Source organism: Selenomonas sp. GACV-9 (genome assembly GCA_900116485.1).
GTDB lineage: Bacteria > Bacillota > Negativicutes > Selenomonadales > Selenomonadaceae > Selenomonas_A > Selenomonas_A ruminantium_G.
The window spans coordinates 78,688-136,358 of the sequence record FPAX01000005.1; the positions used below are offsets into that span (position 1 = coordinate 78,688).

The 57,671-nt window shown below is 54.0% G+C and carries 48 protein-coding genes (1 of these 48 running past the window's edge); 4 read left to right on the plus strand and 44 right to left on the minus strand.

The features are described 5' to 3' along the window. Nucleotides 1–250 precede the first annotated feature (250 nt). The 25 genes from ccsA to BM322_RS06585 all read right to left on the minus strand — a co-directional run bounded on the left by ccsA (nucleotide 251) and on the right by BM322_RS06585 (nucleotide 29,420). Nucleotides 251–2,350, minus strand: coding sequence for a cytochrome c biogenesis protein CcsA (gene ccsA, locus BM322_RS06465; protein WP_075429086.1), 2,100 nt, complete (start codon nucleotides 2,348–2,350; stop codon nucleotides 251–253). 14 nt (nucleotides 2,351–2,364) lie between these two features. Next, the gene (locus BM322_RS06470; RefSeq protein WP_075429087.1) at nucleotides 2,365–2,739 is read right to left on the minus strand and encodes a cytochrome c maturation protein CcmE; all 375 of its coding nucleotides are present in this window, start codon (nucleotides 2,737–2,739) and stop codon (nucleotides 2,365–2,367) included. Beyond that, nucleotides 2,736–3,392, minus strand: a complete 657-nt coding sequence (locus BM322_RS06475; protein ID WP_075429088.1) for a cytochrome c biogenesis protein — start codon at nucleotides 3,390–3,392, stop codon at nucleotides 2,736–2,738. Before BM322_RS06475 ends, BM322_RS06470 begins: the two co-directional genes overlap by 4 nt. Nucleotides 3,393–3,416: 24 nt before the next feature. Beyond that, nucleotides 3,417–4,088 (minus strand): heme exporter protein CcmB, encoded by a 672-nt coding sequence (locus BM322_RS06480; protein ID WP_075429089.1) that lies wholly within the window; start codon nucleotides 4,086–4,088, stop codon nucleotides 3,417–3,419. Continuing rightward, nucleotides 4,060–4,689, minus strand: a complete 630-nt coding sequence (locus tag BM322_RS06485) for an ABC transporter ATP-binding protein (RefSeq protein ID WP_075429090.1) — start codon at nucleotides 4,687–4,689, stop codon at nucleotides 4,060–4,062. The genes BM322_RS06480 and BM322_RS06485 overlap by 29 nt, the downstream gene beginning before the upstream one ends. Before the next feature lie 6 nt (nucleotides 4,690–4,695). Then, complete coding sequence (locus tag BM322_RS06490) at nucleotides 4,696–5,373, minus strand: Crp/Fnr family transcriptional regulator (protein ID WP_075429091.1); 678 nt, start codon at nucleotides 5,371–5,373, stop codon at nucleotides 4,696–4,698. Nucleotides 5,374–5,578: 205 nt separating this feature from the next. After that, nucleotides 5,579–7,213, minus strand: a complete 1,635-nt coding sequence (hcp, locus tag BM322_RS06495; protein ID WP_075429092.1) for a hydroxylamine reductase — start codon at nucleotides 7,211–7,213, stop codon at nucleotides 5,579–5,581. Nucleotides 7,214–7,416: 203 nt separating this feature from the next. Further along, nucleotides 7,417–7,938, minus strand: a complete 522-nt coding sequence (locus tag BM322_RS06500; RefSeq protein WP_075429093.1) for a hypothetical protein — start codon at nucleotides 7,936–7,938, stop codon at nucleotides 7,417–7,419. A gap of 198 nt (nucleotides 7,939–8,136) precedes the next feature. After that, nucleotides 8,137–9,846 (minus strand): methyl-accepting chemotaxis protein, encoded by a 1,710-nt coding sequence (locus tag BM322_RS06505; RefSeq protein WP_075429094.1) that lies wholly within the window; start codon nucleotides 9,844–9,846, stop codon nucleotides 8,137–8,139. A 264-nt stretch (nucleotides 9,847–10,110) separates the two neighbouring features. After that, a complete protein-coding gene (locus BM322_RS06510) occupies nucleotides 10,111–11,820 on the minus strand; it encodes a methyl-accepting chemotaxis protein (protein ID WP_075429095.1) in 1,710 nt (569 codons plus the stop codon). A 286-nt stretch (nucleotides 11,821–12,106) separates the two neighbouring features. After that, complete coding sequence (locus BM322_RS06515; protein WP_075429096.1) at nucleotides 12,107–15,499, minus strand: ATP-binding protein; 3,393 nt, start codon at nucleotides 15,497–15,499, stop codon at nucleotides 12,107–12,109. Then, nucleotides 15,474–16,142 (minus strand): DUF4194 domain-containing protein, encoded by a 669-nt coding sequence (locus BM322_RS06520; RefSeq protein WP_075429097.1) that lies wholly within the window; start codon nucleotides 16,140–16,142, stop codon nucleotides 15,474–15,476. The genes BM322_RS06515 and BM322_RS06520 overlap by 26 nt, the downstream gene beginning before the upstream one ends. Then, complete coding sequence (locus tag BM322_RS06525) at nucleotides 16,142–17,605, minus strand: DUF3375 domain-containing protein (RefSeq protein WP_082334410.1); 1,464 nt, start codon at nucleotides 17,603–17,605, stop codon at nucleotides 16,142–16,144. The genes BM322_RS06520 and BM322_RS06525 overlap by 1 nt, the downstream gene beginning before the upstream one ends. 13 nt (nucleotides 17,606–17,618) lie before the next feature. Next, nucleotides 17,619–18,383, minus strand: coding sequence for a TSUP family transporter (locus BM322_RS06530; protein WP_075429098.1), 765 nt, complete (start codon nucleotides 18,381–18,383; stop codon nucleotides 17,619–17,621). A gap of 760 nt (nucleotides 18,384–19,143) precedes the next feature. Next, nucleotides 19,144–19,518 carry a RidA family protein gene (locus BM322_RS06535; protein ID WP_075429099.1) on the minus strand — a complete coding sequence of 125 codons (375 nt, stop codon included), beginning with the start codon at nucleotides 19,516–19,518 and terminating at the stop codon, nucleotides 19,144–19,146. A gap of 148 nt (nucleotides 19,519–19,666) precedes the next feature. Further along, complete coding sequence (locus tag BM322_RS06540; RefSeq protein ID WP_075429100.1) at nucleotides 19,667–20,668, minus strand: GGGtGRT protein; 1,002 nt, start codon at nucleotides 20,666–20,668, stop codon at nucleotides 19,667–19,669. Nucleotides 20,669–20,723: 55 nt separating this feature from the next. Then, complete coding sequence (locus BM322_RS06545; protein WP_033171577.1) at nucleotides 20,724–21,416, minus strand: nitrogen fixation protein NifU; 693 nt, start codon at nucleotides 21,414–21,416, stop codon at nucleotides 20,724–20,726. A 163-nt stretch (nucleotides 21,417–21,579) separates the two neighbouring features. Continuing rightward, on the minus strand, nucleotides 21,580–23,109 hold the full coding sequence (gpmI, locus tag BM322_RS06550) for a 2,3-bisphosphoglycerate-independent phosphoglycerate mutase (RefSeq protein WP_075429101.1): 1,530 nt from the start codon (nucleotides 23,107–23,109) through the stop codon (nucleotides 21,580–21,582). Nucleotides 23,110–23,133: 24 nt separating this feature from the next. Continuing rightward, nucleotides 23,134–23,883: a triose-phosphate isomerase gene (gene tpiA, locus BM322_RS06555; RefSeq protein WP_075429102.1), complete on the minus strand. Its 750-nt coding sequence runs from the start codon at nucleotides 23,881–23,883 to the stop codon at nucleotides 23,134–23,136. A gap of 199 nt (nucleotides 23,884–24,082) precedes the next feature. After that, nucleotides 24,083–25,276 (minus strand): phosphoglycerate kinase, encoded by a 1,194-nt coding sequence (locus BM322_RS06560; RefSeq protein ID WP_075429103.1) that lies wholly within the window; start codon nucleotides 25,274–25,276, stop codon nucleotides 24,083–24,085. A 108-nt stretch (nucleotides 25,277–25,384) separates the two neighbouring features. Beyond that, the gene (gap, locus tag BM322_RS06565; RefSeq protein ID WP_075429104.1) at nucleotides 25,385–26,395 is read right to left on the minus strand and encodes a type I glyceraldehyde-3-phosphate dehydrogenase; all 1,011 of its coding nucleotides are present in this window, start codon (nucleotides 26,393–26,395) and stop codon (nucleotides 25,385–25,387) included. A gap of 278 nt (nucleotides 26,396–26,673) precedes the next feature. After that, the gene (scfB, locus tag BM322_RS06570; protein ID WP_075429105.1) at nucleotides 26,674–28,077 is read right to left on the minus strand and encodes a thioether cross-link-forming SCIFF peptide maturase; all 1,404 of its coding nucleotides are present in this window, start codon (nucleotides 28,075–28,077) and stop codon (nucleotides 26,674–26,676) included. A gap of 96 nt (nucleotides 28,078–28,173) precedes the next feature. Continuing rightward, entirely contained in the window at nucleotides 28,174–28,311 is a 138-nt protein-coding gene (gene scfA / locus BM322_RS06575; RefSeq protein WP_075429106.1) for a six-cysteine ranthipeptide SCIFF, read from the minus strand. Nucleotides 28,312–28,378: 67 nt separating this feature from the next. Next, a complete protein-coding gene (locus tag BM322_RS06580) occupies nucleotides 28,379–29,152 on the minus strand; it encodes a histidinol-phosphatase HisJ family protein (RefSeq protein ID WP_075429107.1) in 774 nt (257 codons plus the stop codon). Nucleotides 29,153–29,156: 4 nt separating this feature from the next. Then, nucleotides 29,157–29,420 carry a TIGR03905 family TSCPD domain-containing protein gene (locus BM322_RS06585; protein ID WP_075429108.1) on the minus strand — a complete coding sequence of 88 codons (264 nt, stop codon included), beginning with the start codon at nucleotides 29,418–29,420 and terminating at the stop codon, nucleotides 29,157–29,159. A gap of 171 nt (nucleotides 29,421–29,591) precedes the next feature. Between BM322_RS06585 and BM322_RS06590 the strand changes: the two genes are divergently transcribed. Next, entirely contained in the window at nucleotides 29,592–31,475 is a 1,884-nt protein-coding gene (locus tag BM322_RS06590) for a GGDEF domain-containing protein (RefSeq protein ID WP_075429109.1), read from the plus strand. An 85-nt stretch (nucleotides 31,476–31,560) separates the two neighbouring features. Here BM322_RS06590 and BM322_RS06595 read toward each other — a convergent pair whose 3' ends face one another. Continuing rightward, entirely contained in the window at nucleotides 31,561–31,983 is a 423-nt protein-coding gene (locus tag BM322_RS06595; protein ID WP_318254555.1) for a GtrA family protein, read from the minus strand. Between the two features lie 125 nt (nucleotides 31,984–32,108). Here BM322_RS06595 and BM322_RS06600 point away from each other — a divergent pair, with 125 nt between their 5' ends. Continuing rightward, nucleotides 32,109–33,299 carry an MFS transporter gene (locus tag BM322_RS06600; protein WP_075429110.1) on the plus strand — a complete coding sequence of 397 codons (1,191 nt, stop codon included), beginning with the start codon at nucleotides 32,109–32,111 and terminating at the stop codon, nucleotides 33,297–33,299. A 101-nt stretch (nucleotides 33,300–33,400) separates the two neighbouring features. Here the strand turns inward: BM322_RS06600 and BM322_RS06605 are convergent, their stop codons facing one another. From BM322_RS06605 to BM322_RS06655, 10 genes are all read right to left on the minus strand, one after another. Then, nucleotides 33,401–34,588, minus strand: a complete 1,188-nt coding sequence (locus tag BM322_RS06605) for a glycosyltransferase family 8 protein (protein ID WP_075429111.1) — start codon at nucleotides 34,586–34,588, stop codon at nucleotides 33,401–33,403. Between the two features lie 10 nt (nucleotides 34,589–34,598). Further along, nucleotides 34,599–35,882, minus strand: a complete 1,284-nt coding sequence (locus BM322_RS06610; protein ID WP_075429112.1) for a glycosyltransferase — start codon at nucleotides 35,880–35,882, stop codon at nucleotides 34,599–34,601. 104 nt (nucleotides 35,883–35,986) lie between these two features. Continuing rightward, complete coding sequence (locus tag BM322_RS13795) at nucleotides 35,987–37,831, minus strand: flagellin (protein WP_318254556.1); 1,845 nt, start codon at nucleotides 37,829–37,831, stop codon at nucleotides 35,987–35,989. A 328-nt stretch (nucleotides 37,832–38,159) separates the two neighbouring features. Then, complete coding sequence (locus tag BM322_RS06625; protein WP_075429178.1) at nucleotides 38,160–39,665, minus strand: Na+/H+ antiporter NhaC family protein; 1,506 nt, start codon at nucleotides 39,663–39,665, stop codon at nucleotides 38,160–38,162. Between the two features lie 112 nt (nucleotides 39,666–39,777). Then, entirely contained in the window at nucleotides 39,778–40,650 is an 873-nt protein-coding gene (gene rsmA / locus BM322_RS06630) for a 16S rRNA (adenine(1518)-N(6)/adenine(1519)-N(6))-dimethyltransferase RsmA (RefSeq protein ID WP_075429113.1), read from the minus strand. Continuing rightward, the gene (gene rnmV, locus BM322_RS06635; RefSeq protein WP_075429114.1) at nucleotides 40,647–41,195 is read right to left on the minus strand and encodes a ribonuclease M5; all 549 of its coding nucleotides are present in this window, start codon (nucleotides 41,193–41,195) and stop codon (nucleotides 40,647–40,649) included. Before rnmV ends, rsmA begins: the two co-directional genes overlap by 4 nt. 29 nt (nucleotides 41,196–41,224) lie before the next feature. Further along, nucleotides 41,225–41,896 carry a deoxynucleoside kinase gene (locus BM322_RS06640; protein ID WP_075429115.1) on the minus strand — a complete coding sequence of 224 codons (672 nt, stop codon included), beginning with the start codon at nucleotides 41,894–41,896 and terminating at the stop codon, nucleotides 41,225–41,227. Then, the gene (locus BM322_RS06645) at nucleotides 41,893–43,368 is read right to left on the minus strand and encodes an aminotransferase class I/II-fold pyridoxal phosphate-dependent enzyme (protein ID WP_318254558.1); all 1,476 of its coding nucleotides are present in this window, start codon (nucleotides 43,366–43,368) and stop codon (nucleotides 41,893–41,895) included. Before BM322_RS06645 ends, BM322_RS06640 begins: the two co-directional genes overlap by 4 nt. Continuing rightward, on the minus strand, nucleotides 43,365–44,645 hold the full coding sequence (locus BM322_RS06650) for a sensor histidine kinase (RefSeq protein WP_075429117.1): 1,281 nt from the start codon (nucleotides 44,643–44,645) through the stop codon (nucleotides 43,365–43,367). Before BM322_RS06650 ends, BM322_RS06645 begins: the two co-directional genes overlap by 4 nt. A gap of 29 nt (nucleotides 44,646–44,674) precedes the next feature. Further along, nucleotides 44,675–44,860 (minus strand): hypothetical protein, encoded by a 186-nt coding sequence (locus tag BM322_RS06655; RefSeq protein WP_075429118.1) that lies wholly within the window; start codon nucleotides 44,858–44,860, stop codon nucleotides 44,675–44,677. Nucleotides 44,861–45,038: 178 nt separating this feature from the next. Between BM322_RS06655 and BM322_RS06660 the strand changes: the two genes are divergently transcribed. After that, complete coding sequence (locus BM322_RS06660; RefSeq protein ID WP_075429119.1) at nucleotides 45,039–45,500, plus strand: nitrous oxide-stimulated promoter family protein; 462 nt, start codon at nucleotides 45,039–45,041, stop codon at nucleotides 45,498–45,500. A gap of 40 nt (nucleotides 45,501–45,540) precedes the next feature. On the opposite strand, the gene BM322_RS06665 is transcribed toward BM322_RS06660, so the two are convergent. The 4 genes from BM322_RS06665 to BM322_RS06680 form a co-directional block, all read right to left on the minus strand. Then, nucleotides 45,541–46,737 (minus strand): FtsW/RodA/SpoVE family cell cycle protein, encoded by a 1,197-nt coding sequence (locus BM322_RS06665; protein ID WP_075429120.1) that lies wholly within the window; start codon nucleotides 46,735–46,737, stop codon nucleotides 45,541–45,543. Nucleotides 46,738–46,749: 12 nt separating this feature from the next. Continuing rightward, on the minus strand, nucleotides 46,750–47,400 hold the full coding sequence (gene trmB / locus BM322_RS06670; protein WP_075429121.1) for a tRNA (guanosine(46)-N7)-methyltransferase TrmB: 651 nt from the start codon (nucleotides 47,398–47,400) through the stop codon (nucleotides 46,750–46,752). An 18-nt stretch (nucleotides 47,401–47,418) separates the two neighbouring features. Next, nucleotides 47,419–49,335, minus strand: coding sequence for a sigma 54-interacting transcriptional regulator (locus BM322_RS06675; protein ID WP_075429122.1), 1,917 nt, complete (start codon nucleotides 49,333–49,335; stop codon nucleotides 47,419–47,421). 198 nt (nucleotides 49,336–49,533) lie between these two features. Beyond that, nucleotides 49,534–52,890 (minus strand): EAL domain-containing protein, encoded by a 3,357-nt coding sequence (locus BM322_RS06680; protein WP_075429123.1) that lies wholly within the window; start codon nucleotides 52,888–52,890, stop codon nucleotides 49,534–49,536. A 189-nt stretch (nucleotides 52,891–53,079) separates the two neighbouring features. Here BM322_RS06680 and BM322_RS06685 point away from each other — a divergent pair, with 189 nt between their 5' ends. Next, entirely contained in the window at nucleotides 53,080–53,409 is a 330-nt protein-coding gene (locus BM322_RS06685; RefSeq protein ID WP_075429124.1) for a hypothetical protein, read from the plus strand. A gap of 51 nt (nucleotides 53,410–53,460) precedes the next feature. On the opposite strand, the gene BM322_RS06690 is transcribed toward BM322_RS06685, so the two are convergent. The 4 genes in view from BM322_RS06690 to atpA are tightly spaced (at most 23 nt apart) and all read right to left on the minus strand, a layout consistent with a single transcriptional unit that may run on beyond the window. Beyond that, complete coding sequence (locus tag BM322_RS06690; protein ID WP_075429125.1) at nucleotides 53,461–53,895, minus strand: F0F1 ATP synthase subunit epsilon; 435 nt, start codon at nucleotides 53,893–53,895, stop codon at nucleotides 53,461–53,463. A gap of 3 nt (nucleotides 53,896–53,898) precedes the next feature. Beyond that, nucleotides 53,899–55,314, minus strand: a complete 1,416-nt coding sequence (atpD, locus tag BM322_RS06695) for a F0F1 ATP synthase subunit beta (protein ID WP_075429126.1) — start codon at nucleotides 55,312–55,314, stop codon at nucleotides 53,899–53,901. Nucleotides 55,315–55,337: 23 nt separating this feature from the next. Further along, a complete protein-coding gene (gene atpG, locus BM322_RS06700; RefSeq protein WP_075429127.1) occupies nucleotides 55,338–56,192 on the minus strand; it encodes an ATP synthase F1 subunit gamma in 855 nt (284 codons plus the stop codon). Nucleotides 56,193–56,211: 19 nt separating this feature from the next. Further along, on the minus strand, nucleotides 56,212–57,671 hold the 3' portion of the coding sequence (gene atpA / locus BM322_RS06705) for a F0F1 ATP synthase subunit alpha (RefSeq protein WP_075429128.1). 58 nt of this gene lie beyond the right edge of the window; 1,460 of the gene's 1,518 nt are visible here — the last part of the coding sequence; the start codon falls outside the window, past its right edge — the gene reads right to left on this strand; its stop codon occupies nucleotides 56,212–56,214.

The window sequence follows — 57,671 nt, forward strand, 5'->3', positions numbered from 1 at the left end:
CTAGAAAGAACTATGTACGTCGCGACCTGGTGACGGGAGCAGGTAACTAAGTCCGTAGAACTGGGCGTACGGTCCATTCAGCGGAAACAGAAAAAGTACTACCCCGTGAACCCCGAGCTGCATACTATCGGGATTCCGTTCCGCACGCACTGACAGACAAACTGCAATTTGCCAAAAAGGCCCGATGACTCATCTAAGAGCCATCGGACCTTCATATATTCATAGAGCTGCTATCCCAGCCCCCATATCCTTATCTTTTGACCGCCACAAGCGTCCCCACACAGACCAGCACACTGCCGAGCCACAATACCCAGATGAAGGGTTTCGTGCTGACGCTGGCGGTGATTGCCTGCTGCGTCTCCGTCTCGATGGACGGCAGGATTTCCAGCCGCGCCTGTTTCTGGTCAGCTGAGACGCCAGTCAGCCGCACGCGTTTCTTGCCGCCGAATACATCGACGGGCTTTGAGGTGCCACCCTCGAGGGTTGCCTGTATCGCCGGCTCGACGCGCTCAATCGTATCGCCATCAGTCACGGCAATGACCGCCTTGACGAGCATCTTGCCGCCGCCCTGCTCCTCGATTGTCGCGCCTTCGTAGCGATAGGCGTAGAGGTCATCCATATCCATGCGGCCATGTTTCAGGATGAGCTCCTGACGGCCACTGTCCTTGGGGGGCGTCGGGGCGATGTAGATATCGCCGGACAGCGTCTTGTCGATGGCCGGTTCGCGGGCCGCGTCCTCGCCATTGGCGCGAAGTTTCGTCAGAGCGCGTACCTCACGGCCATCCACCGTATAGATGTAGTATTTGGCACTCATATCATCAGCGAACTGCTGGCCCTTGAAGACGATCTCATGACCGTAGAGAGATACCGGATCATCCACCGCCAGTTCCTTGGAAACCGACTGGCTGCCGCTGCCTGCCAGCACGATGGCCAGCAGCGACAAGCCAAGGCCAGCATGTGCCACCATGCCGCCAAAGCCCAATGCCTGCCGCTGCCAGCTAAGCACCGAGGCTGCTGCACCAAGCAGTGATGCCCCTGCCAATACCAGCGGCATGACCTGATGGACACCGGCCAGCCAGGCAGCCGCCGCCCCCAGCAGGAAGAATACGACAAGGGGCATGCCTGCGGCAGCTTTGTTGCCAGCACCGTAGCGATGCAGGCAGGCGTAGGCCAGACAGAGCATCATGACGACGGCCAGTGGCAGCGTCGTGCGCACATAGAAAGCCGTATCAACAGCGGCAGGCTTGCCCACCAGCTGTGTCAAGAGCGGCATCGACATGCCGAGGAAGATAACCGCAGCGATAAAGACGAGTACGAGGGCTCCGAGCAGCACCGTAAACTCACGACTGTCATAGGAGGGATACATCTCCCCCTTCGGCAGCTTATTGACCTGCACCGTCAGCAGCAGCAGGCCACTGACAAGAACGATGGCATTGACCACGGCAATCGTCATGCCAATGCTCGTGCCGCTGAAGGAATGCACCGAGAAGTCACCGAGGATGCCGCTGCGCGTCAAGAACGTGCCATAGAGCACCAAGGAAAACGCAAACACTGCCGCCAGATGTACCATCGACAGGACTGCCGCACGGATTCTCGCCACGCGCAGTACATGGATGAAGATACCGGCCACCAGCCAGGGCACCAGCGACGAATTCTCCACCGGATCCCAGCCCCAGAAACCGCCCCAGCCCAGCACTTTATAGGCCCAGTAACCGCCGATGAAGATGCCCGCACCGAGGAAAGCCCAGGCCACCAACGCCCATTTGCGGGCCGCCTCAAGCCATTCCTTTGCCGCCCGGCTCTCGATAAGCGCGGCCGCGCTGTAAGCAAACGGCACAGCCAGCAGCGCATAGCCGATGAAGATGACCGGCGGGTGGATGGCCATCCAAGGATCCTGCAAGAGCGGATTCAGCCCGACGCCATTTTCCACAGCGACTTCCTGCGGCAGGAAGGGGCTCTTGGCCAGCACAAGTATCGCCAGCAGCGTCTGCAGGATCATATACACAGCCATGCCGACTGGCGACAGCCGCTGACGGAAACTCAAGACCACGCCCACGAATGCGTGGATAAGCAGCCAGAGCAAGAACGAACCCTGCTGTCCAGCCCAAAACGCCGAAAACTTATAGACCGCTGGAAGTTCCGCCGATGAATAGCTTGCCACATAAGCAATCTCAAAGTGATTGCCTAAAATAAGCCATACGAGATAGACGCTGGCACCAGCCGCACCAGCAAAGGACAAGGCTGTAAGGCACCTGCCCCAGCGCTCCATGCGCACCGTGCGGGCCGCATAGCAGAGCAGCGCGGCCAAAGCCAGCGCCAACGTAATCGCTAAGAATATCGTTCCCACCAAAAGATAAAGCCCCCTTACTTATTTCCCTGCTGCTGCTCGTATTTTGACGGACATTTTATCAGCAGCTTGTCCGACTGGAAGGCACCATCCTGATATTTACCTACAGCAACAATATGATGTGCCTCATCGAACTGATCCGGTTTCGTGCCATGATAGCGCACGAGCATCGTCTCCCCCGTGTCCTCATCGCGCAGCGTAAAGACGAAATACTCCCCCTCCATATGCGGCGCCTCAGCCGACTCCGCCAGCAAGCCTTTGACCTGCACGCTGCTCGTCGCCTTCTGCGCCTCAGCGACGCCGACATACGGCGTAACCGAGTCGACAAAGCTGTAGCCAGCATAGCCGATAAACGCCAGGATAAGGATTCCCAGCAACACTTTACGATTCATGCCAATGCCTCCTTATCCTTGCCGCTGACGCTTTTTTGCACCAGCCAGGCATATATCAGCGTCGCATCCAGAAGACCAGCCATCAATGTCATAAGCATCACAGGATCCATGGCGATTGTGCCGCTGCCGTTGATGACTGGCGATGGATGCAGGGAAAAGTATAACCGTGGAATGATGAATACCAGAAACGGCACAGTCAAGAACGAGAACAGCGAATAGACTGCCGTCACGCGTGCCCGGCGCTTAGGCTCTGGCATAGCCGCCCGCAGTGTAAGGTAGGCACCATAGATCAACAGCAGCACGAAAATCGTCGTCTGCCGCGGATCCCAATTCCAATAGGCGCCCCAAGTCAGCTTGGAAAAGATTGCCCCGCTGACGGTTGCCAGCACAACGAAGATCAGACCAAGTTTTGCCGAGGCCGCACTCAACGCATCAAAACGCATATCCTGCCGCCGCAAATACCCAGCGCCCCAGCCAGCGCTCATAAGGAACGCCAGCACAGACACCCAAGCCACAGGAATATGGAAGAACGCGATACGCACATAATTCCCGAGCCCCTCCGCTGGCGGCACCACGCAAAAGACCAGATAGATAAGCACCACGGACAATAGGCCGATGGCTGCCAATAGGAAATTTCCCTGTTTCAATTTCATCCACTCCATATTTATAGAAGGTATTCAGTCTTCATACCAAAGATAATCAAACAAGATCGATGCCCCCACGGTCAGGATGAGATCATAGAGCCCCATCCCCACAAGATAGGACCCCGTGACAGCCCCGCTGCCAAGAGCCCCTGCCGTCAAGGAAATGGCGGGCAGGAACACCGGCAGGATGACCGGCAGCATCAATATCGAAAACAAGCCGCTATGGACGCTCGCCCCCGTCGTCAAGGCCGCAATCAATGTACCTGCGGCCGCAATGCCGCCGCAGCCCAATAGCAGGACACCTGCTAATAGCACGGGTGCCGCGACTGTCACATCAAGCAGCAGCAGGAAAAGCGGCGTGATGAATGCAGCCAGCACCACCATGAGGAAAAAGGTGTAGAGCATCTTGCCCATGAGCACTGCCTGGGATGGCCCATAGATACGGAGTGCCAGAAGTGTTCCCGCCGTATCCTCATCGGCAAAGACCCGGTCAGCACCAGCCAGTGACGCAAAGAACAAGATGACCCATAAGAGTGCCGCCAGCAAACGCGGTTCCAATGTGCCGCCCTGCAACGCCAGACTGACACAGGCCAGCGTCGTAAGCGCAAACATGAACATCGCAGCCCAGGCAGCCTTGAAACGCAGGCCTGCCGTCAATTCTTTCCGAAAGACGAGCTTAATGCCCTGCCAGATGGATTGCCGCATCAGCTGCCGCCTCCTCCCGTTCGTCATTGGTAGCCCAGAGCACGAGCCGCCCTTCATCGGCGGCCTGCCGCGCCTCGCGGATGATCAGCTCCCGGCCAGCTGCATCGAGGTTTGCCCCCGGCTCATCGAGCAGCCAGATATCTGCCTCCGATGCGAGGAGCGCTGCCAGCTTCAGCCGCTGACGCATGCCCGTCGAGAATTCGCCAGTAAATGCCGTCGCGATTTCTGTTTCCCGCAGGCCAACGCGCACCATCAAGGCCGAAAACGCCGTATCGTCCAGCGTGATGCCCCGGAGCCCGAGCAGGAATGCGAGATTTTCCCGCGCCGTGAGCCGCGGATAGAACTTCAGCTCCGGCGTCACCAGCGCCAGCCGGCTGCGCAGCTCCGCACGGCGCATCTCCTGTCCCGCATCCTTGACGCTGACCTTGCCGCTTGTTGGTTGCAGCAGATGTGCCGCCAGTTTCAGCATTGTCGACTTGCCGCTGCCGTTATGACCAGTCACGGCCGTAACCATCCCGCCCCGCAGGCTCACATCGATATCCTTGAAGATTGTCCGGCCATGGAATGACTGGGAGACCTTCGCAAACGTTATCGTCACCATAGCTCATCACCCGATCTTGGCCTTATTGAGCCGCAGCCAGTCATCGCCGACAGTCAGTATGCCCTCGGCCTTCATCGCTGCGATCTCACGGGTCAGGGCGCTGCGGTTGCACTCGATTTCCTTGGCGAACTGTACGCGGCCAGGAACCTTTACCTGCTCATTCTGATAGCGCCCTTCACGCTGCAACAGATAGGTAATCAGCCGCTCCCGCAGCGTCTTTTGCGACAAGAGCTGTATCTTTTCCATCATCATGACATTCTTGCGGCAGAATGCCTCCAAAAGGTTCCGCATGACCAGCCCATGGGTACGGCCAAGTTTCGGCCCGGCCACCAAAAGGGAACGATACGACACCCAAAGCACGATGGCATCGGTAAGCGTCTCAATCGAGGTATTGTTGTTTGGCTGAAACTGCGGCAGGATTGCCGAGGCACTGCCCATCATCGCGCCACGTTCCAGCTTATGCCCCACCGACTCATTGCCAAAGCGGTCCTCGGCAATGACCTGGGCCTGTCCCTCGACGATTACGCCGATATTCGCATTTGGCTCATAGGCCTTGAGTATCCGCGTTCCTTTCTCATAGCGCTTGACTGCTGCTCCAGTACTCGCTATGAAACGATCTACCTCCGCCGCGGAAACATCCCGGAATAGCGGCAGTTCATGCAGATCTAACTGATAGCCATGCATCAAGATCCCTCCCATACACTTTCGCTTTGCATCTGGCTTCATTATATCATTTCAAATCACACACATATGTTGCACAGGCAACTCACTACTGCAACTATTCTACTCTTTTCACCCGATTCCTGCCTTGGACATTCTTACAAAAAGGCAGCCTGTCACCATGGATAAAACCACAACAACAGACTGCCATTATGTCAGTGAGCTAAACTTAGCCAATCATCTTCTTGATATCTTCCTCGACGGTGGTAATGCCACCGATGCCGAAGTTCTCCACGAGAACCTTCGCCACATTCGGGGACAGGAATGCCGGCAGCGTCGGGCCGAGATGGATGTTCTTGACCCCAAGATGCAGCAGGGCCAGCAGCACGATAACAGCCTTCTGCTCGTACCAGGCAATATTGTAGGCAATCGGCAGCTCATTGACATCCTCAAGGCCAAATACCTCCTTGAGCTTCAAGGCAATAAGCGCCAGGCTGTACGAATCGTTGCACTGGCCAGCATCGAGCACGCGCGGGATGCCGCCGATATCGCCAAGATCCATCTTGATGTACTTGTACTTCGCGCAGCCAGCCGTCAGGATGACCGTATCCTGCGGCAGAGCCTTGGCAAACTCCGCATAATACTCGCGGGATTTCATACGGCCGTCGCAACCAGCCATGACGACAAACTTCTTGATGGCGCCGGATTTTACTGCCTCAACGACCTTATCGGCCACAGCAAAGACCTGCTCATGGGCAAAACCGCCGACGATCTGCCCCTGCTCCAGCTCCGTCGGAGCCGCACATTTCTTGGCCAGCTCAATGATAGGGCCGAAATCCTTTGTGCCATCAGCTTTCGCTGCGATGTGCTGGCAGCCCGGCACGCCCGTAGCTCCCGTCGTGAACAGACGCTCCTGATACGATGCCTTCGGCGGCACGACGCAGTTCGTCGTCATAAGGATTGGGCCATGGAAAGCCTCGAACTCCTCTTTCTGTTTCCACCAAGCATTGCCGTAGTTGCCGGCGAAGTTCTCATACTTCTTGAACTTCGGATAGTAATGAGCCGGCAGCATCTCACCATGGGTGTAGACATCGACTCCCGTCCCCTGCGTCTGCTCCAGGAGCATCTCAAGATCCTTGAGATCATGGCCGGAAATCAGGATGCCCGGATTCTGGCGCACACCGAGATCGACCTTCGTAAGCTCCGGATTGCCATAGGTTCCCGTATTTGCCTTATCCAGGAGAGCCATGCCATCGACACCCCATTTGCCCGTCTCCAGCGTCAGCGCCGTAAGGTCATCGCCCGTCAGGCTGTCGTCCAGCAGCTTGGCCAGCGCCGACTGCGCAAAGGCATCGATGGCCTCATTCTCATAGCCCAGGACATTGGCATGTTTCTGATAAGCCGCCAAACCTTTGAGACCATAGGTGATGAGCTCGCGCAGGCTGCGGATATCCTCGTTCTCCGTTGCCAGGATGCCGACTTTAGCAGCTTTTGCAGCAAAGCCATCTTCTGCATCATTCCAAAGCGCTGCCTCGGGCAGGTTCTCGCGGGTCGCCAGGCTCGCCAGAAGCTCCGTCTTCAGCGCCAGCGTATCCTTGATACGGCCGGCGATCGCCTCTTGATCGAAGTTAGCATTAGTAATCGTCACGAACAGGTTCAGCGTAATCAGATGATTGACCTCAGCTGCTACCTTCTTGCCCTCAGCGCGCAGACGCGTCGTAACAGCCGACAGCCCCTTCGTCACATAGATCAGCAGATCCTGCATCGCTGCCACTTCCGGCTTCTTGCCGCAGGCACCGACCTGCGTGCAGCCCTTGCAGCCTGCCGTCTCCTGGCACTGATAGCAAAACATCTTGTTTTCCATGAAATATCGCTCCTTTTCGCGCTCTCTAAAATCGGAATCATAATACACAAACCATAGGGTTCATCTCTCAACACATCCCATTATAGCGGCGCGTCCAGGGACAGGCTGTAACATTCGCTACACCTCAAGATAAAAGCTGACACCAAGATTGCAAAAAAAAAGACCCTCTTCCCATAGAAGAAGGTCATCCCATTGTTTTCATCTTACGCACCAATATCAACGCTGCCGCCGGCTTTTTTCTGGAAATCAGCGAACTGCGTATAAGCTTTCTGACGAGCCTGCATGATCTGAGCATTGATTTGCTGGAAACCACTCTTGCCGAGTTTCGTCTCCGTCCCGAAGTTCGACACCCGCGTGATGTCTGCGGTTGCCTTCATGCCCTTGGACAGGTTTCTGGCACCCTGCTCCGCATCTGCCTTGATCTGCTGCTGGAACTTGCTCGAACCGATCTTCGTCTCATTGCCGAAGTTCGATACTTCGTAATAAGACTTGCTACGATCCATGAGCATTGCTGTCTTGCTCTCGCCAATATCGACAATCGTCTTATTGGCATGCTGGAATACGCTGCTGCCAAGTTTTGTCTCGTTGCCAAAATTCGACACCTTGGTGTACGATGCTGCCGCCTCGCTATGCGCCTTCGCCGCCTGCTGTCCCTTCGCCGTGACTTCGCGATTCATCTGAGGGAAACTGGTCAGCGTCGTGATGCTTACCGCGGATATACCCATGACAATCCCTCTCTTTCCTTGTACATTTCCTTAATCCTTTATATCAATAGGTATATTTCTCTACATATATATTATAATATCAGTTTTATCGTTTTTCAATAGTTTTGTGTTCGATTTTAAATTGTTTTAGTTTACTTGCTTTTTAGAAAAAGGTATCATCTCTGCTCCCCACAGGAATGATACCTTTGCTAAAACATATCAGAATTTGAACCGCGCCAGGGCTTCCTGCTGTTTCTGTGCCAGAACAGCCAGCGAGTCACTAGCCGAAGCAATCTCCTGTGCCGAAGCCGACTGCTCCTCGGTAGCGGCCGATACAGCCTGCATCTCCGAAGCTACCTGATTGCTGTATTCGCTGATATTTGCCACCTCGGTCGTGATGGCGGACGATTCCTGGGCCATCGCCTCAACAGCCTCATCTACCGTCTGGATCTGCTGCGATACACCATTTACGAGGCCATTGATTTCCTCGAACATCGCCCGCAGGCCTTCAACCGAACGCGCACCAGCCACAACAGCCTCACGGCCATTGCGCATCGAATCGACAGCATCTTCCGTATCCTGCTGGATATCCTTGATGAGACGGGCAATCTTTTCAGCCGACTCCTGGGACTCATGGGCGAGCTTGCTGACCTCTTCAGCAACAACCGTGAAGCCACGGCCATGCTCACCAGCACGAGCTGCCTCGATTGCCGCATTGAGGGCCAGAAGATTCGTCTGCTCAGCAATGCCAGCCATCGTATCGACGATTTCGCCGATTTCCTTCGAACGCTCACCGAGACGGTCAACTACCTCAGCCGAACCATTTACCGTCTTTTCGACGCTGCGGATCTGCTCAACAGACTCACCAATAGCTACCGAACCATCAGCGGCACGACGAGCTGCCGATGCCGAGTTATCGGCAACTTTTGCCGACTGAGCTTTGACATGGGTTACTGCCTGCTGAACACGCTCAACAGACTCGTTGCTCTTGACTACAGCTTTCTGCTGGTCTTCCACTGAGTTCACGACATCGGAGGCCGACTGTGCTACCTGGGTCGATGCCTGAGCGGCCTGGTTCGAGCTGGCCGTAAGCTCCTCAGAGGATGCCGCCAGCTGCTCAGAGGACTCACTGACATTGCGCATGAGCTTCGTGAGCTCCCCGCGCATCTGCATGAGTGCCGTCAGCATCTGGCCGAGCTCATCACCACGATCGATCATCCCCTGGCCGTTCTGGCGGAAATCGCCATCGCGCATCTTGTTGCAGGCTGCAACAGCTCTGCCCAGCGACTCCGTGATGTCGCGGATGATTACCGCCGACAGGACACCAAGGATAAGGAAAGCAACAAGGCAGAGTATCGTCGAGAACGTGATTTGCTGGTTGTTACGATCCTTGATCTCATTGTTGAGATTCTCGGAATCATCATCGGCAACCTGACGAAGACCCTGCAGGCTCTTCAAGAGTTCTTTGACCGTCGTGTTCTCGATGGTCTTATACTTCTGCCAAGCTTCGTCCTGCTTGCCCTCAGCTACCAGGCCTTTGACGTCCTGGATTTCCTTCATGTACTTTGCCCAGAGAGCCTCGGTATGGGGGATTTCTGCCGCAGACTTCTCGGACTTCATGCCCAGGGGTTTGTACTTTTCCCAGTTTTCCCCGTACTTGTTGATGCGTTCAGCCAAAGCTTCCTCGATGGCCTTGTCTTTCGGATCGAGGATATGCTTGACGATGTTCATCTGCACACCGCGCATCAAGCTCATCTCCGAGCCCATCCAGCGCGTTGCTTTCAGCTTATTGCTGTACATGTCCTCGATATCGACGCTGGCCTTGCTCACGCCTCTGTAGCCCGTAAGACCCAAAGCCGCCATGCCAATGATGCCTACCAGCACCAGTACCAGGATCTTATACCCCATTCGGATGTCTTTCAATCTCATTCCCTCACACTACCTTTCTACAACGGCTCAAACTATCCCACAGAACCATACTGCAACATGTTTAACTGTCTCTTCTCCCCTTGAACAGTTGTATTGCTAAGTTTAGACTATATCTGTCTGATTTACAAGCGTAAAACTGTATAAAACGCTCAATTTACCTATACGTATTATTTATAATACTTATTGGTTTTATCTCTAACCATAAAAAGCTGTCGTCTCATCCTTACGGATGAAACGACAGCTTTTGTCAATCAATATTCATGATCAAAATTTGAAATGGGACAAGGTTTCCTGCTGTTTCTGGGCCAGTGCTGCCAGTGAATCGCTGGCCGAGGCGATTTCCTCAGCCGAGGCCGACTGCTCCTCAGTAGCAGCCGATACGGCCTGCATCTCCGAAGCGACCTGATTGCTGTAGCCACTGATGTTGTTGACCTCACCCATGATGGCGTTGGCCTCATTCGTCATTGCATCAACGGCTTCATCAACCGTCTGGATCTGGTTGGATACGCCATTGACAAGATTATTGATCTCATCAAACATGGCACGCAGTTCCTCGACCGAGCGAGCGCCCGATACGACAGCCTCACGGCCATCCTGCATCGACTTGACAGCCGCCTCGGTATCCTGCTGGATTGCCTTGATGAGGTGCGCGATCTTCTCTGCCGACTCCTGGGACTCATGGGCGAGTTTGCCGACTTCTTCAGCAACAACCGTGAAGCCACGGCCATGCTCACCGGCGCGAGCAGCCTCAATAGCTGCATTGAGGGCCAAAAGATTCGTCTGATCGGCAATAGCAGCCATGGTGTCAACGATTTCTCCGATTTCCCGAGAACGCTCGCCCAGACGGTCGACGACTTCTGCCGAACCTTTTACCGTCGTCTCGGCACTCTTGATCTGCTCAACCGAATCATCGATGGACACCGAACCAGCAGCGGCACGCTCAGCGGCCGATGCCGAGTTGTCTGCTACCTTGCGCGACTGCTCCTTGACATGAGCCACTGCGCTCTGGACGCGGGCTACGGACTCATTGCTGTTGATGACAGCTTTCTGCTGATCCTCGACCGTGTTTACGACATCGGCGGCCGACTGCGCCACCTGCGTCGAAGCCTGGGCAGCCTGGTTCGAGCTTGCCGTAAGCTCCTCAGACGATGCGGCGAGCTGCTCAGACGATTCACTGACACTGCGCATAAGACTGTTGAGCTCCTTGCGTGCAGCAAACAGAGCGTTGGCCATCATGCCAAGCTCATCGCCACGATCGACGCTACTTACACCGTTAGTGCGGAAATCTCCCTGCTTCATAGCCTCGCAGATAGCAACACCACGGTGCAGCGAAGTCGTGATATCACGGATGATGAAAACAGCCAGACCAATCAGTAGGATCAGGGCCACGACATTCACCATGATCGAGAACTCGATATGATGCGTGTTGCTGGCCTTGATTTCCTCATTGAGAATCTCGGCATTGTCATCAGCGACCTTGCGCAGGTCCTGCAAGCTCTTCAGCAGGTCCTCAGCCGTCGTCGTCTCGATTTTCCGGTAATGCTCCCAAGCTTCCTGCTTTTTGCCAGCCTTCATCAGACGCTGGGACTCCAGGACGCCCTGCTTGAACTCCGCCCACTTCTGCTCCGTATTCGGGATCTCAGCGGCGGCCTTGTCAGCCCGCATGCCCAGCGGCTTATACTCAGCCCAGTAGCTTTCATACTTCTTGATGTTCTCATCAATCGAAGCCTCAATCTTCGCATCTTCCGGTACGAAAATATGCTCCGAAATGCTTACCTTGACCGCACGCATCAAGCTGATTTCCGTTCCAAGCAAACGGGTTGCCTGCAGCTTGCGGCTGTACATGTTGTCGAGATCATCACTGGCCTTACTCATCCCCAAGTAACTCGATATGCCCAACGATACCATACCAATAATGCCAATCACGACCAGCACCAGAATCTTGTAACCAATACGAACGTCCTTCAATCGCATTCACTCACACTGCCTTTCTCTTCACTCAAAAATTACCTAGCCCAATTCCTTTTCCCCTACATTGCCTTTAACCATAAAACAACAGATTGCTTTATCCCCAACAATCACAATGCCAATTCTACCTTACATATCCGCGCTCCACAAGTGTTCTATCCTACAAGTTTTAGGATTTTTGTCGTTAACTTTTCACATTACGCAATTCTGAAAACTACCATTTTTCCTATTGATTTACAAAATACAAAAAAGAACATCCCGAAACGGGATGCTCTCAAAGCCTTGATATTGCTTATTTTTCAGCTGCATAGGCCATTTTTTCGGCCTGCAGCTCCTCAATGGTCAGATTGCGGAGATAGGACTTATGCTCCTCATCTTTTTGATAGACAAAGCCGACATGACGCACAAATGGTTCGATTGTCGCAATCTTCAGTAGTGGCGTGACCACTAATAGCTGCAGGTCCATCTTGCGGAACAGCTCGAGGCCAAACCGTGCCGACTCATCGGAGCTCTTCAGGAAGGCCTCATCGATGACGACGAAGCGGAAAGACTGCTCCCCGGCACGCTTGCCTTCCAGGCCGAAGTTGTAGACGATGCTCGCCGCCAGTATCGTATAGGCGAGTTTCTCCTTCTGGCCGCCCGACTTGCCGCCCGAGTCCGTATAATGCTCGTATTCTTCGTCCTCGCCCGGTGCCGGCTGGCGCCAGCGCTCCGAAGCCGCAAAGGTATACCAGTTGCGCACGTCGATGACCTCGCGCCGCCAGCGGGCATCGATTTCCGATGCCCCTGGCCGGCCCTGCAGCCGCTCTAAGATCTTGGCAACCTGCTGGAATTTCTGCTCGCTGTAGGTATCGTCAGTAGCACCAGTCAGCGCATCATCCGTGCAGGCGCGCAGGTCCCGGCGGAACTGCTGGATCGTATCGCTCAGCGCATGGCTGCACTCGATCTGGATATAGCGGCCTTCGTTGTAGTCGATTTCCGCCAGCGAACGGTTGATGCGTGCGATGCGATCCTCGATTTCCTGACAGGTGCTTTCCAGATGGGTCTGGAATAGCGCAATCTGATTGATGGTATTTTCCTTCAGAAGCTCGCGGAACCGGCCCTCGAACTTCGGCAGATCATCGGTGCGCAGGCGGTTCAGCACAGCGATATAGTCCGATGCCGCCTCGGGGGTACAGAGAAGATCGGCACTGTGCTCCGGCCATTTTTGCCGGAAGCCGCTCATGCAGCGCGTCAGTTCCTCACCGTGATGGCGCAGGATCTCCTCCTGCTTCGTTCCCTCGGCCTGCAACCAGCTGCCGAACTGCGCCTGCTGCTTCTGGCGGCGCGACAGGTCAAAGGTCTGCCCCGGCAAGGCCGCTGACAGATAGCGCTCAAGCAGCGGATAGACCTCACTGCGCGCTTCGGGTGTCGCTTCATTCATGAGCTCCGCTTCCTCGAGCATCTGCTCGCGCGTGCTCTGGCAGCGCTCCTGTATCCGGCCCGCCTCATCCTGCTGGCTGCTGAGTTCCTGCTGGCTGCGCGCAATCTGACGCATGAGTTCCTGCTCCTCTTCCTGCAGCTTACGATAAACATCATTCTTTCGCTGCAGCTCATCAACACGCAGGCGCAGCTTGCCGATCTGCGTCTCAAGGGGCGCGATGTCAAGCTCAGTAAAGCTCTTGACCTGCCCCGCCAGCATGATGGCATCCTTTTCAGCCTGCAGTTTTTTCTGTGCAGTCTTGTTCTGCCGCAATTTCTGCTGGAAGAATTTCTGCTCCTCGCGGATATTCTCACGCTCTTCCTGCAGGGACTGGATCTTGCGCAGATTCGAAAAGCCCAGGACATAGTTGCGGCGGTTATCAAGATCGTGACGGTCATCCTTCTCATGACGGCGACCGTTGACCTTGACCTGACCATGCAGGGTCAGCGCAAACTTGGCCTGACGGAACTGCTGCATCGTCTCGCAGCAGCTATGGCGGAACCGCGTGCCAAGCTCGCTCTGGAGCCACTTGCTATAGGCGGACTCTTCTTTGAGGACGAGCTTGCAGCAGGCGGCCTCCTCGGGCAGATTGTCAAGATCGACAGCCTCCACATAATCGGGCACCCGATAGTAAACCAGCTTCACATGCAGATTGTGCTTCTCCATCCATCCAGCCACCTCGCCGTAATGGGCATCGGGAACCAGCAGCGAGATGCCAAAGCCATGCAACAGGCGCTCCAAAGCACCTTCCCACTCGGCTTCCTCTTCCTTGACGGCCATGAGCTCCCCGGCAAAGGGCATCTCGTCTTCGGCAAGGCCCAAATCAGCACAAAGTTCTTCGCGAATCTTGACAAAGGCTTTCGGGATATTCGACTTGCGGCTGGCCAGTGAATCGATTTCCTCGGTCAGCTGCTTTTCCGTCGCCGCTGCCTCCTTGCGGTTGGCCTCGATAGCCCCATTATCGACGATAAGATCCTCAAGCTCCTGCTCGATGGCCTGGCTGCGCCGCGCCATTGCCTGCACATTTTCGCCAAAGGCCGCCGCCGACTCCGGCATGGACAGCGCCAACAAGCCAATCTGACTCTGATAGTTCTGGCGCGCCTGCTCGCACTGGCCTTTCTGCTGTTGGCAAAGATCGAGCTGATGACGCACCTCGTCAAGCTGCTGGCCGCCATTGCGCGCCATCTCGCGGTGAATGCCGTCAAGCTGCTGCCGCAGGCCCGCACAGACACCAGACGTTTCCCGCAACGATGCCTTGAGCTCTGCCAGCCGGGACTCCGACTGCGCCAGCATGCTCTCGCGCACCTTGTAGGCCTTGCCGGCAAACCAGCTGGCCAACTGCTGCTGCATGGCGGCATTTTCTTTCCGCTGCTGCTGCGCTGCTGCATATTCCTGTCCCAGCGTCTCGATGGGCTGCAGGTATTTCTGCTGCTCACGGGCCCGTTCGACCGCCTGATGCGCCGCCTCCAGGTCATGATACTGACGCAGCATGAGCTCGACTTCCTGCTCGGCATCGGGCACCTCAAGCATATTCTGGCGCACGAAGCCCGTGAGGCTGTCGACCTTCTTCATCGATATGGTCTGCTGGAAGAGATCCATCGCCTGCACCTGGCGGATGCCGAAGATCTTGCGGAACTCATGACCATACTGCGGGTAATCATCAAAGGTCTTGATATACGAATCGCGCTCAAGCTGCTTGCGGAACGCACGCATATCACCGCCAATGGCCGAGAAACGCTCGGTGATTGAAAGGGTCTTCTGCGCCAATACATAGAAACGTTTCGGCGAGGCCGTCGCCTCATCAGGAAACCAGAATACCTGCGCCAGCGTCACCGTACGACCGAAATTGCGATCAGAAAACACGCCGAGCACGACGCTGTACTGATCCTTGCTGCGCAGGGCCTCGGGACGGCCGCCACCATCTTCCGTGCGCTTCTGCCCATAGTAGCCGCGCACATAGGAGGCCAGGCTGCGCTCCTTGGCGCTCGCATCGGCGGCCTTGTTATAGGTGACCTTGCGCGGCGGCACCAACAGCGTAATGATGGCGTCGACCAGCGTCGATTTGCCCGAACCGACATCGCCGGTCAAAAGCGACGTGTCGCCTTGCAAGTCAAGGGCCCAGACCTTTTGGTCAAAGGTTCCCCAGTTATAGACCTCGAGCCGCTGCAGACGGAAGCCAAGGGGGATGTCCCTGAGCTCAGTCGTCGTCTCGAATAAGTTCATCCATCATCTCTCCTTCCCCGGTTTCCTCCTCGTCCGCCTCATCATGGCGGGCCTGTCCGTACTTTTCATAGGCTTCCAGCTTCTGCGCGAAATCGTCAAGCCACTGTGCATCAACAAAGCTACGCAGGATTGGCCGCACCTCATAGTCCGTCTCCTTGCCCTTGATCTTCTGCAGGAAGCCCATGCGCATCGCTGCCCGGACAAGATGCTCCACCGACTGGCGGTACTTCATCTCATTGATCTGCACCGGCAGGAATGGCTCCATGCGGCGCAGGATGTCCTCAAAGCTGATGACGACACGGCTGCCATTGGCAGCACGATCGAACTCTGCCAGCACCTTGCGCAATTGCACCAACAACATCGACAGGTTGTAGCTCAGCGGATAGCGCGGCACGATGCGCGGCAAGGAAGTGCCCTCCTCCTGCCTGAGGTACGCATATTCATCAAGCTCATCGATGATAAGCGTAAGGCCCAGCCGCTGGAAATAATCGCGCAGTCCCGTCTGATTGTCGAGGATGTCCTGCCAAAGCGCCTCATCCTTGCCACGGCTCACGATACCCTTCAAGAGCCAGATTGCCGCCCGCGAAAAGGCCTGCTCCTGCGGACTCTCGCCGGCATCTATTGCAGTATGTGCTAATTCCATTATTCCTGATTCCTCCGAAATACGACTTTATCGCCAACGGCCATGAGCTTCTGACCGTCACGTTCAAATAAGATATGCTCAAGAGTGCTGCTGTCAAAGGCCTCGGCAGTCTCATGACTGGCGAGCACCATATAGCCTAGAAGCTCGGGCAGCCCCTGGCTGAGCGGATGGACAGCCAGCACCTCCGACAGCGTAACCTCGGAACGCTGGGCCAATAGTTCCTGGACATTGGCCTGCAGTTCTTCCCGGTCCACGATGACCTGATCGAATATTGCCGTAAGCTCGCCCTCATCGCCACTGCCAGCCTGCAAGACAGGACTTGCGAGCTTCGTGGCCTGAGGCGGGGCAAAGAGGCGACGCTCCATCGGCAGCTGCACAGCCGGTGCCGTCTCCCGGATGGAGGTGAATTCACCACTCGGTGCCATAGCGCGCAAATCGACAGCCTTTGTCTCGATGCGCTGGATCAGCTGATAGATTGTCCGCTCCTCCTGCAGATATGCCTCATCGACATAGCGCCGCAGCTGCGCCGAAAGCTGTCCAAGGGTCTGCTGGACAGAGCCTGCCGCCCGTACCCACTCGCGGTTGATCGATCCCAGCGGATGATCTGGCAGCAACTCGCGGACAGGCTCAGCTGCACTGATCTGCGCCATCGTCGCGCGGAAATCCTCCTGCTGCTGCGAGAGCATCAGATAGCGCCAGAACGCCATGAAACTGCGCCCCTGCTCAGACTTGCGGATGATATCGCTCTCATTGAAGATCTTCTCCAAGAGCTCGCCCTTGCCGCGCGTCCACTTGACCACGTCATCCTGCACCTGGCGCGTGAGCTCGCGGAAATTCTCCTCGACCTCACGGAAGTCGGCCAGGATTGCCTGGGCCGTATCCTCGGCCTGCAGGAAACGCTCCTTGATCTGCACCTCGTCCAGCCGCGGCTTTACCACGCCGCTTTTCTCGATTTCCGCCAGCTCCGCCGCGATCTTTTCTTGCTGCGCCAGCAGGTAAGCCTTGCGATGCTCCGCATCAGTATCGGTCTCGCGGGCAATCTCATGGAGCAGGTTGAATACCGTGCGCAGCCGCGACTCCGTGCCCACAAAGTCCTGCTTATGCAGGCTTACGAGCCACTCGACAGCCTTCTGGGCTGGCGCCGTAAGGTCATAATACCAGTCGTCATGGTACTCATACTTGCGCAGCCAGCCGTGGTCGGTATCGGACCAGATTTCCAGATAATCCTGGGGCGCGCGGCCAAACGCCTCGCCCCCCATCTGCTGGGCATCGTAGAGGAACATGTCAAGATGCTCCAAAAGCTCCTGCGCCTCGATGCCACGGCGCTTGCCAGCGATGAACTCTCGATAAAAAAACGCCGCAATAAAGGCAGCCTGGTCGGCCGTAAGTAGCCGCCAGGCTGCGTGATTCATGCGCAGATTGCGCAGATAATCATAAGTCATATAATCCGGTATCCCGGCCAAAACAATCGCTCCCTTACTTGAACAGATCCAGCAGCTGCTTGCCAATCAGGATTGTCGTCATGATGATGAACAGCGGCCGCACATAGCCCGTCCCTTTCGACAACGCCATGCGCGCACCACAGAAGGCACCAACCACCATCGAAAGGCCCATCGGAATCGCATAGGCAAAATCCACAAGACCAAAATACGTAAACAACACCGCCGCCGCGATATTGCTGGCAAAATTCAGCGCCCGCGCATTGGCCGCGGCCCCGAGGAAGTCAAAGCCCACTATCAGGAACGCAAACAGCAGGAACGAGCCTGTGCCCGGCCCGAAGAAACCATCATAAAAGCCAAAGGCAAAGGCGACGAGCCCCGAAAGCACCAGCAGTCGCGTCGACATGCCCGCATAGTGATTCTCCCGGCCCCAGTCCTTTTTCGCCACACTGTAGATAAGCACTGCCACCAGCATGATGACCACCAGCGGTCGCAGGACATCAGGCGGCACCATGCGCACTACTAATACCCCCAGCCCAGAACCAAGCAGTGAGATCGGAAATAGCCGCTTGATCAGCCACATGTCCACCTTACCCGACTTCACGAACGTCACGAAGCTCGTCAGCGCCCCCATGACCGCTGCGGCCTTATTCGTCCCCAGCACCGTCACTGGCGGCAGCCCCGTCCACATCAGCGCCGGAATCGAGATAAGCCCACCGCCGCCGACTACCGAGTCGATGAAGGACGCCATAAAACCAAAAAACACCAGGAAACCCAGCGTCTGTATATCCAGAAATTCCATCCCATAACCCTCATTTCGTCACAACAAAATCCAGTCTCTATTATAGCAGAATAGTGCTTACACGAAAAGGAAACTACTTATTCGCATCTACTGGCAAATTGCAGTTTGTCTGTCAGTGCGTGCGGAACGGAATCCCGATAGTACGCAGCTCGGGGTTCACGGGGTAGTACTTTTTCTGTTTCCGCTGAATGGACCGTACGACCAGTCCTACGGATCTAGTTACCTGCTCCCGTCACCAGGTCGCGACGTACATAGTTCCTTCTAGGTTATACGATTACGGCCCAGTCCTGCTGCGCAGGACAGTCGCTCCAGACAGAAAGAAGCACTACCCCGTTCACCCCTTTGGCAACGGTAGTCTGAATTTGCACGAACCGTTGCTCCCGCAGCAAGCACATCGATGTAATCCGTAACCTATAGCCGAAACAGAGCAAGATTATCCAAACATAACAGAGGGCGAGGGTGGGTACACTTTCTTCGTAGACGGAGCGATTGCCCGAACGTAGTGAGGGATGGCACGCGGTAGGTATAAATTAGAACGTCAAGATGTATTGGCGCGCCGCCGGCCTGCCCGGCGCATGTACCTAGATACGTACAACCTGCCAGCGCGGGTCATTTAGCGGAGCGGAGAAAAAGTGCACCCACTCTCACCCAAGCTGAGCTGCAGCAAGCTTATTGTAATCGCGCACTGACAGACAAACTGCAATTGCACAAAAAATCCGCTGCCCCTTATATCTTGGTTCAGCGGATTCCCCATATGCTCTTAGTCTAATACGGCCAAAGCCTCAACCTCGCACAGCGCGCCAGCTGGCAGGTCTTTGACTGCCACGCAGCTGCGGGCCGGTTTGCTGATGAAGTGTTTGGCATATACTTCATTGAAAGCCTTGAAGTCGGCGATATCAGCCAGGAAGCAGGTCGTCTTGACGACATGGTTCATATCCGTCCCGGCTGCCTTGAGCACTGCCTCGATATTCTTGCAGCACTGCTCGGCCTGCGCCTCGATGGTCGTGGCGACAATCTTGCCCTCGGCCGGATTGATAGCAATCTGACCGGACATGTAGAGCGTATTGCCAGCCTTGATGGCCTGGCTGTACGGGCCGACGGCTGCTGGTGCATCATTCGTATGGATTACTTGCATGTTGATTCCTCCTGCTAAGATGGATTTTATTCTGCTGCTATTGTACACCAAGACGCCTTTGTTTACAAGTTTACAGGTCATATTAAAATATCCCCGCAGCTGAAAGCTGCGGGGATACTGCTAGCATTTATGGTTTCCGAGATGGAAATTATTTGCTCATTGCTTCCTGTACGGCAACAGCAACAGCAACGGTCATGCCGACCATCGGGTTGTTACCAGCGCCGATGAGGCCCATCATGTCAACGTGTGCCGGAACGGAGGAAGAACCTGCGAACTGAGCATCGCCGTGCATACGGCCCATCGTATCCGTCATACCATAGGAAGCCGGGCCGGCTGCCATGTTGTCCGGATGGAGCGTACGGCCCGTGCCGCCGCCAGATGCAACGGAGAAGTACTTCTTGCCATTCTCGATGCAGTCTTTCTTGTAGCAGCCTGCAACCGGATGCTGGAAGCGCGTCGGGTTCGTGGAGTTACCCGTGATGGAGATATCAACGTTCTCGAGTTTCATGATGGCAACGCCTTCCTGTACGGACTCAGCGCCATAGCATTTAACTTTGGAACGGAGGCCATCGCTGTAAGCGATTTCCTTAACGACGTTGACTTTGTCAGACTTGAAGTCGTACTCCGTCTCAACGAAGGTGAAACCGTTGATGCGGCTAATGATCTGAGCAGCATCTTTGCCGAGGCCGTTGAGGATAACGCGCAGCGGGTTCTTACGAACTTTGTTAGCCGTCTGAGCGATACCGATAGCACCCTCAGCAGCAGCAAAGGACTCGTGACCAGCCAGGAATGCGAAGCAGCCAGCTTCCTCGGAGAGGAGCATAGCACCGAGGTTACCATGGCCGAGACCTACTTTACGATGGTCAGCAACGGAACCCGGTACGCAGAAAGCCTGGAGGCCTTCGCCGATAGCTTTTGCAGCATCAGCAGCAGCCGTGCAGCCTTTTTTGACTGCGATAGCAGCACCCAGCGTGTAAGCCCATTTAGCATTCTCGAATGCAATCGGCTGGAGGTCTTCGACGATCTTGTACGGGTTGATGCCCTTCTCGTCGCAGATTTTCTTTGCGTCCTCGATGGATGCGATATCATATTTTTTGCAAACTTCATTGATCTGGTCAATGCGGCGCTCATAGCCTTCGAATAATGACATTCTATTCATTCCTTCCTTTTACCTAAAACTTGCGGAAATCTGCCAAGAGTATGGATTACTCTTCGCGCGGATCGATCGTCTTGACAGCGTCAGCGAAACGGCCCTTCGTGCTCGTGTTGGCTTTGATAGCTTCGTTAGCATCTTTGCCGGCACGGACTGCTTCCATGACTTTGCCAAGCTGAACAACTTCGTAGCCGATTACGCGGTTCTCTTTGTCGAGACCGAGTTTCGTAACATAGCCTTCAGCGAGTTCGAGGTAACGCGGACCTTTCTTGAGCGTGCTGTAGAGCGTACCCGTCTGGCTGCGGAGACCTTTACCAAGGTCATCGAGGCCAGCGCCGATTGGCAGACCATCATCGGAGAATGCAGTCTGGGAACGGCCATAAGCAATCTGCAGGAAGAGTTCACGCATAGCGGTGTTGATGGCATCGCAAACGAGGTCAGTGTTCAGAGCCTCGAGGACCGTGAGACCCGGCAGGATCTCAGCAGCCATTGCTGCGGAGTGGGTCATGCCCGAGCAGCCGATCGTCTCAACGAGGGCTTCCTGGATGATACCGTCTTTGACGTTGAGCGTCAGTTTGCAGGCACCCTGCTGCGGAGCGCACCAGCCGATACCGTGAGTCAGGCCGCTGATATCCTGTACATTCTTGGATTTAACCCATTTGCCTTCCTCTGGAATCGGAGCAGCGCCATGATGTACTTCCTGCGCTACGCATGCCATGTCTTCCACTTTCTGTGAATAAGCAATCATTGTTCGTATTCCTCTCTTTTCTAAAATATAATACTGAGGTGCAACCTTTAAACAAGCGCCCGTAAGGGGCTAGCATGGGAAATGGGCACCACGCCCGTGGTGTCCTTCCCCCCGCTTACGCACCCTTGCTCAAGGGATGCTGCCTCTGACCTGCGGATAATTAAAGTTCGACGAGGTTCTTGCCGGTCATCTCGCTCGGGATCTCGACACCAGCCAGCGTCAACAGCGTCGGTGCGATGTCGCAGAGAGCGCCGTCCTTGACGGATTTGACGCGGTCGGATACCACGATGAACGGAACCGGATTCGTCGTATGTTTCGTGAAGGGCTGGTTGTTGTCGTAGTCCATCATCTTGTCAGCATTGCCGTGGTCAGCCGTGATGCAGACCTCGCCGCCGACTTCGCGGATGGCATCGACGAAACGGCCAACGCACGTATCAACCGTCTCAACAGCCTTGACAACTGCCGGGAATACACCCGTATGACCAACCATGTCGCAGTTCGCATAGTTGAGGATGATGAAGTCATACTTGCCGGACTTGATAGCCTCGACGACTTTATCCGTTACCTCGATAGCGCTCATCTCCGGCTGCAGGTCATAGGTTGCGACCTTCGGAGACGGAACGAGGATGCGGTCCTCGCCCTTGTACGGCTCCTCAACACCACCGTTGAAGAAGAACGTTACATGGGCGTACTTCTCCGTCTCAGCGATGCGCAGCTGCGTCATGCCCTGAGACTCGATGATCTCGCCCATGGTCTTCGTGATGGACTCCGGCGGGAATGCGACCTTGGCATTCATGCCATCCTCATAGTGCGAGAACGTAGCGAACGGGATCTTGAGATCCTCGTCACGCTCAAAGCCATCAAACGTCTCATCGACGAAGATGTGCGTGAGCTGACGGGCACGGTCCGGACGGAAGTTGAAGAAAATAGCGCCATCGCCATTCTTCATGCCCTCATAGCCCTTGATGACGCACGGTACAACGAACTCGTCGTTGGCACCATTGTCATAGCTGGCTTTGAGGCCTTCCACAGCCGAGTCTGCGCTGACGCCCTCAGCATGAGCGATAGCCTCATAAGCCTTCTGCTCGCGATCCCAGTTGTGGTCGCGGTCCATTGCATAGTAGCGGCCGCTGATCGTAGCGATGCAGCCAACGCCGACTTCTTTGCATTTTGCTTCGAGTTCCTCCAGGAACGGCTGAGCACTCTGGGGCGGAACATCACGGCCATCGAGGAAAGCATGGACATAGACTTCCTTGATGTCGTTCTTCTTAGCGAGCTCAAGCAGGGCATAGAGGTGTGCCTGATGGCTGTGAACGCCACCCGGAGAAACGAGGCCCATCAGATGCAGGGCACCGTTATTTGCCTTTACGCCATTGACGATATCAAGCAGTGCTTCGTTCTTGAAGAAGTCGCCGTTCTTGATGTCGCGGGTGATGCGCGTGAGCTGCTGATAGATGATGCGGCCAGCGCCGATGTTGGTATGACCAACCTCGGAGTTGCCCATCTGGCCATCCGGCAGGCCGACATATTCGCCAGAAGCCTGCAGCTGGCTCGTCTTATAGTTTGCGAGAAGGCCGTCGAGTACCGGCGTGTTAGCTACCTGTACTGCGTTGTTCTTATCGCTTTTGTCACCGAGGCCGCAGCCATCCATGATGATGAGTGCAACCGGTGCGTTTTTGAGTTTTGCCATTTTAAGATACTACCCTTCTAAGAATCAGTAGTTGACGATCTGGCTGAAGTCCTGAGCCTTCAGGGAAGCGCCGCCTACGAGTGCGCCATCGACGTTCGGCTGCTGCATGAGGTCTTTGATCGTAGCCGGTTTTACGCTGCCGCCGTACTGGATGCGGATAGCGTCAGCTGCTTCCTGGCCGAATTTCTTCGCAACAGCCTCGCGGATTGCCTTGCAGACTTCCTCAGCCTGCTCGAACGTAGCCGTTTTGCCCGTGCCGATAGCCCAGATTGGCTCGTAAGCGATAACGAGTTTAGCAACCTCAGCAGCCTCGAAGCCTTCGAGAGCAGCGTTGATCTGAGCAACGACATGGTCGATGTACGTGCCAGCCTCGCGGATCTCGAGGGACTCACCGCAGCAGATAATCGGCGTGATGCCAGCAGCGAAAGCAGCACGAGCGCGTTTGTTTACGCCCTCATCCGTCTCACCGAAGTAATCACGGCGCTCGCTGTGGCCGAGGACGACGTAGTCAACGCCGATCTCGTTGAGCATGCCCGTGGAGATCTCGCCCGTGAAAGCACCATTTGCTTCCCAGTGAACGTTCTGAGCACCAACATGGATGTTCGTGCCTTTGACTGCAGCAGCGACAGAGGACAGAGCCGTAGCCGTCGGGCAGACAACAACATCAACCGTTGCATCTTTAACCAGCGGAGCCAGAGCTTTAACCAGCTCAACACCCTGTGCAATCGTGTTGTTCATTTTCCAGTTACCAGCAATAATCGGAGTTCTAGCCATTATATAAAAGCCTCCTCAAAAAATTTAAAATCATCAAGGATGAGCTATACGCATCGCCGCCTCATCAGGAAAAACGATGCGCATTCGTCACCCGGCGCCCAAGGATGGGCGCCTGCGGCCGTAAATTTCCCGGATGAAATTTCCGGCCGCAGTTTCTTTTGGTACTTTTCTTTGCTCCAAAGAAAAGTACCAGAAATCATTATTTATCAGCGATAGCTGCAACGCCCGGCATCTCTTTGCCTTCGAGGAACTCGAGGGTAGCACCGCCGCCCGTGGATACGTGGGAGATCTTGTCCGTCAGGCCCGTCTTCTTCAGAGCAGCAACGGAGTCACCACCGCCAACGATGGAGATAGCGCCCTCTTCCGTAGCTTTAGCAACAGCCTCAGCAACAGCCAGCGTGCCGTTTGCGAAAGCGTCGAACTCGAATACGCCCATCGGTCCATTCCAGACAACCGTCTTAGCGCCTTTGAGAGCCTCGACATATTTCTCAGACGTCTTAACGCCGGAGTCAAGAGCCTGCCAGCCAGCCGGAACTTTGTCGACATCAACCGTCTGGGTATTGGCATCAGCAGCGAACTTGTCAGCGATGACGAGGTCAACCGGCAGGATAACCTCAACGCCCTTCTCCTCAGCTTTCTTGAGGAGGTCACGAGCGAGGTCGTATTTGTCCGGCTCGCAGAGGGAGTCACCGATTGGCAGGCCTTTAGCTGCATCGAAAGTATGAGCCATACCGCCGCCGATGATGATCTTGTCGACTTTCTCGATCATGTTGTTGATAACGCCGATCTTATCGGAAACCTTAGCACCGCCGATGATAGCAACGAACGGACGCTGCGGAGCCTCAAGGGTCTTGCCGATGTAGTTGATCTCTTTTTCCATCAGGAAACCGGCAACAACCTCGACGTACTGAGCGATACCAGCGTTGGATGCATGGCCGCGGTGGGAAACACCGAAAGCATCGTCAACAGCGATATCAGCCAGGGATGCGAGCTGTTTTGCAAATTCCGGATCGTTCTTCTTCTCAGCTTTGTGATAACGGAGGTTCTCAAGCAGCAGGACTTCGCCCGGTTTGAGGTCAGCAGCAGCCTTCTCAGCCTCAGCGCCAACGCAATCCGAAGCCCATTTCACATCTTTGCCGAGGAGCTCGGACAGATGAGCAACGAGGTGCTTCGTGGAGAACTGCGGCTCACGAGCCTCGCTCGGACGGCCGATATGGCAAGCCAGGATTACAGCAGCGCCGTTGTCGAGCAGATAGTTGATGGTCGGCAGCGTGCGAACCATACGCGTATCGTTGGTGATGTTCTGGTTCTCATCGAACGGGACATTGTAATCAACGCGGACAAATACTTTTTTGCCTTTGACGTCAATATCTTTGATGGTTTTCTTATCCATTATGAAACCTCCAAAATAATCTTTACATGATAAAAAAATTGAGGTCCGGCCCAAGTTTTAGGCCGGACCTCAAAAGATCTTCGTTTTGTTCAGTTACGAATCAAACAATTAGCCGAGCTCAGCGAAGTATTTGATCGTGCGAACCATCTGGCTCGTGTAGCTGTTCTCGTTGTCGTACCAGGAAACAACCTGAACCTGCGTGCCACCCTCAACCGGGTTAACCATCGTCTGAGTAGCATCGAACAGGGAACCGAAACGCATGCCAACGATATCGCTGGATACGATCTCATCCGTGTTGTAACCGAAGGACTCCGTAGCCTGAGCCTTCATAGCTTCGTTAACCTGCTCAACGGAAACGCTGCCTTTGACAACTGCGTTGAGGATCGTCGTGGAACCCGTCGGGGTCGGAACGCGCTGTGCAGCACCGATCAGTTTGCCTTTGAGTTCCGGAATTACGAGGCCGATAGCTTTAGCAGCGCCCGTGGAGTTCGGAACGATGTTGCAAGCTGCTGCACGGCTGCGACGGAGGTCGCCTTTACGCTGCGGGCCATCGAGAGTCATCTGGTCGCCCGTGTAAGCGTGAATCGTGCACATGATACCGCTCTGGATCGGAGCGAGGTCGTTCAGTGCTTTAGCCATCGGAGCAAGGCAGTTCGTCGTGCAGGAAGCAGCGGAGATAACCTTGTCCTCTTTCGTCAGCGTCGTGTGGTTAACGTTGTATACGATCGTCGGGAGGTCGTTACCAGCCGGAGCGGAGATAACAACTTTCTTAGCGCCTGCAGCCAGATGTGCAGAAGCTTTCTCTTTGGAAGTGTAGAAACCAGTGCACTCGAGAACAACGTCAACATCATGTTTGCCCCAAGGAATGTCTTTTGCATCCTTCTCAGCATAGATCATGATCTCTTTGCCGTTGACTTTGATGCTGTTTTCGCCAGCCTCAACCGTATCAGCATATTTGTACTTACCCTGCGTGGAATCGTACTTCAGCAGGTGTGCGAGCATTTTCGGGCTCGTGAGGTCGTTGATTGCAACAACTTCATAACCCTCAGCGTCGAACATCTGACGGAATGCGAGACGGCCGATGCGGCCAAAACCATTGATAGCTACTTTTACTGCCATTTGAAAAATACCCCCTAAATTCTTTAGAAGTTCAGTTCTTACAGGTCTAATAATACAATAAGCCAAGAGGAAATGTCAATCTTTTTATCATAAATTCTACCAATTATTCCATGAATCTCTGCCGCTGTTTTCTGACTTTTCTGCATGAATAGCTAACAATAGCCTTTCGTTTTCTGAACTGGGAAAAACACAGATAAACAATAGGAACATCGTGAAAAATACAAAACAGTGACAAGCAAAGCGGCTTGTCACTGTTTAACATGGTATATAAATATTATTTATGCATCCTGCAACGCACCATCATCCATCTTCTCAAGCTCCAGCAGTGCCTGGACATAAATCGCGCACTCGAGACGCTTTTTCTGGATTTCGCAGCCGACTTCATAAGGCTTGCGGATATCGTTGTGGAACAGGTCCGCATTGGCATGGCAGCCGCCCGAGCAGAAGAAGCGCGACCAGCACTCGCTGCATTTCTCCTTGTTGAGCACGTGGCTCTCACGGAAGTACTGGCTCGTCTCCTTGTCCGTGATGCCCGTATCCACCGTACCGATCTTGTACTTCTCACGGCCCACGAACTGATGGCACGGATAGAGGTCGCCATTTTCCGCCACAGCCACATACTCATGACCGGCACCACAGCCCGACAGGCGCTTAGCCACACACGGGCCATTGGAAAGATCCATATTGAAATGGAAGAAGAAGAACCCCTTGCCCTCGCGGTGACGTTTCATATAGGCCTCCGTCAGACGGTCATACTCCTCGCGGATACGCGGCAGATCCTCTTCCGTGAAGCCATACGGGCTGTCCTTGAGGACTACCGGCTCCATCGACAGGATGTCGAAGCCTTCATCGTTCATCGACAGGACATCCTTCGTGAAGTCCATGTTGTTCTTCGTATAGGTACCACGCAGATAGGTGTAGACACCGCGGTAATCGTAGTCACCACCCTTGCGGCTGGCCAGGCATTTCTTGAAGTTGGCAATGGCACGGTCGTAGCTGCCCTGGCCACCAGCCAGCGGGCGCATAGCATCGTGGACTTCCTTGCGGCCGTCCAGCGACAGCACGAGGGCAAAGTCGTTATCGTTGAGCCACTTGATATTCTCATCATTGAGCAGGATGCCGTTCGTCGTCATCGTGAGCTTGAACTTCTTGCCCGTCTCCTTCTCACGCTGGCGCGCATATTCCGTAACAGCCTTGACTGTCTTCATGTTCATGAGCGGCTCGCCACCGAAGAAGTCCATCTCGAGATGCTTGCGCGGGCCGCTGGCCTTGATCAGATAATCGACAGCCTTCTTACCAACCTCCGGCGTCATGATGGCGCGCTCCTGGCCATAGCTGCCGCCATCGCCAAAGCAATACTTGCAGCGCAGGTTGCAATCCTGGGCAATCATCAGGCAGATGGACTTGACGAGGCCCGTCTGCTTGAACGTAGGCGGCACGTCGATGTCCGGTGCAAAGAGCTCGCCGGCATCCATCAGCGCATGGAGCTCCACGAGGGCCTCATCGACCTCAGCCTGCGGATACTTGCCAGCCATGGCCTCACGCACAGCTGCATCGTTCGTGCCATCGAACGTATCCATCATGTCATAGATCATCTTGTCGATGACATGGACAGCACCGCTGTTGATGTCCAGCAGGATATACGTCCCATTCTGCTCAAATTTATGGATTCTTGCTTTCATTCTGTTCCCCGTTCTCCTTAACCAATACTACTATATAAATAAAGAAGATTCATAAGAAAAAGCCTTCCCGGTAAAGGGAAGGCTCCAATGCGATACTTACTTCTCGCAAACCTGATTGCCGACCGTGCAGGAAGTCTTGCATGCGGACTGGCAGGAAGCCTGGCACTCGCCGCAGCCGCCCGTCTTGAGCGTAGCCTGCATTTTCGGCTTGTTGACCGTCTTGATGTGTTTCATCATTAGCCCTCCTATCAAAATAGAATCTCAGTCTATTATATCGTCTTTTCCCTGGCAGTACAAGGAATTATTTCTGACAACTCTCCCGCAGACGCCCGCAGAACGTCACGGGCTGAAGTCCTAATGCCTCGGCAAAATCAACAGCCACAGCAAAATGCGCGCCAATGGCATCGGCCGTATGGGCATCAGACCCCAGCGTCACATACCGGCCGCCGAGCTCGCGGTAGCGCGTGTAGATGGGCACGAGCTCCTTGAGAGCCCGCCGGCTGCCGAGCCGCCGCGTGTTGAGCTCCAGCACTGTATCCGTCTCGATGACAGCCCGCAGCACTTCGTCGATATCCTCCTGGAAGCTGCCATACTCAACCTCAGGATTTTCATAGGGCGCATAGCGGGCAATATAGTCGATATGGGCCAGCACGTCAATGAAGGTATGGCTGCGCACATTAGCGGCCATGCTCTGATAATATTTATGATAGAACTCGGCCTTGGTCAGATTGCCATAAGCCTCTTTATAATAGATATCCTGGCCGTCCACCATATGGATCGCGCCGATGACGAGATCGAAGGGCAGCCACTCGGTAAACTCACGACTGCGATCGCAGGTAGAGGCCTGCATGCCGACCTCGACACCGAGGCGCAGCCGGCTGCCACGCAGATGCTCATAGGTATGCCAGTATTCATCGGGATTGAAGGTAAAGTCGATCTCGCCGGGATAGTCCAGGTCAAGATGCTCAGTAAACACCAGCCCCAGGCCGAGTTTCTCGGCAGCGGCCATAGCGTCCTGCGCCTTCATCTCCGAATCACCCGAAAACTCGGTATGGCTGTGACTGTCAAACAGCATGAAATCAGCCCTCTTTCTGTGCAGCATAGGCCTCTTGCAGAGCCTTTGCCAGCTGGTCAGGGCATGAGGTCGTGCGGTTGTTGCAGGTATTGCCCGTGAACCGCCCGATGACAAAGTCCATATCCATGCCAGCGACAAGCTTTGCGATTCCCTTGAGATTGCCATTGCAGCCACCCTCGAACTCCACCTTCTTGATGGTCTTGCCGTCTAATTCTACGGTAATCTTGCGGGAGCAGGTCCCCTTGGTCGTATATTCGTAAATGCTCATAGGATTTTCTCCTTTCATTCTCTTGCTGTTTTTCTCTATCTTACTGAAAACCACTTATATTTTCAATCGCTAGTCATTATTTTTTTCGATTTCCATAAAAATTTATTGGTAAAATTGTCCTATATGGGCTATACTATAATAAGTTTAATAAATGATTAGAGGGTTTTCTGCATGGATACCAAAAGTCACCCAATACCAACTACATTTGACAGTGATGTATTCTCGGCCTTAGAGAAATTCGACCGCCGGGTTTATTTCCGCTGGGACCTGACTACGGACGTGCTGGAACTCCACGGGCCGGCACATCCCAATTCGTACGATATCGCACCACGGATAGCGCCAGCATCAACCATCCTTTGGCATTCAGGGCTCTTGCACCAAGAGGATGCAACGATTCTCCGTGTCTATCTCAACACGATCTTTTGCCACCATATCCACCGCCCAAAGGGAAGCTGCAATCATATCTGCAAGCTCCGGCTGCGCGGCAATGGCTGCCATGAATACATCTGGTCGGAAATCCACCTGATTACCTATTTTGATGGCTTCATGCCTGTCGTCGCATATGGCAATATCCGCAATATCCAGGCACAAAAGCTATGGCAGCAGCGCATCGAGCGCGAGGCCGCGCACGATCAGCTCACGGGGCTCCTCAACAAGGATGCCACCCGCCTGCGTATCACCAAACATCTTGCCAGCCTGTCTCCCGATATCGATCAGGAAGCACTCCTGATCATCGATGCGGACGGCTTCAAGGAAATCAACGACAGCTTTGGTCACCTCTTCGGCGATGCCGTACTGACCGACATGGGCAATGCGATTGCCCATAACTTCCGCCAGTCCGATATCAAAGGCCGGATAGGCGGCGATGAATTTCTCGTGCTGTTCCGTAATATATCAGATCCCGAGATACTGCACGACCGCTGCCAGTCGCTGATTCGCCAGCTCGAACGCCGCTACAAAAATGGCCAACAAGAGCTGCCTTTTTCCATCAGCATCGGCGTTGCTCAGTATCCCCAGCATGGTACGACCTATCAAGAGCTATTCAAGCATGCCGACCGGGCACTCTATGAATCAAAAAATCTTGGTAAGAACCAATATACCATCTACCGCAGCAGCCTGCTCGGTCAGGCCTCGGTCACCAGCCATCGCACGCCAAAAGATTTTGAGGACTTCCAGCAAAAAGCCTTCAAAGACAACATGATTGAATTCATCTTCAAGCTGCTCTATGAGACAAACAGCCCGGATGCAACCATTTCGATTTCTCTGGGCATGTTCGGTAAACTATTCAATCTCGACCGCGTCGGCCTCGATCTCTATGATCCCGACACGAATCAATATACGACAGCCTATGAATGGCTGAGCCCTAACGGTATCTCGCTGAAATCCTCCGAGCGCGCAGATGATACCTTCGACAGCATCAGCATGCGCAATACACTCATACTCTCGGGCTATAAGGCCACTTCCTACGGTGTCATGTCCATCTGCGAAGATACTTCAAAAACTGCCGACAGGTACCAGCCCGCTATGGCGGCGCTCCATCTCGGTGCTTTTGCCCACTGCATGATTACCCACGGCTCTGACACACTTGGCTGCATCGGCTTTGAATACAGCCGGCCACATACTATCGACGATGAATGCCGCCATGCCCTTAGCGTCTTTGCTGTCATCCTTGGCAACATCCTGCTGACCTCTTACTCTGACGACAAGCTGCGGCAGCAGAACATGCAGTTGCGCAGCCTGCTCGATCACATGCAGGAAATGATTTACGTCGTTGACAAAATCACGATGTCACCCATCTACTTCAACCGAAGCATCCGTCAGGCACTCCCTGATGTCAACGCCGGCCATCCCTGCTATCAAGTATTGCACAAGCGCAGCACGCCTTGTCCGGGCTGCCCCGTTCTGCAGCTCTCCGGCGAAGGCAGCGAGTACATCCAATGCAATCTCAACAACTGGGATAAAGAACGGCCGACCTGCACTCGGGCCTGCAATCTCCATATCGACAAAATCGACAACACCAGACCACTAGCGCTGGTCATCCAAGAACCCATTTAAGCATGAACGACCAAGGAGCTGGGAACCACAGGCAGATTCTGCCTGCGGTTCCCAGCTCCTTTGCTATCCCTATATAATAAGCCTTTTATTTTTTGCTGAACGCATAAATCTTGACCATCAGGAACGTCACTGGCACGCTTATCAATGCCGCGAGCACGAAACTCACGACGGGCGCAAAGCCCAGCCAGTTATACAGCACCAATACGGAAACATTCTCAATGATCGCATTGCCAACATACGAGAGCGCAAACTTGAAATACTGATAAAGCTGCGGCCGCGTCGGAAAAATCAGCCAGCAGTTCAAAAGATACGCCAGGATATTGCTTATGACATAACCGATATTGAAGGCGATATTGGCATCCTCGATGCCATACTGCATGAGGACAGCCGCAAACAAGCTGCAGTCCAGCGTATTGACGACGCCCACGACGACAAACAGGATAAACTCCTTTGTCCAGAATTCCTTTTTCAGTTTGTCGGTCATTTGCCCCATGTCCACGTTCTCCATCCTTCTCCCCGCTATCCAAAGTCCTTTCTATTATACCCTGCCCCGCGGGAAAAAGCATCCCTATCCCATAAATTTTCCTGCGTGCTATAATGGAACTATATCCAGCACAAAGTGAGGCTTTGCTTATGTTTTCATCATTTCCTATCTGGAAGAAGAATCTGTTCATCTGCTGCGTCGCATCGTTCATCGTCTCCATCGGCATGAGCCAGATGGCACCAATCCTGCCGCTCTATATCGCCGAACTCGGCGTCGATAACTCCGCTGATGTCGCCCGCTGGGCAGGCATCGTCTTTGGCTGCAACTTCATCAGCCTTGCCATATTCTCCCCCATCTGGGGCCGCCTCTCCGACCGCTTTGGCCGCAAGCCGATGATCCTGCGCGCCTCGGGCTGGCTCGGCCTCATCATGATTGGCATGGGCTTTGCGCAAAGCGTCTGGCATCTTGTCATCCTGCGCCTGCTGCAGGGCTGTCTCAGCGGCTTCCAAGCCGCCGTGATCCCGCTGCTCGCCCAGGAAACACCGAAAAAGCATTCCGGCTGGGCCATGGGCATGTTCTTCACAGCGCAGGTATCCGGCGGTCTCATGGGGCCCGTATTCGGCGGCTGGCTTAGCGAGGTCATCGGATTCCGCGGCTCCTTCCTGTTCATCGGCACCTGCTGCCTGCTCGGCTTCCTCGCGCTGACACAGGTACAAGAGACAAAAAAAGCTGCCCGCGCCGAAAGCGCCGACAGCTCTCTTCCCTCATTCCGCGAATTACCGCAGCGTGGCGTTATCCTCGGTGTATTCCTGACCACTGTGCTGCTGCACTTCTCGCTGACCTGTGTCGCACCGCTCCTGACCGTCTATGTGCAGGAAATCGCAGGCAACATCGATCATCTTGCCATCATATCCGGCGCAGTCTTCTCCGCGGCGGGCTTTGCCAGCATGCTGTTTGCCTCGCGGCTTGGCAAGCTTGCCGATCGCATCGGCTCCGAACGCATCCTGTTCTCCTGCCTGCTGCTCTCAGGCCTGGTCTCCATCCCCCAGGGATTCGTCACCGCCCCCTGGCAGCTTGGCGTCCTGCGCTTCGTCCACGGCATTGCTATCGCCGGTCTCATGCCCTCCACCAATAACCTCATCCGCCAGCTCGCACCACCAGCTCTGATGGGCCGCATCTTCGGCTTCAATCAGTCCGCCCAATTCATCGGCATGTTCAGCGGCGCCTTCTTCGGCGGCCAGCTAGCCGCCCAGATCGGCATCCGCAACCTCTTCCTGCTCGTCGCGGCATTGTTGATTACAAATGCCCTTTGGTGCAAAGTAAAGATAAAAATAACGTAAATATAGACACGAAAAAAGCCGCAACCTTTTGCACAGGTCGCGGCCTTTTTCAATACATAATCAATGATGAGCGCTGACGACAGCCCAACCGCCAGTCTCGCTTAGGACTCCCGCAAAATCTTCGCATCCTGACTGCCATCACGATATAGGAATATATTGCCGTTCATAAAATGCACACCTTCTATAACACCGCACTCAGCCAGATTTTTTTTGACCCGCTCGTACTCTTCCGGCTTAAGAAAAAAGATAATGATCTCATTCGTTTCCAACCGCAGGCCCTTTGCATTGAACTCCTTTAGTGTATAGAACTTCTCCTTTTCCTTGAGCATCATCATTTTCGTGAGATTGTCTTTTTCTTTCTCATCACCAATAATGATACGATGCATCCCCACGATAAAATTAGCATATCCCAACATCAGCGATCGGTTCACTTGATGGATATTTCGGGCCATATTAGCGAGAAAATCAGCATTACACCACGGTGTTTTAGTAAAATATGTAAGAAACAGCCGATGGAAGTTATTTACCGCATCAATGGCATAACGCTGCCCCGCATAATGATAAATACAAGCACCAACATTTTCCTGCTTATGAGTCAATTCCCAACTCACGAGTGTATTATACCGTTCAAGTAACAAGCGACAATCCTTCCCAAAGAAATAATTCAGGATATCCTGATCCGGATAATCTACCAACTCATGTTTTCTGAGGAATGCCGCCCCGCGTTCCAGCAGTTGTTCTTCCTGACGGAATTTTTCCATATCAATGAGTAATACACCCGAATTAAAATAACGTTCCTCAGGATATAGACCTTTCTTGACCATACAGCTATAATGGCCTTCCTGTATAACCTTATCTGGCACTGCCGCAAGACCATTTTTACCAGTTTCTTCTGTCCAAAGCTCAGCAATATCGAGATTCACGATAGTATCGGCATCAAGATAAATAACTCTGTCAACTTTCGCTAAGGCCTCCCCCATTACTAAGCGGTACCAAATAGCCTGACTGACTCCCGGTCTTAGATATGCCTTCATCCATTCATTGTTCGTTTCCAATTCTTCAAAACGTTTTTTGAACAGACGCTCAAAATCATAGAAAACAATCTGCTGGCCATAGCTGCGCACAAGCTGCATCAGCATCCGGCGATTATCAGTGGACAACGTATAGTCATGCAAGAAATGCACCGTTACCCATTCGTTAGTATGCTCAAAAAGCGAGCATAGTGATGTACCTACAAACTTGGTATAATTACCTTTCTTATCCGAAACAGCATAACATACATGTATCATCTCATCCACCTCACATCACCAAGAAAATTCGGTAATCATCCAAAAGATTACTCGGATGCGGAATGATGATTGATTTGCCATCAATATAGTCCTCCCACTCCTGCCAGCCTGCCGCATTAAGCTGTTTCTTCAACTCGGGAAATTTATTCAAAAAAAATACATACACATGCGTCCCCAGTTCATAAGGGAGATTCAACCCCTTACTCCAACCATCATCAAGCGCAATATAGGGATCCTCCTGCGCAAGCATAAACATCTCTCGCAATTTTTTCTCATCTGCCTGCGGTCCAACAAAGACGCGCTTGCGCCGCGCCCAAACTGCCGCTGCCTTGCGATTGCGCTCCACGTATTTTTCCAGCTCACCAGCGAGGATGTTGCGCGTGACCACATAGCTCTTGCACAGGAACTCCGCATCACACCACGGCGTCTTAACAAAAGCCTCGTAGAAGATTCGGTCGCGCGGTTCTTCATAGTTATACCGTAAGGTACGCCCCATGTAATGATAGATCCCCTCTACAGGTTCAGAGCTGCCCCAATCGCGATCCCACGGCTGAAGAATATTATAAATCCAAGGCAGATGCAAGAAATCGCGCGCAAAGAAATAGTTCAAGATATCCTGGTCAAAGAAACGGCATTCCTCCTCATGCTGGACAATAAAGCGCAAGCCTGGCAAAAGGATTTCGCCCATATCGCGCATCTTCTCCAAATCCATCAGCAGTACGCCCGAGTTAAAGCAGGTATCAAAATCCGTCCAGCTGTTCTTGAACAGGTAAAGTTTCTCGTCAATTGACCGGTCAATCTGTTTCTGATAATGCTCCATCAGGGTGCGCTCGGTCACGGCCCCCAGCGGGTTACCATCGAGGAATACCTCCCAGAACTTGCGGATATCCATATTGACAATCGTGTCGGCATCGAGATAGATCAGCCGTTTCACATCATGCGGCAAGACAATAGGCGCCAGCAAGCGGTAAAGTGCCGCAGGCGTATAGTAATCGGTATCGACAGCACGCCGGAAAATCTCGCGAGCCTCAGCCAGCAGCTCCTTGCATTCCTCCGCTACATTGTAAAAGAAAAGCTGCTGACCATAGCGGCGTGCAAGCTCGATAAAGTTCGCACGGTTCTTCTCGGTCAGTGTATCATCATGCAACAGATGTATCGTCACCCAGGCATCGGTGCGCTCAAACAGCGAGCATATCGACGCTCCGATATATTTGCTGTATGTACCATGTTTATCCGTCATCGCATAGGCCACATGCACCATGCGCGCATCATCGCCAATCCGTTTCCGTTCCATTGCCCCCACCCCGTCTTCAAGATTTCGCTATATTTCTATAGTATATATACGCCACAACAAAAGAAAAGCCTTCCTTACGGAAGACTTTTCTTGATTGGCTTATTTTATTGCAACAAGCTCAATACATTCGAGCTGCTCTGGTTAGCCTGCGCCAGCATAGCCTGCGCGGCCTGCATAAGGATATTGTTCTTGGTGTATTCAGTCATTTCCTTCGCCATATTCGCATCACGCAATGTTGACTCCGATGCCTGGACATTCTCACTTGACGTTACCAGATTGGCAGAAGTCATCTCCAACCGCGCCTCGATTGAGCCAATATCGGTCTGCTGATTGAGCGCTTTCTGGATTGCATTATCAAGCACATTGACAGCTGCATTGGCCTGTGCTTGCGTACCTACTCCCAAAGTAGTACCCATAGAACTCTTCAACCCCAATGCCTCAGAACGCATATCGGTAAGACCGATACGGATACTCTGATTTGCTTTAGCTCCTACTTGGAGATTGAGGGCATGGTCCTCAGATTTATTGACTGCCCTGACCGATTCGCTAAAGTTATCAAGCACAGCATTGACATCTTTCTTGATCTGCCCATTGGAGTCCTTGACACTGAATGTAATGCCCGATAACTGATACTGTACACCGGCTGCACCAGAAGTAATCGTAATCGCATTTTCCCGGTTTGCCGTATAAACAGTATTTCCTGAAGCAGCAACACCAACCGCATCCCCAGCATCAACGGAAAGCTTATACGGAAGGAACGTCCCCACGGAAGCACCTAGCGTAGAAGCCGCATTACTAATCGCAACATTGAATGTCGACAATGCTGAAGCATAAGCAGAATCTCTTACGGCGGTTGCCGAAACAATTGTCGATGCTTGAACCGTAGATGCTGAATTAACAACTGAAGCATAATAAGTGGATGTAGAATTATAAATTGTTGAAGCACTACTATAATTAGACAAAGCTGTTGACGGTCCATTAAGGCTATGCATGATATCGTCTACTGAACCATACCCTTGAGTCCACGCCGCACCATTCGCATATTCAGTAGATGCATACAAATACCATGAATTATATGTAGAATAATTAGTCGACATCACGTTACTAGCACTATTAATTGCAGAAACTGCATTCGTAGTAATATTATTATAATTTACAGATGCCGTATGAATCGTTTCATTATATGTTGAACTTGCTGCGCTATAGGAACTAGAGTATGTTGAACTTGCCTCCGCTCTCGATGAATTATACTGAGCATACGCAGCCCGAATCATTGGATTATTCCTGACATAGGGCCCACTAGCATCTACCAAGGCACTGTCAATCGTCGTAGTTTCATCAATATCAACATCAAAACTATACGTCTCACCTTGAATCACATACGAGATTGTAAGGGTATCTGTGGTCAGGATATTCAACCCCTCACCATTGCGATTCTGCAAATCAATGATTCTAGTCGAACCAGTCGTTTCTCGATTAAGACTCTGATTCGTCATTGACGTCTTGGTCGCATCGCCTTTCGCCATCTTGGACCCATCGACTAACGTCTTGCCATTATAAGTAACATTTGCATTATCGTCAATCTGATCGATAGACTGGTCGAGTTCTTTCTGGATGATTGCCCGGTCAGCGTCCGTATTGCTATCGTTGGCCGCATTGATTGCTTTTTCCTTCATCGTGCGCAGGATATCGACTGTCGAGCTTACCGCGCCCTCAGCTACCTTCATCAGGCTCACGCCATTCTGCGTATTGGCATCTGCCTGATCGAGCGAACGCACCATGACGCGCATGCGCTCAGAAATGGCATAGCCCGAGGCATCATCGGCAGCCGAGTTGATTTTCATGCCGCTTGATACCTTCTGTAAACTTTTTGCCAATGCCGATGAATTCTTGTTCAGTGTCCCTAAGGTTTTCACCGCCGACATGTTATTCTTAACCACCATTGCCATTATCGACACATCCTCCCTGATGAGCAGTCTGCAGACTACCTAGTCACATCCTCATGATAGCCCCGTCCTTACCGTCCCTGTGGGTTCCCGAGGCCCATATAGCCCTACCTCAAAGGGCGGTGGAAGCCGCCGCCCTCTACTGACAGATATTTCTAATCTATATATCGATAGAATTGCCGCTGAACTTAATAGCCTACGTAAACTTTCCTAGCTTTATTTTACTATAAAACACGACATAAGGAAAGGCACTACGAAAACAATACGACAAAAGCCTTCCCTTTGCGGGAAGGCTTTGCAGTCTCCTCCGCTCCTAACGGAGAAGATTGTATTATTCTTTTTCGAGCGATGGCACCTTCGCCACGATGACGGCCATTGCGGCGGCCAGGCAGGCAAGGGATGCGCCGAGGCCGATCCAGCCATTTGCGGTGATGCCGCCGACGGCGTAGCCAATCAGACAGCAGGCACCAACGGTCAGCACGTAAGGCAGCTGCGTATCGACGTGGTCGATATGATGACACTGCGCACCGGCCGAAGCCAGGATCGTGGTATCGGAAATCGGCGAAGCATGGTCGCCGCCCACAGCGCCGGACAGGACAGCAGCCACGCAGACCACGAGCATGTTCGGGTCAGTACCGACTACTGCCACAGCAATCGGAATCAGGATGCCGAAGGTTCCCCAGGACGTGCCCGTCGCAAAGGCCAGGCCCATAGCCACAAGGAAGAAGATTGGCGGCAGGAACATGATCAGCGATGCGTTGGCGCTGACGATGCCGCCAACGAAACCGCCGAGGTTCAGATATTTATCACTGCAGATGCCCGACAGCGTCCAGGCAAGGCAGAGGATAAAGATTGCCGGCGTCATAGCCTTAAAGCCCCAGCCGAAACTGTCGCAGAAGGCATTGAACGAAATGACTTTGCGGGGCAGATAGAGGAAGCCCGTAAAGATAAAGGCAATGAAAGAACCCAGAACCAAGGACTTCGAAGAATCGCAGTTAGCAAAGGCATCGGCAATGCTCTTGCCCTCATGGATGCCGCCCGTGTAAAGCATGCCATAGACGCAGGCCGCAATCAGGACGAACAGCGGCAGCAGCAGGTCGATAATCTTGCCGTTGCCTTCCTCTTCATGCTTGATACCCGTGGTGTCCTGATATTCCTTCGGAATCACGAAGTTCTCATTGCTCTCACGGACGCTCTTGGCCATCGTGCCATAGTCACGGCCCGTCCAGATGATGAAGACCATGAACAGCAGCGTCAGCCAGGCGTAGAGGTTGAACGGGATTGTCTGCAGGAACAGCGAGAAACCATCAATGTTGCTGCCCTCCGGCAAAGAGGAGCCGACAGCTGCGGCCCAGCTCGATACCGGAGCGATGATGCAGATTGGCGCTGCCGTCGCATCGATGATATACGCAAGTTTCGTGCGCGCAATCTTGAACTTATCCGTCACCGGACGCATGACCGTACCAACGGTCAGGCAGTTGAAATAATCGTCGATGAAAATCACGAGACCCAGGAGTGCCGTGACCAGCGAGGCACTGCGCTTACCGCGGATTGAGCGGGCAGCCCACTCGCCATAGGCACGGGTCGCGCCGCTGCGGGTGATGGCCGCGACGAGGATGCCGAGGATGACAAGGAACACGAGGATGTTGACATTGCTGCCGACCTTGTCAGCCATGACGGCAAACATCGTCAGTATCGACTCGAGGATATTGCCCCCAGTAAAGAACATCGCACCCGAAAAGATGCCGATAATCAGGGACATGTATACTTCTTTTGTCCAGAGTGCCAGCGCGATCGTAATCAGCGGCGGCAGCACGGACCAGGCGGATTCTGCCATGGACATAACCTACTTTCTGTCATACTTGTACATTTACAACGTTACATTTTTCTGTCCGTTATTCTTCACGTGTACTATTGTATAACATTTTTTGCATAGTAGCAATACGAAATTAAGCATTTTTTGCAATCTTAGTAAATTCATCAGCCAAATGTGCAAACTCATCGAGGGAGAGGGTCTCCCCGCGGCGCGTCGGGTCGATGCCAGCTTTCTCCATAGCATCGCGGACCTGCTCCTTCGGGAAGCCGCCACCACAGAGCGCATTGGCCAAGGTCTTGCGGCGCTGGCCGAAGGCAGCCTTGACGACGCGGAAGAACATCTTCTCCTCGAGCACGTCGACAGCTGGCGTCTCACGCACCTTGCAGGCGATGACGACGCTGTCGACTTCCGGTGCCGGAATGAACGAGCGTGGCGGCACGTTGAGCACGATTTCGGGCTCAGTGTAGTACTGGACAGCTACCGACAAAGCGCCGTATGTCTTGGAGCCCGGGCCTGCGACCATACGCTCAGCCACTTCCTTCTGCACCATGGTGACCATGCGCGTAATCGGCAGGTGACGCTCGAGCAGGGCCATGAGGATTGGCGTCGTGATATAGTAAGGCAGGTTAGCTGCTACCTTGAAGGGCCCCTCTCCCATGATTTCCGGAATGTTTACCTTGAGGATATCCCCCGGTACGATCGTGACATTATCATAGGCCTTGAGGGTCTCCGCCAGCACTGCTGGCAGTTTCTTGTCGAGCTCAACAGCCGTTACCTCAGCGCCAGCCTCGGCAAGGCCCTGGGTCAGGGTGCCGATACCCGGGCCAATCTCCAGCACTCGTTCTCCCGGCTGGATCTCTGCCGCATCGACGATGCCCTGCACGATGCCCGCATCAATCAGGAAGTTCTGGCCGAGTTTCTTGCTCATGCGCAGGCCGAAGGCCTTGAGGATATGGGTCGTGACCTCACGGCTGGCAATCTTCGGCTGGATGATTTCTTCGCTCATTTCATTTCCTCCTTGTCAAGCTGCGCCACCGCGTCAGCAAATTCTTTCCGCGTCACCCCATAGTGATTGAGGCGTTTCAAAAACGTCTTGGCATTGGCAAAGCCGAGGCCAAGGATGGCCCCAAGCCGTGCGCGGCGGGTGCTCGCATCAGCGGCGCCCGACAGATTGTTGACGATGAGATCAGCGCCGCTGAATTCATTCGTCGGCTCCCAATCCAGCGTGCGCACCTTCTCCAGCGCCTTGCGGATGGCATCAGGCTTAGCCTGTTCAATGCCGATATCGTCGTTGTCCGTGGCGTCCTCCACCGGCACGAAGGCGTGCTTGGCATCCGGAAAGCGCCGCGACAGATAGGTACGGATGCGCTCGCCAGCCGAATCTGGATCCGTCATGATGATGATGCCGCGTTTCTTATAGGCCTGCTCGATATTCTTGAGGGCCTGGGGCTTGAGGTTGAATCCCTCAGTGATGATGCAGTCAGCCTCGACAGCCTTGTCAATGGCCACCACATCCATCTTGCCTTCGACGACCAATACTTCTTTTATCATAAATACTCCTTACAACTTCCAATCTCCACTCAGAGTATGGCCTTGACAGCCGCATATACCTCGTCATGAATCGACTCTATGCTGCGCGGCTCCCCGCCTTCACTGCAGGTGACTTCTGCCCAGTCATATTTGGCTGCCAGCTCCAGATAGGCCGCATGACAGCGATGCAGATAGTCCGTGTCCTTTTCGTGAATGTCCTTCTCCGTCCCCGTTTCCTTGGCCCGGGCCGCAATGAGCTTGTCGGCAACCTCAGGCGCCATATCGAGGAACACGACTTTGTCTGGTACGGGCAAGCCGATCTTCACGAACTCAAAATCCCAGAGCCAGTCGAGGAACGCCTCACGCTCCTTGGCATCGGTGAGTTTCACGGCCTGATGAACCATGTTGCTGGTCGTGTAGCGGTCGGCCAGGATGATATCGCCGTTATCGTAGAATTCCTTCCACTTCATGCGGAAGGACGCATAGCGGTCGACAGCAAAAAACGTCGAGGCCGCAAAGGCGTTGACATCCTCGGCATGGCCACCGAAGTCGCCGCGCAGATACATGCGCACCAGCATCGACGAATCGGCCGCATAGTCGGGGAACTCGATGCGGTGCACGCGGTAACCGTCGCGGACCAGATGGTCATAAAGCGCCTTGGTCTGGGTGGCCTTGCCTGAGCCATCGCCAGCTTCTATAATAATGAGTTTTCCTTTGCTCACGATTCTTTCACTACCTTCAATGTCTTTAGATTGGTATCCTGGGGGCCTACCACTTTGAGTCCCAGCTTTTGCATGGCGCGGATATAGTCAAGACTTGACTGGTCAATTCTATCCCCCGGCGCCAGGATCGGAATCCCCGGCGGGTAGAACATCAGCTGCTCGGCTGCGATGCGGCCGGCAGCTTCTGCAAAGGGCACCTGCTCATAGTCAGCAAAGAACGCCGCCCGCGGCGTCATGCCAAGCACAGGCACAGCTGGCATAGCTGCCGGAACCGAGAATTGCTCTTTTCCCTTATAGCGGGCTGCCAGTTCCTTAAGCGCGGACAAAAGTACCGCCGTCTCATGCTCCGTATCCGCATAGGAGATGATAAAGAGCAGATTATAGGCATCAGAAAGCTCGCACTGGATCTTATATTCATGGCGCAGGATTTCCTCAGCCTGGGGCCCGCTGATGCCAAGCTGGCGCAGGCTGACCGTAACTTTGGTAAGGTCTAGGCCAGATGCCCCCTCTGTCTGCAGGTAATCAGCGCCAAAGGACCAGAGGCCGTCAATCCTATTGATGTCCTGGCGCAGCTTTTCAGCAAGCCTTACGGCCCGGCTGACTTTTTCGGTACCCTCTTCCGCCAGCTGCAGACGCGCGATATCCAAGGACGCCAGCAACAATTGGTTGGGACTTGTCGACTGCAACAGGCTGGCGGCCTGACGGACACGTTCCTCATTGACCCGAGGCCCCTTTACCAGCAGCATCGAGGTCTGCGTCATGCTTCCCACAATCTTATGGGTGCTCTGGGCCGCCATATCGGCCCCAGCATCGATGGCCTGGAGCGGCAGAGCCTCAGAGAACTTCAGATGGGGGCCATGGGCTTCATCCACCAGAAGCAGCATGTCATGGGCATGCAGCTCGTCGGCAATGGCCTGCAAATCCACCGTTACGCCGTAATAGGTAGGGTAAACCAGGGCCAGCGCCTTGGCCTCAGGATGGGCCGCAATGGCCTTCTTGATGTCGCAGAGGCGAAGGCCCATGGCAATGCCCAGCCGCTCGTCGATTTCCGGCTGGATGAAGACAGGCTTTGCCCCCACCAGAATGATGCCGCCAATCATCGAACGATGTGCATTGCGCGGCACCAGCACCGTATCACCGGGACGGAGCGCCGCCATCAGCATCGTATGGATGGCACCGCTGGTGCCGTTTATCATGAAATAGGCCCCCTCGGCACCATAGAGGTCTGCCGCCAGATTCTGGGCCTCGCGGATGCACATCGTCGGCTCATGGAGGTCGTCGAGCTCCTCCATCAGCGAGACTTCCTCGCGCAGGCCTTCTTCCGTTATGAGATTCTTTAGTAATGGATGCGCGCCGAGGCCCTGTTTATGCCCCGGCGTATGAAAAGCGAGAGCGCCGTCTCGCGCGTAGGCCGCCATGGCCTCCGCAATCGGCGCTCTTAGCTGATTGATTTTCGTTTGTTTTTCCATCATTTCCGTCTGCCCTTATCCGGTGTCTTGATTGCCTTGACCTTTTCCGTGCCGGGCTTAGCCAGCTTGCTCGGCACGCGCAGATGGACGCGCGTGCCCTTGCCGACAGCCGAGATGATATTGAGCTCCGCACCGATGATCTTGGCACGTTCGCGCATTCCCATCAGACCGAACTGACCGATTGACTCAGCATCCTCGGCGAGAATCTCATCGGCGTTCTCCATATCCGGGATCTCCGGCTCAGCCTCAGCGTCGAAGCCCTCGCCCTCATCCTGGATCAATACCGATAGTGCCTGCGGCGTATAGAGCAGGCGCAGACGCGCCTTATCCGTTCCCGCATGACGCGCAACGTTGTTAAGTGCCTCCTGCACGATGCGGAAAATCGCGATTTCCACATGCTTGGGCAACTCATAAGCCGTGCCATCGATACTGAACTCCGTCGACAGGATGCCGCGCGAAGCCAGCCGCCCCACCAGCTGATTAAGAGCCGGTGCAAGGCCCAAATCATCAAGGGCCATCGGCCGCATGTCGAAGATGACCTGCCGTACACTGATCAAGCATTCGCGAATCTGCTCACGCAGCTCATGCAGCGTCCGCTTGGCCTCCTCGGGATCATAGTCGACCAGCTTTTCGGCCACTGAGGTCTGGAATATGAGGTTGGCCAGGTCCTGGGCCGGGCCATCATGGATCTCACGGGAGACACGATAGCGCTCCTCTTCCTGGGCCTTGATGATGCGGGCACCGACAAACTTGTCCTTCTGCACCGCCTCAATCTTCCAGACGACACCGCTGACCTGGGAGCTCAGATACGAGAGCACTGAGCCGATGGCCAGGGCCAGATGTTCAGCCTGCACGAGCATGACCTGCAGATGACGCAGGCGCATCTCAAGCCGGTCGCGCTGGCCGCGCAGGTTCTGCTCCTTCTCACGCTGGACGCCGAGCTCCACCTGCACATTCTTGACCTGCTCGTAGCATTCACGGATCTTCTCCTCGGAGTAGTCCTGGAAGTTGCTGCTGACCTGAACCAGTTTCTGCTTCTCACGCTGCTCCTGCTTCACGAGCTCGTCAACACGGTCGATGGTCTTCTGGGCCTGCTTCTTGAGCTCCTGGAGCTGCTGCTTGCTGCTCTCCACCTCGCCCCGGGCCGTCTCATATATATCAAAGATCTGGGATTTATTATCCTCGATTGTACTTATGGTATTGGTCAGGATACTCTTAAGCGAATCCGTTTTCAATCCGCCCGCCCCTTCCAACAAGGATTCTTTATTGAGGGCTGACATACGAAGCCTCCATTCTCACGTCAGTCGTACTACTTATTGTGACGTTTGCCAAGCCAGCGGATTACGCCAAGGCCCAGCAAGGCTCCGACCAGGATATAGAGATCCGTCACGCGGAACAGGGAATCCACTCCGTTATCCTGGATCTTAGCGTAAATCGCACCGACTACCAGCAGAACTACCAATACATTTGAAATTGCCTTGCCATGCTGTTTCAAGAAAGAAATCGTCCTCACCTCCCGGCCATGCTGTGCACGACCCCCAAAATACTCTTATTATAAATTTTACTATGAATGCGGCAGAAGTCAAGGGAGACTTGCTTTTATCGCTAAATACCTTTAAAATATAAAGAGTGCCTCCACACGGTACATTCCAACAAGCGAAAGGTGATTCAAAATGAGCATTTTCTCTCGTTTCTTGCCGAAACGTAAACCAGTAGAGATAAAGAACAATATGCCGAAAGAAAAGGCCACCATCAAAAAGACCTTCGGCATCTACTGCCACAGCCATCACAAAACGTCGGGCGATAAACTCTGCCCACAGTGCCAGGCACTCCTGGCAACGGTCATGACCAAGATGAACCGCTGCCCCTACGGCATCACGAAACCAATCTGCGACCGCTGCGACCGCACGATGCAGTGCTTCGGCTCCAAGCAGGCACAGGAATTCCTCCACATCATGGGCACGAGCCAGAAGCGCATGTTCTTCTCCCATCCAATCATGACGGTCAAACACAAACTGGCCAGCATGGGCGTTGACTACGCTAAATATCAGCAGGCCAAGAAAGTCGACGACAAGGTCAAGGCCAAAGAAGAGGCCGCTAAGAAACGCGCCAAGGATCGCAAGGCTAAGAAATGATATAGCAAAAAAACCTTCCCGTAGGAAGGTTTTTTTTTTGCTATTTTACGAGACGAAGCTTCGGACGGCCAGCGGCGGCTTTTTCCGGCTTCTCCGGTCCTGTTTCCGAACTGCTGTCGGCCGCTTCCCCATATGTGGGCTTACGGCCATGATCGCAGATATTGAGCAACATGCCCATGGCTATCATCGTGACCAGCAGTGATGAACCACCGTAGCTGATGAATGGCAGCGGCACGCCGACGACGGCGAACATGCCGCCGACCATCGCAAGATTCGCCAGCGCCTGTCCCAAAATCAGCAGCATGATGCCCATGGCCAAAATCTGGCCGAACTCATCCTCTGCGCGGTTGGCAATGCGGACACAGAAGAAGATCAGCAGCGCGAACAGCAAGAATACCATCAGCGCGCCGACGTAGCCATGTTCCTGGCAGAAAATCGCAAACGCGAAGTCCGTATGGGCCTCAGGCAGGTACTCGTACTTGCTGACGCCATCACCAAGGCCCATGCCCCAGAAGCCACCGGAGCCGATAGTCGACAGCGACTGCACAGTCTGATAGCCGATGCCCTGCGCATCCGACCACGGGTCAAGCATGATGCGGATACGGCTCAGACGATAGGGCTGCAAGGTAATGAGTCCCACAACGCCCAGCGGGATGGCCAGCAGCACACCCTTCGTCATCGCCGGTGTCATACCGACCACAAAAGCCATGATGAGCGGCACGCCCAGAATGATGCAAGCCGTGCCCATATCCGGCTCGAGCTCAGTAAGTCCGGCCATCAGCACGATCAAGGCAAACTGCAGGTTCATGACACTTGCGGGCCGACCAGCCTTGACCTGAACCGACAGGATGGCCGCCGCCAGCATCAGGCTCACAAGCTTGGCAAACTCGGCCGGCTGGAAACTCAGCGGGCCAACGCCCAGCCAGCGCCGGGCACCGTTGACGCTCATGCCGACCACCAGCACCGCTGCCAGCGCCAGTATCATGCCAATCAGCAGCGCTGGCATCCAGTCGCGCCAACGCCGGTAATTGACCTTGCGGCAGATGACGAAAGCGATAAAGCCGATCACAAGCCAAATAGCATGACGAATCAGGAAATAGTAGGGATTCTCATAATCCGTCGTCGCGATGACAAAGCTCGAGCTGAATACATTGATTGTCCCAAGAACAATGAGGATAATCATGATGACAAGGATGGGTTCAGCATCGTTGTTCCACATGGTCTTCCTTATCCGCATGACACAGCCCCCTTACGGAAAGATAACCTCACAGCGGTTGATCTTCTCGCCGAAGCCGCTGAACTTGCGTTCATATTCGGTCATGATATTGTCCGGCCGGTTCTCAGCATGAAGATCAAACGATACATCGCGTGTCGGCAGGCCTGCCTCCTCGAACTGCTCCAGCGAGAAATCGAACAGCGGGCGGTTATCAGTCTTGAAATGCAGCTCGCCCGGCTTCTTCAAGAGACGGCGGTATTTCTCGAGGAAACCCACATGGGTCAGGCGGCGTTTCGCATGACGCTTCTTCGGCCAGGGATCGCAGAAATTGATGTAGAAACGGTCAACTTCCTCCTCGCCGAAGATCTTCTCGATGTTGTTGATATCAAACACCAGCAAGCGGACATTCGTAAGCTCCTTCTCGGCAATCTTCTTGGCCGCCGAGTACAGTACATCCTGCTGGGCCTCGATGCCGATGTAGTTGATGTCCGGATTGCGCTCAGCCAGCTGGCTGATGAAATCGCCCTTGCCCGTGCCGAGCTCGACATGCAGCGGGGCCTGACGGCCAAAGATTTCCGCCCACTTGCCCTGCTTTTCCTCGCCAATCTCCTGGTCACGGCTGATGACAAACGCATCAAATTCATGGATGGCTTCATCCACCCACGGTTTTCTTCTTAAACGCACGTTCTTGCTCCTTTATCCTTACTTCTTTTCCAGCCCGTATTTCTTGAGATAACGGTACAGCGTCACACGGCTGACATTCAAGAGGTTAGCCAGACGGCTCACATTGCCGCCAGCTGCCTGCCATGCCTTGACGAATACCTCTTTGTCCTCTTTCCACTTGTTATCCGGCTTGACATCGCCCATAAGGCTGATGTCTCCCGGACGGATGGTCTTGCCCGGCGTATTGAAGAACGCATACTCCAGGACGCTCTGCAGCTGCTTGATATTGCCCGGCCAGTCGTAGTCCTCGAGGACCTGCTCCGTTGCCGGCAGGATTTCCTTTGGTTCCATCTGATGCTGCTCAGCCAGCTCCTTGACGATATGCTGGGCAAGCTCCGGGATATCCTCGCGGCGGCTGCGCAGAGCCGGTACGCGCACGATGCTGCGGCTCACGATGTCGTAGAGCTCGCGGGCAAACAGGCCGCGCTCAGTCAAGCGCTTGAGGTCGCTGTCGCAAGCCGCGATGATGCGCACATCAATCGAGCGTTCCACATTCTCGCCCACACGGCAGGCCTTGCCAGACTCCAAAGCTTTGGCCAGCTCCAGCGCGATGCTCTTCGGCATCTTCTCGATCTCATCGAGGAACAGCGTACCGCCCGAAGCCAGTTCGAGACGGCCCTGATGGCTGACCTCCGGATTCAGCATGACACCGAAGAGTTCCTGCTCCAAAAGCTCCGGCGTCGCGTCGCCGCAGCGCAGCGTGATCAGCGGACCAGCCGCACGTGCACTGGCCTGATGGATACCATGGGCCATGCGCTGCTTGCCCGTACCAGCCTCACCCTGAATCAGGACATGGTGGTTGTTCTTGGCCACACGGCCGGCCTTGTTGCGCACGCTGAGGAAGGTCGAACCGTCGCCGACCATCGAATTGAGGCTGTACTTGGCCGTATAGCCTGCCGCATGGGCAACCAGCGTGCGCAGGTCCTCAATCGGCATCGAGACGACAACAACACTCTGGACAGCCTGATCCTCGTCGCGCTCCAGCGGCACGACAGTCGTGATATCCTCATAGGTCTTAGCCGGCGTGATCCAGGTAACCTCTTTGTTGTACGAAGGCACGCCGCGGAAGCCCTTGTAGATTGGCGTATGCTGGTAGTTCATGATGACATCGTTGAGATTCTGCGTATGGCGGCTGCCGTCGCCCTTCTTGGCACCGATGCCCTCCAGACGCGTGTGCCCCAGCTGGTTCGCATAGGCCACCTCGCCGCCCGGCATGACATGATAGACCGCAAACGGCGTCGCATCGAGGATGGCCTCCTCGGCCTTGATGCGCAGCGCTTCGGTCAGATGCTGCTCGAGAGCCGTACGCATCGTCAGCAGCAGCGAGATGACCGCATCCTGCGGCATCGCGATCTGCTCCATCGACACCAGGGTAATGATGTAATGGAACTCGCCATTGATCTTGACCGGTGCCGAGCAGGCATCGCCAAGCTGGCATTCCTTAACCCACATCTCGGGGCCAAACATCCAGAACGGCGTCTGATGCTCATAGGCAATGCAGATGGATGAGGTACCGACCTCCTCCACCCCGACACGCGTGCCTTCGATTTCCCCCGGTGTCATCTGATAGAATGGCAGCGAATAGCTCTTGAGCACCGTGCAGTCAGCGTCGACCAGCAGCAGGCTCAGGTTGTACTCCTGGAAGAACTCGCGGATGCCCTCACTGAGCTTGCTCAGATAGTCGATGGCATCGCGGTGCTTGTTCTGCAGCTCCAGGAATTCCTCCTTGGACATCTTGCGTTCAATCTTCATCGTATCCCGGTTAATGCCCAGTGCCTGGCTCCGTTCCCAGGACTCGGCCACCCAGGGATGTACATTGGGATCTAATATGCCGTCTTCCGTGAATTTCTGATAATAAGCCTCGAGTTTGCTTCTGCTGCGATGCTCTCTGATCATAGCTCAGCCTCCTGTAAATCATTTATTTTCCGCCCGGTCACTGCCGGGTCTTTTGCGTTTCGTAAATTATCGTAACTTACATTTTACCAAGCATTAAGTTATCCTGCAATTACTTTTGTCCTATTTTATTTACATTTTTTCAAAAAAACAGCAATATGTACCCCAATTCGTTTCAATCTGCCCATAGTCCAGCGCACCTCACTTTTCCATTTTCTTGCGCGCCAATCCATACATCTCCTCAAAGGATGAGGCTTCTGTATCAATCATCACGCTGTAACGCACCGTCATGGTCACGAGCTGATGATGAATCTCATACTTGCCGCTGATCTGCTTGACGATAGCTGCCACACGATTTTCAAGCTCGCCAGCCTTGTCAAAATAGCTCAACACCCCGAAATCGGCCCCTTTGAGCCGTGCCAGCGAGCATTGCTTGCCACAACATTCCCGCAGGTTATCTGCCGCCACCTGCAAGTACGAGTTAGCAATCCGCACGCCGCGCTGCTGGCTGATATCCCCATACTCACCAAACCGCAGCAAGATGAGCCCGAAGTGGCGTTCATGGAACTCCATCTGCTCCACATAGCCCATAAAGGCCTCGGACATGCCGCGCAGGTTCATGAGTCCTGTAATCATATCCGTGCGTACACTGCCCGTGATGCTATGGGTGCGAGTACGCAGATTGTCAGCATCCATGAAGTAGCCCATCAATCCGACAATCTTTCCCTTGTCATAAATCGGCCACTTATTGCAGACGATGGGCCGCACTGCCCCCTTGATGATACAAGTTCCTGGTACATCATGGATTTCAACGCCCTTGGCGATCACGTCAAGTTCATCACTCTTATAGGGTTGATTATCCACATGCCAATGCATCTCTTCATCGTTCTTGCCAATGATATCGTCCAGCGACGTCATTCCATAGTAATCAAGGAACGACTGGCTGACACCGACAAACCGCCGGTCGGCATCCTTCCAGAAATAGCAGTCCTTGGTATGCATCATGAGACTGCGCCATAACTGTGCCTGCTGCCGCTGCTTGCGCACAGCCTGCGAGAACCGCTCCTGCGTCTCCACATCCTTGTCGATAGTCTGCATAAGAGCCTTTAACAGCGCTCCATCTTCGAGCTCCGCCCGTTTGACGCAGAGCACAACCAACGGATTCTTGGCCTCATCTTCGAGGAACCAATCGAATTGCTTCCAGCTATAGGCGCCATCCTGGTCCTTGGTCCTAAAGAAACCTTCCACGAACCCCAGCTGGCTTTCCCGGATGCGCTGGCGCACATCCTGCTCCATGACAAAATCCTCGTAACGCTTACGGTCGTCTGGATGGATCACTTCGTCCAGCATCTTCTGCCGGTAGGCCTTCAGATCATACCAATGACGCTCGCCAGCATTCCCCGTCACCTTGGAAAACAACAATGGCTCGGCGCAGTCATTGGAAAAATCCAGGATGACGATATCGTCAAACAGCACACTCACATCGCGCATGACCCGATCCAGCCGCCGCTCTGCCACCCGCTCCGAGTCGGCTGACAGATTGATCAGTATCACCCGGTAAAGATATTTATGCTCATATTCTGTCACTGGCTCAAATTTCAGCATCAGGTATTGGCCGCGATTGGAATAGAACATCACATCTTCGGTCTTATTGCGTTTGAGTTTATTGATAAACTCCCGCATCCGCAGATGCAATGGCGAAAAACTCGAATTGACCGTGCGCTCCAGCTGGGCAAGGCCGTGAATCTCCAGGCCATTGAGCTGCTCATAAAAAGCCCCATTGGCAAACAGTACCTGGAAATTCCGGCCATCATCTTCAACGATGGCCGTGGGCTGATCCGTAATCAGATTGATGCGCCCAGCCTCGTCATAATAATGCTGCCAGTCAAGATCGGCAATCTGCAAGCCCTTGCTGATGATGTTGTCGATAGATTCCTGATAGGGCAGCGGCTTGCCGAAGAAATAACCCTGCACCTTCTCGCAGCCGATGCTGCGCAGAAACTCGAACTGCTCCTCCGTCTCGACCCCCTCGGCCAGCGTCTGGATGCCGATCTTCTTGGCCATATCCACCGTGGAGGTCAGGATCGCCTGCGAACGGTCATTGAACGACGACAGGAACATCATGTCGAGCTTGATCTCATCAAAATGATAGTCCTTGAGCACATTGAGGGACGAATAGCCGCTGCCGAAATCATCCATCCAGACCTGATAGCCGGCATCGTGGAACTTCTGGATCTCCCCCTGCATGTGCACGCCATTGTCAAACAGCATGCTCTCGGTAATCTCGATATGGATCATATGGCGGGGAATCCGGTACTCCGCCACAGCATCTTCGATGCTCTGGAAGATATTGCAGAGCAGGAAGTCCAGCCGTGACAAGTTGAAGGAAACCGGCACCACCGCGATTTTCTTGTCCATGCGCTCGCGCATGAGCCGGCAGGTTTCCCGCGCCATATACATATCGAGCTTATGGATCTGCCCGCTGTCCTCCAAGGCGCTGATGAACTGTCCCGGATTCAGCATGCCATAGATTGGGTCGACCCAGCGCGCCAGCACCTCCATGCTGCAGAGCTCCTTTGACAACGTGCGCACAACCGGCTGATAGTAGAGTTTTATCCATTTGCGCTCCAATGCCATATCGATATGACTCGTAACATATTCGTAGATTTCCAGCTGCCGATGAATATCTTCCGAATAAAACTGCACAAAGGTCATGACCTTGTTCTTGATGCTGTCGCAGGCAATCTTGGCATAATCTAGTGCCACAATAGGACGGACCGTCTCATTTTCCTTGACCGTATAGATACCAGCCTTCATATCCAGCAGCAATTCGTCACTAAGCGCCTTGATCTCGTCCTTGGCCTGCAGCAGGCTTTCCGTTACGCCCTCAGCCTGCGTCAGGATACCGAAATGATCATTGTTGAGACGCGTCAGCAGATCCTGCGGGAAATAGCGCGACAAGACCTGCCCGATACGGCGCAAGCACTGATCCCCGGCCTCGAGCCCGTAGCGCACATTGTAATGCTTGAAATTGCGGATATTGATAAAGACGAACACCATCGCCACCGGCTGCGGACTACGCTGCAGGCTCTGCAGCAAAGTTTCTGCAGCCTCGATGAACAAGCGCATACTCATGAGTCCCGTCACCTGGTCACGCTCATATTTCTGCGACTTTACCTCAATATCAGCAATAAAGACATAGTATAGCGGGCCCTCCTCGGGATCCTCCACAAGGCGGCCAAAATCCTCGATATAGCAGGTTTTGCCTTTTTTTGTCGTGATGAAATACGTCACATGATCAAAGCAGTTATCATGCAGTTCAACCTGATAGGCAATGTCCTTCTCAACGCCGTCGAGTTCGTTGCGATTGACCATGCCATGAAAACTGCCGCCCACAAACTGATAGAATTCCTCATAGGTCTCGCATTCGAATAATTTCAAGACTTGCTCATTGGCAAACAGGATTTCCTCATTCTCATCAGCCCGATAGATAAAAAATCCGCCTGGCAGGAAATCTGCCTTGGCTGCCAATCTTTTCCCCAGTGCTCCGATTCCCATATAGCCACCCTCTAATCTTCCTGGTAATATACGTGCCTATTTCGTTACCTATATCATTTCGCCCCGAATGTCATATTTCCTGCCAAGAGCTCAAAATCGCCGTAACTCTGTAAACTCCAATTTGTCGCCGACCTTCGACTCATGATATAATGTAGTTATCTGATTTCACAGTAAAGGAGTTTTTCTCTTATGGCAAAGCAATATAAGAAATTGCAGAACAAGGTCTATCCCAAGAAAAAGGCTGAGGACAAGCCCCAGGAAAAGATTGGCAAGGACTACCTGCTGATCTTCGTCATCGCCTTTACGGCCGTCGTCACCCTCGTGGGCTGGGAACACTTCGACAGCCTTAACCGCTGGATGTACTTATTGCTGACGTTCTCGCTCTCGATGACCTATATCTTCCGTCATGGCAACATTTCCGAGAATGCCAAGATCTATGTGAACCGTGCCAGCCTCGCCTCCATGGGCCTTGCTATCGCGATGTTCCTGCTTTCAGCCTACTACACCTTCGTCGGCTGACTTAACGGCAACAAAAAAGAGCTATCGGCTGATAGCTCTTTTTTGTTGCCGTTATTCTTGGAATTCCGTCTTGGTCGCACGCAAACGGGCCATAGCACGCTGCATAGCGAGCTGTGCACGCTCGATGTCGATGTTCTTCGACTCCGGCACACCCTGATGGAACTGGTCCAGACGTGCTTTTGCACGGGCCATGGCATCCTTCGCACGGTTGATATCGATATCGATTGGCTGCTCAGCAGCAGTCGCCAGTACCGTAATCTTATCCGGCGTGACCTCCATGAAACCACCAGCTACGGCGATGAGCTGCTCATCGCGGTCAGCGCCAAGGCGCACGCGCATGGCGTGCGGCACAAGGCCCGTAACCAATGGTGCATGTTTCGGCAGGATGCCGAGCTCGCCGCCCGTGGAACGGACGATGAGCATGCTGATGTCTGCGGAGTAAACCACTTTATCCGGAGAGACAATCTCTAGCTTGATAGTCGCCATAGATTATTCCTCCTCTTTAAGTTTCTTAGCTTTCTCCACAGCTTCGTCAATCGTACCTACCATGTAGAACGCATTCTCCGGCAGGTCGTCATACTTACCCTCAAGGATCTCCTTGAAACCACGGACCGTCTCTTTGAGCGGTACGTATTTACCCGGGGAACCCGTGAATACCTCAGCAACGTGGAACGGCTGCGAGAGGAAACGCTGAATCTTACGCGCACGGGATACGGTGAGCTTATCCTCTTCGGAGAGCTCCTCCATACCGAGGATGGCGATGATATCCTGCAGCTCTTTGTACTTCTGCAGAACAGCCTGAACGCCGCGAGCGACTTCATAGTGCTCCTGGCCCAGGACTTCCTGGTTCAGGATACGGCTCGTGGAATCCAGCGGATCAACGGCCGGATAGATACCGAGCTCAGCAATCTGACGGGAAAGGACCGTCGTTGCATCGAGGTGCGTGAAGGTACCTGCCGGAGCCGGGTCCGTAAGGTCATCAGCCGGGACATAGACTGCCTGAACCGACGTGATGGACCCCTGTTTCGTGGACGTGATACGCTCCTGCAGAGCACCGATATCCGTGGTCAGCGTCGGCTGATAACCTACTGCCGACGGCATACGGCCCAGCAGTGCGGATACCTCCGAACCTGCCTGGATGAAACGGAAGATGTTATCGATGAACAGCAGCACGTCCTGATGCTGGACATCACGGAAGTACTCTGCCATGGTAAGGCCCGTCAGAGCTACGCGCATACGTGCTCCTGGCGGCTCATTCATCTGGCCATAGACAAGAGCCGTCTTGTCGATAACCTTCGACTCCTTCATCTCGCCCCAGAGGTCATTACCCTCACGGGTACGCTCACCGACGCCAGCGAATACGGAGTAACCGCCGTGCTCTTTGGCGATGTTATGGATGAGCTCCATGATGAGGACCGTCTTGCCGACGCCTGCACCACCGAACAGACCAATCTTACCACCGCGGGCATAGGGAGCGATGAGGTCAACGACCTTGATACCGGTCTCGAGAACCTGCGTGCTGGTCTCCTGCTCATCAAACTTCGGAGCCGGACGATGGATTGGCCAAGCTTCCTTGTTGCCGACCGGAGTCGGATCATGGTCAACGGTCTGACCCAGAACGTTGAAGATACGGCCGAGAACTTCATTGCCGACCGGAACCGTGATTGGAGCGCCAGTATCAACGGCCTCCATGCCACGGGTAAGACCATCGGTAGAGCTCATAGCGATGCAGCGGGTTACGCTGTCGCCAAGATGCTGCATGACTTCGACAACGAGATCGATGTCGACTTCGCCAGCCTTGCCCTTGATGGTGACTGCATTGAGAATTTCCGGCAGCTCGCCTGCGGGGAATTCAATATCTACGACAGGTCCGATGACCTGTACGACTTTACCTTTTGTTGCCAATGGTAAACCTCCTAACGATGCTCTTATTTCAGAGCTTCAGCGCCGCCAACGATCTCTGTGATCTCGTTGGTGATGCCTGCCTGACGTACCTTGTTGTAGTAGAGGTCCAGCTTGCTCATGAGTTCTTCCGCGTTGTCCGTAGCATTGCTCATTGCATTCATACGGGAACTCAGCTCCGATGCTGCTGACTGCAAAAGCGCTGCGTAGACTGTCGTATACAGATACTGCGGGAGCAGGAAACCGAGTACCGTTGCCGCATCCGGCTCATAAATGTACTCAGCATGGACGCCCGTAGTTTCTCCAGCCTCTGACTGGAACGGCAGCAGCTGAACAGTCTGCGGTTCACAGCTGATGGCCGAGATGAACTTCGTATAGACCATCTGCACTTCCCGGTACTGACCGGACTTGAACCGCTCCACAATATATTCTGCAATATTCTTCGCATGATCGAAGGACGGACGCTCGCTAATACCGATATAGCTCTCAAGGATCTTATAGTTGCGGTTCTTGAAGTGAGCGACACCCTTGCGGCCCACAATAACCAGCTCCGTATCGTCCTTGGATTCCACAATGGCTTCCGCTGCTTTGCAAGCATTGCTGGAATAAGCACCGGCCAGGCCCTTGTCGGCCGTGACCAGCAGGATGAGCTTTTTACCACCCTTATGCGTCTCGAGCAGAGGATGCGAGAAATCAGCGCCTGCATTGGCGGCAATTTCCTTGACAACCTCCATGACCTTTTCCGCATAAGGACGATTAGCGCTAGCTGCTTCTTTTGCATGACGCAAACGCGAAGTCGCAACCATGTTCATGGCACTCGTGATCTGCTTGGTACTCTTTACGCTTTTGATGCGCTGGCGGATATCCTGTAAACTAGCCAAAAAGAATCACCTCGCTGCCTTATGCCATTTTGTATGTTACGGTTTCCTTGAACTCCTCAATTGCCTGCTTGAGCTCCGTCTCGATTGCATCATCGAGTTTCTTCTGGTCAGCGATCTTGCGGCCGATTTCCGGATGCTGCGTGTGCATGAACTTCAGGAAATCTGCATGGAAATCTACGACCTTGTCAACCGGAATGTCGACAAGGAAGCCCTTGACGGCCGTGTAGATGACCATAACCTGATCCTGGACGAGCAGCGGGCTGTACTGAGCCTGTTTCAGCGTCTCTACCATGCGGGCACCGCGATCGAGCTGTGCCTTCGTAGCCTTGTCGAGATCAGATGCGAACTGCGAGAAAGCAGCCAGCTCACGATACTGAGCAAGGTCAAGACGCATCGTACCAGCAACCTGTTTCATGGCCTTGATCTGTGCCGAACCACCGACACGGGATACCGACAGACCTACGCTGATAGCCGGACGGATACCGGAGTAGAAGGAGTTGGTCTCCAGCATGATCTGACCATCGGTAATGGAGATGACGTTCGTCGGGATATAGGCCGAAACGTCACCAGCCTGGGTCTCGATGATCGGCAGAGCCGTGATAGAACCGCCGCCCAGCTCATCGCTGAGTTTAGCTGCACGCTCAAGGAGACGGGAATGCAGATAGAATACATCGCCCGGATATGCCTCACGCCCTGGCGGTCTGCGCAGAAGCAGGGACATAGCACGGTAAGCAGCTGCATGCTTCGTAAGGTCATCATAGACGCAGAGGCAAGCCTTGCCCTGATACATGAAGTGCTCAGCCATGGCAACACCGGCATACGGAGCCAGGTACTGCAGTGGAGCGCTGTCGGCAGCCGTAGCCGCAACGACAATCGTGTACTTCATAGCGCCAGCCTCTTCGAGAGTCTTGACAACACGGGCAACCGTCGAGGCCTTCTGACCGATGGCCACATAGACGCAGATACAATCCTGATCATGCTGGTTGAGGATCGTGTCAACGGCGATAGCCGTCTTACCGATACCACGGTCACCGATGATGAGCTCACGCTGGCCACGGCCGATAGGTACGAGGGCATCGATAGCCTTGATACCAGTCTGCAGCGGCTCATGGACCGATTTACGGTCAGCGATACCCGGTGCATGGAACTCGACCGGACGCATCGTCTCAGCCTTGATTTCGCCTTTGCCATCGATAGGACGACCGATAGCATCGACTACGCGGCCAATCATAGCCTCGCCAGCCGGCACCTGCATGATTTTGCCCGTGCGCTTGACCTGCGAGCCCTCTTTGACCTTCGTCTCGCCGCCTAAGATAACGGCACCGACATTGTCCTGCTCAAGGTTCAGGACCAGACCATATACATCATTGCCGAAATCGAGCAGCTCGCCAGCCATGGCTTTCTCCAGGCCATGGATATGGGCGATACCGTCACCGATCTCGATAACCGTACCAACATCATCCACATTAAGTTCAACGT

Coding starts and splice junctions, on each gene's coding strand:
- BM322_RS06470 (WP_075429087.1), bottom strand. CDS start 2,739: ATGAATCGTAAAGTGTTGCTGGGAATCCTTATCCTGGCGTTTATCGGC.
- BM322_RS06475 (WP_075429088.1), bottom strand. CDS start 3,392: ATGAAATTGAAACAGGGAAATTTCCTATTGGCAGCCATCGGCCTATTG.
- BM322_RS06480 (WP_075429089.1), bottom strand. CDS start 4,088: ATGCGGCAATCCATCTGGCAGGGCATTAAGCTCGTCTTTCGGAAAGAA.
- BM322_RS06485 (WP_075429090.1), bottom strand. CDS start 4,689: ATGGTGACGATAACGTTTGCGAAGGTCTCCCAGTCATTCCATGGCCGG.
- BM322_RS06490 (WP_075429091.1), bottom strand. CDS start 5,373: ATGCATGGCTATCAGTTAGATCTGCATGAACTGCCGCTATTCCGGGAT.
- hcp (WP_075429092.1), bottom strand. CDS start 7,213: ATGGAAAACAAGATGTTTTGCTATCAGTGCCAGGAGACGGCAGGCTGC.
- BM322_RS06500 (WP_075429093.1), bottom strand. CDS start 7,938: ATGGGTATATCCGCGGTAAGCATCACGACGCTGACCAGTTTCCCTCAG.
- BM322_RS06505 (WP_075429094.1), bottom strand. CDS start 9,846: ATGAGATTGAAAGACATCCGAATGGGGTATAAGATCCTGGTACTGGTG.
- BM322_RS06510 (WP_075429095.1), bottom strand. CDS start 11,820: ATGCGATTGAAGGACGTTCGTATTGGTTACAAGATTCTGGTGCTGGTC.
- BM322_RS06515 (WP_075429096.1), bottom strand. CDS start 15,499: ATGAACTTATTCGAGACGACGACTGAGCTCAGGGACATCCCCCTTGGC.
- BM322_RS06520 (WP_075429097.1), bottom strand. CDS start 16,142: ATGGAATTAGCACATACTGCAATAGATGCCGGCGAGAGTCCGCAGGAG.
- BM322_RS06530 (WP_075429098.1), bottom strand. CDS start 18,383: ATGGAATTTCTGGATATACAGACGCTGGGTTTCCTGGTGTTTTTTGGT.
- BM322_RS06535 (WP_075429099.1), bottom strand. CDS start 19,518: ATGCAAGTAATCCATACGAATGATGCACCAGCAGCCGTCGGCCCGTAC.
- BM322_RS06540 (WP_075429100.1), bottom strand. CDS start 20,668: ATGTCATTATTCGAAGGCTATGAGCGCCGCATTGACCAGATCAATGAA.
- gpmI (WP_075429101.1), bottom strand. CDS start 23,109: ATGGCAAAACTCAAAAACGCACCGGTTGCACTCATCATCATGGATGGC.
- tpiA (WP_075429102.1), bottom strand. CDS start 23,883: ATGGCTAGAACTCCGATTATTGCTGGTAACTGGAAAATGAACAACACG.
- BM322_RS06560 (WP_075429103.1), bottom strand. CDS start 25,276: ATGGATAAGAAAACCATCAAAGATATTGACGTCAAAGGCAAAAAAGTA.
- gap (WP_075429104.1), bottom strand. CDS start 26,395: ATGGCAGTAAAAGTAGCTATCAATGGTTTTGGCCGCATCGGCCGTCTC.
- scfB (WP_075429105.1), bottom strand. CDS start 28,077: ATGAAAGCAAGAATCCATAAATTTGAGCAGAATGGGACGTATATCCTG.
- scfA (WP_075429106.1), bottom strand. CDS start 28,311: ATGAAACACATCAAGACGGTCAACAAGCCGAAAATGCAGGCTACGCTC.
- BM322_RS06580 (WP_075429107.1), bottom strand. CDS start 29,152: ATGCTGTTTGACAGTCACAGCCATACCGAGTTTTCGGGTGATTCGGAG.
- BM322_RS06585 (WP_075429108.1), bottom strand. CDS start 29,420: ATGAGCATTTACGAATATACGACCAAGGGGACCTGCTCCCGCAAGATT.
- BM322_RS06590 (WP_075429109.1), top strand. CDS start 29,592: ATGGATACCAAAAGTCACCCAATACCAACTACATTTGACAGTGATGTA.
- BM322_RS06595 (WP_318254555.1), bottom strand. CDS start 31,983: ATGGAGAACGTGGACATGGGGCAAATGACCGACAAACTGAAAAAGGAA.
- BM322_RS06600 (WP_075429110.1), top strand. CDS start 32,109: ATGTTTTCATCATTTCCTATCTGGAAGAAGAATCTGTTCATCTGCTGC.
- BM322_RS06605 (WP_075429111.1), bottom strand. CDS start 34,588: ATGATACATGTATGTTATGCTGTTTCGGATAAGAAAGGTAATTATACC.
- BM322_RS06610 (WP_075429112.1), bottom strand. CDS start 35,882: ATGGAACGGAAACGGATTGGCGATGATGCGCGCATGGTGCATGTGGCC.
- BM322_RS13795 (WP_318254556.1), bottom strand. CDS start 37,831: ATGGCAATGGTGGTTAAGAATAACATGTCGGCGGTGAAAACCTTAGGG.
- BM322_RS06625 (WP_075429178.1), bottom strand. CDS start 39,665: ATGGCAGAATCCGCCTGGTCCGTGCTGCCGCCGCTGATTACGATCGCG.
- rsmA (WP_075429113.1), bottom strand. CDS start 40,650: ATGAGCGAAGAAATCATCCAGCCGAAGATTGCCAGCCGTGAGGTCACG.
- rnmV (WP_075429114.1), bottom strand. CDS start 41,195: ATGATAAAAGAAGTATTGGTCGTCGAAGGCAAGATGGATGTGGTGGCC.
- BM322_RS06645 (WP_318254558.1), bottom strand. CDS start 43,368: ATGATGGAAAAACAAACGAAAATCAATCAGCTAAGAGCGCCGATTGCG.
- BM322_RS06650 (WP_075429117.1), bottom strand. CDS start 44,645: ATGTCAGCCCTCAATAAAGAATCCTTGTTGGAAGGGGCGGGCGGATTG.
- BM322_RS06660 (WP_075429119.1), top strand. CDS start 45,039: ATGAGCATTTTCTCTCGTTTCTTGCCGAAACGTAAACCAGTAGAGATA.
- BM322_RS06665 (WP_075429120.1), bottom strand. CDS start 46,737: ATGCGGATAAGGAAGACCATGTGGAACAACGATGCTGAACCCATCCTT.
- BM322_RS06675 (WP_075429122.1), bottom strand. CDS start 49,335: ATGATCAGAGAGCATCGCAGCAGAAGCAAACTCGAGGCTTATTATCAG.
- BM322_RS06680 (WP_075429123.1), bottom strand. CDS start 52,890: ATGGGAATCGGAGCACTGGGGAAAAGATTGGCAGCCAAGGCAGATTTC.
- BM322_RS06685 (WP_075429124.1), top strand. CDS start 53,080: ATGGCAAAGCAATATAAGAAATTGCAGAACAAGGTCTATCCCAAGAAA.
- BM322_RS06690 (WP_075429125.1), bottom strand. CDS start 53,895: ATGGCGACTATCAAGCTAGAGATTGTCTCTCCGGATAAAGTGGTTTAC.